The 56,664-nt window shown below is 68.0% G+C and carries 52 protein-coding genes, 2 tRNA genes and 2 pseudogenes (1 of these 56 only partly in view); 29 read left to right on the forward strand and 27 right to left on the reverse strand.

What is annotated here, in order from left to right; translation table 11 throughout:
* The first annotated feature begins 194 nt into the window (after positions 1-194).
* From DR046_RS10280 to DR046_RS10315, 8 genes and pseudogenes are all read left to right on the forward strand, one after another.
* A pseudogene (locus tag DR046_RS10280) lies at positions 195-1,003 on the forward strand (IS5 family transposase).
* Positions 1,004-1,018: 15 nt separating this feature from the next.
* Positions 1,019-1,315, forward strand: a pseudogene (locus tag DR046_RS24840) (transposase); the annotation flags it as partial.
* 212 nt (positions 1,316-1,527) lie between these two features.
* A complete protein-coding gene (locus DR046_RS10290) occupies positions 1,528-2,121 on the forward strand; it encodes a restriction endonuclease subunit S domain-containing protein (protein ID WP_115382302.1) in 594 nt (197 codons plus the stop codon).
* A complete protein-coding gene (locus DR046_RS10295; RefSeq protein WP_115382303.1) occupies positions 2,118-3,635 on the forward strand; it encodes a type I restriction-modification system subunit M in 1,518 nt (505 codons plus the stop codon). The genes DR046_RS10290 and DR046_RS10295 overlap by 4 nt, the downstream gene beginning before the upstream one ends.
* On the forward strand, positions 3,628-4,902 hold the full coding sequence (locus DR046_RS10300) for a restriction endonuclease subunit S (RefSeq protein WP_115382304.1): 1,275 nt from the start codon (positions 3,628-3,630) through the stop codon (positions 4,900-4,902). Before DR046_RS10295 ends, DR046_RS10300 begins: the two co-directional genes overlap by 8 nt.
* Positions 4,895-5,626, forward strand: coding sequence for a DUF3800 domain-containing protein (locus DR046_RS10305; RefSeq protein WP_115382305.1), 732 nt, complete (start codon positions 4,895-4,897; stop codon positions 5,624-5,626). The genes DR046_RS10300 and DR046_RS10305 overlap by 8 nt, the downstream gene beginning before the upstream one ends.
* Before the next feature lie 142 nt (positions 5,627-5,768).
* Positions 5,769-8,984 carry a type I restriction endonuclease subunit R gene (locus DR046_RS10310; RefSeq protein ID WP_115382306.1) on the forward strand — a complete coding sequence of 1,072 codons (3,216 nt, stop codon included), beginning with the start codon at positions 5,769-5,771 and terminating at the stop codon, positions 8,982-8,984.
* On the forward strand, positions 8,981-9,697 hold the full coding sequence (locus DR046_RS10315; protein WP_115382307.1) for a M48 family metallopeptidase: 717 nt from the start codon (positions 8,981-8,983) through the stop codon (positions 9,695-9,697). The genes DR046_RS10310 and DR046_RS10315 overlap by 4 nt, the downstream gene beginning before the upstream one ends.
* A 678-nt stretch (positions 9,698-10,375) precedes the next feature.
* Here the strand turns inward: DR046_RS10315 and DR046_RS10325 are convergent.
* Positions 10,376-10,729 (reverse strand): hypothetical protein, encoded by a 354-nt coding sequence (locus DR046_RS10325; protein WP_115382308.1) that lies wholly within the window; start codon positions 10,727-10,729, stop codon positions 10,376-10,378.
* Positions 10,730-11,203: 474 nt separating this feature from the next.
* Between DR046_RS10325 and DR046_RS10330 the strand changes: the two genes are divergently transcribed.
* Entirely contained in the window at positions 11,204-12,382 is a 1,179-nt protein-coding gene (locus tag DR046_RS10330; RefSeq protein WP_245190900.1) for a CaiB/BaiF CoA transferase family protein, read from the forward strand.
* Between the two features lie 13 nt (positions 12,383-12,395).
* On the opposite strand, the gene DR046_RS10335 is transcribed toward DR046_RS10330, so the two are convergent.
* From DR046_RS10335 to DR046_RS10385, 11 genes are all read right to left on the reverse strand, one after another.
* On the reverse strand, positions 12,396-12,983 hold the full coding sequence (locus DR046_RS10335; protein ID WP_115382309.1) for a LysE family translocator: 588 nt from the start codon (positions 12,981-12,983) through the stop codon (positions 12,396-12,398).
* Positions 12,983-13,879 (reverse strand): DMT family transporter, encoded by an 897-nt coding sequence (locus DR046_RS10340; RefSeq protein ID WP_115382310.1) that lies wholly within the window; start codon positions 13,877-13,879, stop codon positions 12,983-12,985. Before DR046_RS10340 ends, DR046_RS10335 begins: the two co-directional genes overlap by 1 nt.
* A 104-nt stretch (positions 13,880-13,983) precedes the next feature.
* Positions 13,984-14,871 (reverse strand): NAD(P)-dependent oxidoreductase, encoded by an 888-nt coding sequence (locus DR046_RS10345; protein ID WP_115382311.1) that lies wholly within the window; start codon positions 14,869-14,871, stop codon positions 13,984-13,986.
* 3 nt (positions 14,872-14,874) lie between these two features.
* Positions 14,875-15,759, reverse strand: coding sequence for a phytanoyl-CoA dioxygenase family protein (locus DR046_RS10350; protein WP_115382312.1), 885 nt, complete (start codon positions 15,757-15,759; stop codon positions 14,875-14,877).
* A 4-nt stretch (positions 15,760-15,763) separates the two neighbouring features.
* A complete protein-coding gene (locus DR046_RS10355) occupies positions 15,764-16,594 on the reverse strand; it encodes a shikimate dehydrogenase family protein (protein ID WP_115382313.1) in 831 nt (276 codons plus the stop codon).
* A gap of 103 nt (positions 16,595-16,697) precedes the next feature.
* A complete protein-coding gene (locus tag DR046_RS10360; protein WP_115382314.1) occupies positions 16,698-17,081 on the reverse strand; it encodes a hypothetical protein in 384 nt (127 codons plus the stop codon).
* Positions 17,078-18,580 (reverse strand): UxaA family hydrolase, encoded by a 1,503-nt coding sequence (locus DR046_RS10365; RefSeq protein ID WP_115382315.1) that lies wholly within the window; start codon positions 18,578-18,580, stop codon positions 17,078-17,080. The genes DR046_RS10360 and DR046_RS10365 overlap by 4 nt, the downstream gene beginning before the upstream one ends.
* Before the next feature lie 4 nt (positions 18,581-18,584).
* The gene (locus tag DR046_RS10370) at positions 18,585-19,496 is read right to left on the reverse strand and encodes a phytanoyl-CoA dioxygenase family protein (protein ID WP_115382316.1); all 912 of its coding nucleotides are present in this window, start codon (positions 19,494-19,496) and stop codon (positions 18,585-18,587) included.
* Positions 19,497-19,500: 4 nt separating this feature from the next.
* A complete protein-coding gene (locus tag DR046_RS10375; RefSeq protein WP_115382317.1) occupies positions 19,501-21,129 on the reverse strand; it encodes a TRAP transporter large permease in 1,629 nt (542 codons plus the stop codon).
* 31 nt (positions 21,130-21,160) lie between these two features.
* Positions 21,161-22,012, reverse strand: coding sequence for a TRAP transporter small permease subunit (locus tag DR046_RS10380; RefSeq protein WP_245190901.1), 852 nt, complete (start codon positions 22,010-22,012; stop codon positions 21,161-21,163).
* A gap of 115 nt (positions 22,013-22,127) precedes the next feature.
* Positions 22,128-23,141 (reverse strand): TRAP transporter substrate-binding protein, encoded by a 1,014-nt coding sequence (locus DR046_RS10385; RefSeq protein WP_115382318.1) that lies wholly within the window; start codon positions 23,139-23,141, stop codon positions 22,128-22,130.
* Between the two features lie 170 nt (positions 23,142-23,311).
* Between DR046_RS10385 and DR046_RS10390 the strand changes: the two genes are divergently transcribed.
* Positions 23,312-23,974 (forward strand): GntR family transcriptional regulator, encoded by a 663-nt coding sequence (locus tag DR046_RS10390; RefSeq protein ID WP_167767057.1) that lies wholly within the window; start codon positions 23,312-23,314, stop codon positions 23,972-23,974.
* A gap of 29 nt (positions 23,975-24,003) precedes the next feature.
* On the opposite strand, the gene DR046_RS10395 is transcribed toward DR046_RS10390, so the two are convergent.
* Complete coding sequence (locus DR046_RS10395) at positions 24,004-24,870, reverse strand: NAD(P)-dependent oxidoreductase (RefSeq protein WP_115382320.1); 867 nt, start codon at positions 24,868-24,870, stop codon at positions 24,004-24,006.
* Between the two features lie 65 nt (positions 24,871-24,935).
* Here DR046_RS10395 and DR046_RS10400 point away from each other — a divergent pair, with 65 nt between their 5' ends.
* From DR046_RS10400 to DR046_RS10420, 5 genes are read left to right on the forward strand one after another with little or no spacing between them, the layout of a single operon-like run.
* Positions 24,936-25,676, forward strand: a complete 741-nt coding sequence (locus DR046_RS10400) for an SDR family oxidoreductase (protein ID WP_115382321.1) — start codon at positions 24,936-24,938, stop codon at positions 25,674-25,676.
* Between the two features lie 18 nt (positions 25,677-25,694).
* A complete protein-coding gene (locus DR046_RS10405) occupies positions 25,695-26,168 on the forward strand; it encodes a VOC family protein (protein ID WP_115382322.1) in 474 nt (157 codons plus the stop codon).
* A gap of 23 nt (positions 26,169-26,191) precedes the next feature.
* Positions 26,192-27,967: an IlvD/Edd family dehydratase gene (locus DR046_RS10410; RefSeq protein ID WP_115382323.1), complete on the forward strand. Its 1,776-nt coding sequence runs from the start codon at positions 26,192-26,194 to the stop codon at positions 27,965-27,967.
* Between the two features lie 19 nt (positions 27,968-27,986).
* Positions 27,987-28,835 carry a fumarylacetoacetate hydrolase family protein gene (locus tag DR046_RS10415; protein WP_115382324.1) on the forward strand — a complete coding sequence of 283 codons (849 nt, stop codon included), beginning with the start codon at positions 27,987-27,989 and terminating at the stop codon, positions 28,833-28,835.
* A complete protein-coding gene (locus DR046_RS10420) occupies positions 28,828-29,784 on the forward strand; it encodes a 2-hydroxyacid dehydrogenase (protein ID WP_115382325.1) in 957 nt (318 codons plus the stop codon). Before DR046_RS10415 ends, DR046_RS10420 begins: the two co-directional genes overlap by 8 nt.
* Positions 29,785-29,878: 94 nt before the next feature.
* Here DR046_RS10420 and DR046_RS10425 read toward each other — a convergent pair whose 3' ends face one another.
* Positions 29,879-31,018 carry an acetoin utilization protein AcuC gene (locus DR046_RS10425; RefSeq protein ID WP_115382447.1) on the reverse strand — a complete coding sequence of 380 codons (1,140 nt, stop codon included), beginning with the start codon at positions 31,016-31,018 and terminating at the stop codon, positions 29,879-29,881.
* 2 nt (positions 31,019-31,020) lie between these two features.
* Positions 31,021-31,521, reverse strand: coding sequence for a glutathione peroxidase (locus DR046_RS10430; protein WP_115382446.1), 501 nt, complete (start codon positions 31,519-31,521; stop codon positions 31,021-31,023).
* Positions 31,522-31,611: 90 nt separating this feature from the next.
* On the opposite strand from DR046_RS10430, the gene DR046_RS10435 reads away from it, so the two are divergent.
* From DR046_RS10435 to modC, 5 genes are read left to right on the forward strand one after another with little or no spacing between them, the layout of a single operon-like run.
* A complete protein-coding gene (locus DR046_RS10435; RefSeq protein ID WP_115382326.1) occupies positions 31,612-32,004 on the forward strand; it encodes a DUF1178 family protein in 393 nt (130 codons plus the stop codon).
* Complete coding sequence (locus tag DR046_RS10440) at positions 32,004-32,627, forward strand: SDR family NAD(P)-dependent oxidoreductase (protein WP_115382327.1); 624 nt, start codon at positions 32,004-32,006, stop codon at positions 32,625-32,627. Before DR046_RS10435 ends, DR046_RS10440 begins: the two co-directional genes overlap by 1 nt.
* Entirely contained in the window at positions 32,617-33,363 is a 747-nt protein-coding gene (gene modA / locus DR046_RS10445) for a molybdate ABC transporter substrate-binding protein (RefSeq protein WP_167767059.1), read from the forward strand. The genes DR046_RS10440 and modA overlap by 11 nt, the downstream gene beginning before the upstream one ends.
* Positions 33,360-34,052, forward strand: a complete 693-nt coding sequence (gene modB, locus DR046_RS10450; RefSeq protein ID WP_115382329.1) for a molybdate ABC transporter permease subunit — start codon at positions 33,360-33,362, stop codon at positions 34,050-34,052. Before modA ends, modB begins: the two co-directional genes overlap by 4 nt.
* Positions 34,052-35,104, forward strand: a complete 1,053-nt coding sequence (gene modC, locus DR046_RS10455; RefSeq protein ID WP_306418042.1) for a molybdenum ABC transporter ATP-binding protein — start codon at positions 34,052-34,054, stop codon at positions 35,102-35,104. The genes modB and modC overlap by 1 nt, the downstream gene beginning before the upstream one ends.
* Positions 35,105-35,146: 42 nt before the next feature.
* Here modC and DR046_RS10460 read toward each other — a convergent pair whose 3' ends face one another.
* From DR046_RS10460 to lipB, 6 genes are all read right to left on the reverse strand, one after another.
* Positions 35,147-35,674 (reverse strand): DUF2244 domain-containing protein, encoded by a 528-nt coding sequence (locus DR046_RS10460; RefSeq protein ID WP_115382330.1) that lies wholly within the window; start codon positions 35,672-35,674, stop codon positions 35,147-35,149.
* A complete protein-coding gene (locus DR046_RS10465) occupies positions 35,674-37,347 on the reverse strand; it encodes a cytochrome c oxidase subunit I (RefSeq protein WP_115382331.1) in 1,674 nt (557 codons plus the stop codon). The genes DR046_RS10460 and DR046_RS10465 overlap by 1 nt, the downstream gene beginning before the upstream one ends.
* 150 nt (positions 37,348-37,497) lie before the next feature.
* Entirely contained in the window at positions 37,498-37,983 is a 486-nt protein-coding gene (locus DR046_RS10470; protein ID WP_115382332.1) for an isoprenylcysteine carboxyl methyltransferase family protein, read from the reverse strand.
* A gap of 10 nt (positions 37,984-37,993) precedes the next feature.
* Positions 37,994-39,043: a type III polyketide synthase gene (locus tag DR046_RS10475; protein WP_245190903.1), complete on the reverse strand. Its 1,050-nt coding sequence runs from the start codon at positions 39,041-39,043 to the stop codon at positions 37,994-37,996.
* Between the two features lie 126 nt (positions 39,044-39,169).
* Positions 39,170-40,330, reverse strand: a complete 1,161-nt coding sequence (locus tag DR046_RS10480) for a hypothetical protein (RefSeq protein WP_135227288.1) — start codon at positions 40,328-40,330, stop codon at positions 39,170-39,172.
* Positions 40,327-40,977 carry a lipoyl(octanoyl) transferase LipB gene (gene lipB / locus DR046_RS10485; RefSeq protein WP_115382335.1) on the reverse strand — a complete coding sequence of 217 codons (651 nt, stop codon included), beginning with the start codon at positions 40,975-40,977 and terminating at the stop codon, positions 40,327-40,329. The genes DR046_RS10480 and lipB overlap by 4 nt, the downstream gene beginning before the upstream one ends.
* A gap of 109 nt (positions 40,978-41,086) precedes the next feature.
* Between lipB and DR046_RS10490 the strand changes: the two genes are divergently transcribed.
* Both DR046_RS10490 and DR046_RS10495 read left to right on the forward strand, forming a co-directional pair.
* A tRNA-Leu gene (locus DR046_RS10490) sits at positions 41,087-41,173 on the forward strand.
* Positions 41,174-41,628: 455 nt separating this feature from the next.
* The gene (locus tag DR046_RS10495) at positions 41,629-43,407 is read left to right on the forward strand and encodes a calcium-binding protein (RefSeq protein WP_115382336.1); all 1,779 of its coding nucleotides are present in this window, start codon (positions 41,629-41,631) and stop codon (positions 43,405-43,407) included.
* A gap of 6 nt (positions 43,408-43,413) precedes the next feature.
* On the opposite strand, the gene DR046_RS10500 is transcribed toward DR046_RS10495, so the two are convergent.
* From DR046_RS10500 to gyrA, 3 genes are all read right to left on the reverse strand, one after another.
* On the reverse strand, positions 43,414-44,439 hold the full coding sequence (locus DR046_RS10500; protein WP_115382337.1) for a hypothetical protein: 1,026 nt from the start codon (positions 44,437-44,439) through the stop codon (positions 43,414-43,416).
* Between the two features lie 139 nt (positions 44,440-44,578).
* Positions 44,579-45,451, reverse strand: a complete 873-nt coding sequence (locus DR046_RS10505) for a 1-acyl-sn-glycerol-3-phosphate acyltransferase (RefSeq protein ID WP_115382338.1) — start codon at positions 45,449-45,451, stop codon at positions 44,579-44,581.
* 179 nt (positions 45,452-45,630) lie between these two features.
* Positions 45,631-48,414: a DNA gyrase subunit A gene (gene gyrA / locus DR046_RS10510; protein WP_115382339.1), complete on the reverse strand. Its 2,784-nt coding sequence runs from the start codon at positions 48,412-48,414 to the stop codon at positions 45,631-45,633.
* Between the two features lie 203 nt (positions 48,415-48,617).
* Here gyrA and DR046_RS10515 point away from each other — a divergent pair, with 203 nt between their 5' ends.
* Positions 48,618-48,896 (forward strand): usg protein, encoded by a 279-nt coding sequence (locus tag DR046_RS10515; protein WP_115382340.1) that lies wholly within the window; start codon positions 48,618-48,620, stop codon positions 48,894-48,896.
* Positions 48,897-48,991: 95 nt separating this feature from the next.
* Here the strand turns inward: DR046_RS10515 and DR046_RS10520 are convergent, their stop codons facing one another.
* Together DR046_RS10520 and DR046_RS10525 are read right to left on the reverse strand one after the other, a co-directional pair.
* Positions 48,992-49,456, reverse strand: coding sequence for a disulfide bond formation protein B (locus DR046_RS10520; RefSeq protein ID WP_115382341.1), 465 nt, complete (start codon positions 49,454-49,456; stop codon positions 48,992-48,994).
* Entirely contained in the window at positions 49,453-50,031 is a 579-nt protein-coding gene (locus DR046_RS10525; protein WP_115382342.1) for a YqaA family protein, read from the reverse strand. The genes DR046_RS10520 and DR046_RS10525 overlap by 4 nt, the downstream gene beginning before the upstream one ends.
* Before the next feature lie 71 nt (positions 50,032-50,102).
* Between DR046_RS10525 and ypfJ the strand changes: the two genes are divergently transcribed.
* The 5 genes from ypfJ to DR046_RS10550 all read left to right on the forward strand — a co-directional run bounded on the left by ypfJ (position 50,103) and on the right by DR046_RS10550 (position 55,341).
* A complete protein-coding gene (gene ypfJ, locus DR046_RS10530; RefSeq protein ID WP_115382449.1) occupies positions 50,103-50,969 on the forward strand; it encodes a KPN_02809 family neutral zinc metallopeptidase in 867 nt (288 codons plus the stop codon).
* Between the two features lie 55 nt (positions 50,970-51,024).
* Positions 51,025-51,110: transfer RNA gene (locus DR046_RS10535), tRNA-Leu, on the forward strand.
* 774 nt (positions 51,111-51,884) lie between these two features.
* Entirely contained in the window at positions 51,885-53,657 is a 1,773-nt protein-coding gene (locus DR046_RS10540) for a Hint domain-containing protein (RefSeq protein ID WP_115382343.1), read from the forward strand.
* A 107-nt stretch (positions 53,658-53,764) separates the two neighbouring features.
* Positions 53,765-54,196: a hypothetical protein gene (locus DR046_RS10545; RefSeq protein WP_115382344.1), complete on the forward strand. Its 432-nt coding sequence runs from the start codon at positions 53,765-53,767 to the stop codon at positions 54,194-54,196.
* Between the two features lie 56 nt (positions 54,197-54,252).
* Positions 54,253-55,341, forward strand: coding sequence for an ABC transporter ATP-binding protein (locus tag DR046_RS10550; protein WP_115382345.1), 1,089 nt, complete (start codon positions 54,253-54,255; stop codon positions 55,339-55,341).
* A 58-nt stretch (positions 55,342-55,399) separates the two neighbouring features.
* Here the strand turns inward: DR046_RS10550 and mepK are convergent, their stop codons facing one another.
* Positions 55,400-55,975: a peptidoglycan L,D-endopeptidase MepK gene (mepK, locus tag DR046_RS10555; RefSeq protein WP_115382346.1), complete on the reverse strand. Its 576-nt coding sequence runs from the start codon at positions 55,973-55,975 to the stop codon at positions 55,400-55,402.
* A 269-nt stretch (positions 55,976-56,244) separates the two neighbouring features.
* Between mepK and DR046_RS10560 the strand changes: the two genes are divergently transcribed.
* On the forward strand, positions 56,245-56,664 hold the start of the coding sequence (locus DR046_RS10560; RefSeq protein WP_115382347.1) for a L,D-transpeptidase family protein. It continues 1,158 nt past the right edge of the window; only the first 420 of its 1,578 coding nucleotides appear in the window; the start codon lies at positions 56,245-56,247; its stop codon lies beyond the right edge, outside the window.

Genomic DNA, 56,664 nt, shown 5'->3' on the forward strand with positions numbered 1-56,664 from the left:
ACACCCACTCCGCATCCGACATCAGATCCCGCGCCATCGCATCACTCCGCCCGATCACAGTCGGGCACCGTGAATCACGCCAAGCCAGTCAGGGGAAGGGTTTTGTCAACACCGCCTAGGCTCCAGACCCATTAGCCGCCTAGCCTCTTCAGCCTGTTCATGATTGATGGCGGCCATTCTGGAGGAGGGTGGCCATGTCCGAGAACCTGTTCTGGCTGAGCGAGGCGCAGATGGAGCGGCTGCGGCCGCATCTGCCCGACAAGGTCCGCGGGGTGCCGCGGGTGGACGACCGGCGGGTGATCTCCGGCATCGTCCACGTGCTGCGGTCGGGGTGCCGGTGGGCGGACGCGCCGGCGGCATACGGGCCGCGCAAGACCCTCTACAACCGGTGGCGCCGGTGGGCGGAGAAGGGCCATTGGGTGCGCATCTTCGAGGCCTTGGCCGATGCGGGCGGTCCACCCGCGCAGGTGCTCATCGACAGTTCCGCCGTCTCCGCCCACCGCTCGGCCAGCGGGGGAAAAGGGGGGAGGTCGCGCAGGGGATCGGGCGCTCGCGCGGGGGGCGCACGACCAAGCTCCACGCACTCGCGGACCGATGGTGCCGCCCCGTCCGGCTGATGCTCACGGGCGGCAACGTCGCCGACTGCATCGCCGCCAAGACGCTGTTGCAACGCCTCCCGCCTTACGTGCTCGTGGTGACCGGGGACAAGGGCTACGACAGCACCGCCGTGCGTGACCAGATGAAGAGGCTCGGGGCTTTCCCCAACATCCCGCCGAGGCGCAACCGCAAGCGCCGCATCTTCTGGTGCCGGAACTTCTACCGCGACCGCAACGCCATCGAGCGCATGTTCGGACGGCGCAAGGACTTCCGCCGCATCGCCACCCGCTACGACCGCAGAGCCGACGTCTTCCTCTCCGCCGTCGCCCTCGCCGCAATCGTCACCTACTGGCTAGGAGTCCGGAGCCTAGGGCGTCTACCCGAAGGCGAATGGGCCAATGCGTAGCCCGACGCCCCTTACCTCAAGGTCCGCACAAGGGAACAGATCGTCTGCACTGTTACCATGTTCGTGGTGGCCGTGAGCACTGGCGGCCCCCGCAGAAGCGTCGGCCTGCACGCCGGCCCCTCCAAGGTCGAACCGATCTGGACGGATGGCCTTCGCAGCTTGGTCAAGCGCTATCTGTCCGGCAATTCGTTGGCAATCTCCGACGCCCACGACGGCCTGAACTCCGCCATCACGCCGACAATGGCCTGGGCCGCGTCTCGAACATGGCCATCTCCTCTCCTGAACGGCCCCCGCGAGTCACGAACACCCTGATGACGCTTCACCACGACAGTGTCCGGGGCCTCATGGATGCTGACCTGCTGCCGTGGAGGCGCTTCGGGTAACAAGCGTTCGGACGTCCACCTCTGGCCGACCTTAGGGCAGAGCTTGAATCCTCTGTAGCCCGAAAACAGCACTAGAAGATCTTGACAGAGACCTCTGGTCTTGTAGGTCTCGCTGTAGACCGCTTTACAGAGACTTGAGCTATGCGCATATCCGAGCTTTCTGTGGTGCACTCTGGCTACACGGCCCGAAGCAGGCTCGATCCGGTGCCGGAGGGCGGCGTGCCGGCCCTTCAGCTGCGTGACATCGGGACTGACGGCGAGACGCCGGGCCCGGACTTCCAGAGGTACGATCTGGGCAAGCTGTCCGACCGATACTTCGTCCGCGGCGGCGAGGTGGTGTTTCGCTCGCGCGGGGAGCCGAACGCCGCGGCGGCCATTCGCGATCCGCTACCGGAGCCCGTCGTGGTCATCGTCCCATTGGTTGTTGTTCGCCCCGACAGGGACCGCGTTCTCCCGGAGTACCTGGCTTGGGCCATCAACCAGCCCGACGCGCAGCGCAGGCTCGGCGCGGAGGCACAGGGCACAAGCCTCAGGATGATCCCGATGGCGGTCCTCGAGAACCTCGAGATCGCCGTGCCCGACCTGCCGACGCAGAAACGCATCGTCGAACTCGATGTCCTCGCCCGGCAGGAAGGGCAGCTGCTCCGTCAACTCGCCGCTCGCAGGGAAACACTCGTAAGCGCCATTCTCGGCGAGGCCGCAAAGGCAGCCGACAAGAAGGAAATTGCCCGATGACCGATCAGATTACCCAACAGCAGATCAACCAGACCGCTTGGGCGGCCTGCGACACCTTCCGGGGCGCCGTCGATGCTGGCCAGTACAAGGACTACATCCTCGTGATGTTGTTCCTGAAGTACATTTCGGACCTCTGGAACGACCATGTCGAAACCTACCGCAAGCAGTACGGCGACGATGAGGCTCGCATTCGTCGGCGCCTCGAACGCGAGCGTTTTATCCTGCCCGAGGGCGCCAGCTTCTACGACCTCTACGCCCAGCGGAACGAGGCCAACGTTGGCGAGTTGATCAACATCGCGCTCGAGAAGATCGAGGACGCCAACCGGGCCAAGCTCGAGGGCGTCTTCCGCAATATCGACTTCAACTCCGAGGCCAATCTCGGCCGCCCGAAGGACCGCAACCGCCGCCTCAAGAACATGCTTGAGGACTTCGCCAAGCCCGCGCTCGACCTGCGGCCTTCGCGGGTGACCGAGGACATCATCGGCGAGTGCTACATCTACCTGATCTCGCGCTTCGCCTCGGACGCCGGGAAGAAGGCGGGCGAGTTCTACACGCCGACAGCCGTCTCGCGTCTGCTGGCCAAGCTGGCGGCGCCTCAGCCCGGCAACACGATCTGCGATCCCGCCTGCGGCTCCGGCTCGCTGCTGATCCAGGCCTCGCAGGAGGTCGGGTCGGAGAACTTCGCCCTCTACGGGCAGGAGGTGAACGGCGCGACCTGGGCGCTGGCCCGCATGAACATGTTCCTGCACGCCAAGGACGCCGCCCGCATCGAATGGTGCGACACGCTCAACAGCCCGGCGCTGGTCGAGGGCGACCACCTGATGCGCTTCGACGTGGTGCTCGCCAATCCGCCGTTCTCGCTCGACAAGTGGGGCGCGGAGGATGCGGACAGCGACCAGTACAAACGCTTCTGGCGCGGCGTGCCGCCCAAGTCCAAGGGTGACTACGCCTTCATCACCCACATGATCGAGATCGCCAAGCGGCAGTCCGGTCGCGTCGCGGTGATCGTTTCGCACGGCGTTCTGTTCCGGGGCGGGGCCGAGGGGCGCATCCGCCAGCAGCTGATCGAGGAGAACCTGCTCGATGCCGTCGTCGGTCTGCCCGCCAACCTGTTCACGACCACGGGTATCCCGGTCGCCATCCTGGTCTTCGACCGCTCGCGCGAGGAAGGTGGAGCGAACGTGGATCGGCGCGACGTGCTGTTCATCGACGCCAGCAAGGAATTCACGCCGGGCAAGACTCAGAACGTGATGGATGAGGCGCATGTGGCGAAGGTGCTGGAGACCTACGCCACCCGCGCCGAGGTCGAGCGCTATTCGCATCGGGCCAGCCCCGAGGAGATCGCCGGGAACGGCTACAACCTGAACATCCCCCGCTACGTCGACACCTTCGAGCCGGAGGAAGAGATCGACGTGGCCGCCGTGCAGAAGGACATCGTTAGGATCGAGGCGGAGCTGGCCGAGGTGCGGGCGAAGATGGCCGGGTATCTGAAGGAGCTCGGCGTTGATGCGTGATGGGTGGCCGAAAATCCATTTGGAAAAGGCGATAGGTTCCAAAGGGCGCGTAATAGGCGGCCCATTCGGCTCCGATCTTACCCAAAGTGACTACACTGATAGCGGTGTCCCAGTTATCAGAGTTACGAACCAAGTCGATTCAATGGTAGCCGGCGATTTCGTGTTTGTTTCTAATGAGAAGGCCAAGCGACTTAAGAACAACATCGCGAAGCCCGGGGACATTGTCGTCGTACAGCGGGGCAGTACATACGGCAAAGTTTCGCGCATCCCGACCGACGCGGAGTACAGCGAATACGTTGTTTGCCAAAGCCAAATGGCCGTTTCGGTCGATGAAGAGGCGATGTCGGCCGAGTATGTCTTCCAGGCTCTTCGGTCGCCGATTTTCAGCCGGTATGTTGAAAGTGAAGTCATTCAAACTGGTCAACCGCACATCAATCTTGGGATCCTCAAGAGGGCTTCGATCCCTCTTCCCCCGCTCCCCGAACAGCGCAAGATCGCCGAAATCCTGCGGACCTGGGACGAGGCGCTCGAAAAGCTCACCGCCCTCCGCGCGGCGAAGCTCAAGCGGCACCGCGGGCTCACGATGGCGCTCGTCTTCGGCGGATGGCAGCTTGAACGCTTCCGCAAGACCAGTGAGGTCACGCCCTATAGGTGGTTTGAACTCCCCGGCTCCTGGAACTGCCAGCATATCGGCGATCTGGCCACAGAAATTTCGGAACGGAACGGCGAAGGGGACCAGCACGAAGTCCTCTCGTGCTCGAAGCACGACGGGTTCGTGCGGTCGCTGGAGTACTTCAAGAAACAGGTCTTCAGCGCCGACCTGACTGGCTACAAGAAGATCTGGCGCGGCGATTTCGGCTTCCCAAGCAACCATGTCGAGGAAGGCTCCATCGGCCTCCAGAACCTAACCGACATCGGCGTCGTAAGCCCCATCTACACCGTCTTCCGCTTCGACCCGGACCAGGTGAACGCCGAATACGCCTTTGCGGTTCTGAAAACCGAACTCTACCGGCACATCTTCGAGGTAAGCACCAGTGCCTCGGTGGACCGGCGCGGTAGCCTCCGCTGGAGTGAGTTCTCCCGCCTCCCATTCCCGGTCCCGTCGCTGGATGAGCAGGAGGCCATCGCCGATGTCCTTAGGACGTCGCTGCACGAAGTGGATGCCCTCACCGACGAGATCGAATCCGTCTCCCGGCAGAAACGCGGCCTCATGCAGAAGTTGCTGACGGGCGAATGGCGCGTGAAGCTGGAGGCGCCTGTTGCCTGACTTCTCGGACTTCATCGTCTATGCCGACGAGAGCGGCGATCACGGGATGGTCAATATCGACCCGCAATACCCAATGTTCGCCCTGACGTTCTGCGTCATGCGCAAGGATGCCTACACGGCAGAAATCGTTCCCGCGATGCAGGGCCTGAAGTTCGGCATCTGGGGTCATGATACGGTCGTGCTGCACGAGCATGAAATCCGCAAGAGCCTCGGCCCCTTCGGCGTGTTGCGCACCGACCGCGCCTTGCGGACACGTTTCATGGATGAGTTGAACGCGCTGATCGAGACAGCGCCGATGACGATCTACGCCTCGGTCATCCACAAGGAGAAGCACCGGGCAAAATACGCGAACCCCTGGAACCCCTACGAGATCGCCCTGCATTTCTGCATGGAGCGGCTGCACATGATGCTGACGGCGGAAAAGCAGCACGGGAAGACCGTGCACGTCGTCTTCGAGAGCCGGGGCGCCAGGGAAGATGCAGAGCTTGAGCTGGAGTTCCGCCGCATCGCGGGCAACGACAGCCACTGGGGTTACCGCCGGCACGACTTCAGCCGCTTCGACTTTCAGCCGGTGTTCATCCCGAAGGCTGCGAACGCTTCCGGTTTGCAGCTGGCCGACCTGACGGCCCGGCCCATCGCGCTGTCACAGCTTCGCCCCGACCAGCCGAACCGCGCGTTCGAGATCATCCAGACCAAGCTGGGAGGGCTCAAATGCTTCCCCTAAACGCTTGTGAGGCCGGGAAAAACAAAGGGGCCCCGGAAGCTCCAGGACCCCTTTGTCGACCGGGAAATGCCCAATCCTTTGATCCGGATATAGCCACAGAGCCCTTTGACCGCAAGTTAATCCGGGCCCGGGAGTGCCGCCCATGACCTTCGACGCCGCCGAGAAACACCAGTCTCAGGTCCCAGCGCTTCAGCTGCTCGTGGCGCTTGGGTTTACCCCGCTCTCGCAGGAGGAAGCCCTGCGCCTGCGCGGCGGGCGCCTGCGGAACGTGGTGCTGGATGATATCCTTGCCGAGCAGCTGATGCGTATCAACCGCTTTGCCCATCGGGGTCGCGAGTATGCCTTTGACCTCGAGGACGCGCACGAGGCGATGCGGCGGCTGAAGCCCACGCCCGACCGCCTGAAAGGCCTCCGCGGCACGAACCAGGACATCTACGACACGCTCGTCCTTGGCACGACGATCACGAAGTCCATCGACGGCGACTCGAAGAGCTACTCATTCCGGTACATCGATTGGGAGAGGCCGGAGAACAACGTCTTCCACGTCACTGCCGAGTTCTCGGTCGAGAGGACCGCGTCGAGCCAGACCAAGCGCTGCGACATCGTCGCCTTCGTGAACGGCATCCCAATCCTCGTAATCGAGAGCAAGCGGCCGACCGAAAGCCTGAAGAAGGCGGACAGCCAGCTGATCGGCTACCAGAACGAGGACAACATCCCGCAACTCTTCCACTTCGCCCAGCTGCTGATCGGCATCAACCGCAACGAGGCGCGCTATGCGACGGTCGGGACGCCGCGGAAGTTCTGGCAGACCTGGCGCGACGAGGAAGACACCGAGGAGGCCATCGCGCCCTTCGCGAACCGCGTGCTCACCGCGGCGGAGAAGGACGCCATCTTCTCCGGCGACTTCTCAAGTGCACGCGCCTATTTCGACGCGATGGCCGCCGAGGGCGAGCGCGCCGTCACGGCTCAGGACCGGACGGTATACGCGCTGTGTCGCCCCGAGCGGCTGATCGATCTCATCCGCCGCTTCACAGTGTTCGATGGCGGCGTCCGCAAGGTTGCGCGCCATCAGCAGTTCTTCGGGATCCGTCGCGCCATCGAGACGGTCAAGCAACACGATGTCGGCGGCGTTCGCAAGGGCGGCGTGATCTGGCACACGCAGGGCTCGGGCAAGTCGCTGACGATGGTCATGCTGGGGCGTTCGCTTGCTCTCGAGCGCAGCATCGAGAACCCGCGGATCGTCATCGTCACGGACCGCGACGATCTCGACAAGCAGATCAGGGACACCTTCAAGTCCTGCGACCTCGAGCCGGTCCGCGCGACGAGCGGGGCGCACCTTCTGGAGCTCGTCCACAACAAGGCTCCGCTGGTCACCACGATCATCAACAAGTTCGATACGGCGCTGAAGAACAGCAAGCTCGCGGACGACGATCCGAACATCTTCGTGCTGGTGGACGAGAGCCACAGGACGCAGACGGGGCGCTACGGCGGCCACAGCCAGTTCGCTGCCAAGATGCGGCGCCTCCTCCCGAAAGCTTGCTATCTCGGCTTCACCGGGACGCCCCTCCTTAAGAAGGAGAAGAACACCCTTTCGACGTTCGGGCGGTTGATCCATCGCTACGCCATTGACGAGGCGGTCGCCGACGGCGCCGTCGTGCCGCTGCTCTACGAAGGACGGCTTGTCGAGCAGCAGGTCTCGGGCGCCGTCATCGACCGATGGTTCGACAAGATCAGCGAAGGGCTAACCGAGAACCAGAAACGTGATCTGAAGCGGAAGTTCTCCCGGATGGACGCTCTGGCCAAGACCGACCAGGCCATCCGAGCCAAGGCGTTCGATATCTCGGAGCACTATCGCCAGCACTGGCAGGGGACCGGCTTCAAAGCGCAGCTCGTTGCCCCGTCGAAAGCGGCGGCCGTCCGCTTTAAGGAGGTCCTCGAGGAAATCGGCCACGTCTCGAGCGCGATCATCATCTCTCCGCCGGACGAGAACGAGGGCAACGAGGAGGTCGACCAAGAGTCCAAGGACTTCGTGCGCCGATTCTGGTCGAAGATGATGGCGCTGTACAAGACCGAGGAGGAGTACAATCGCCAGATCATCGATGCCTTCAAGGGCTCTGGCGACCCGGAAATTCTGATTGTCGTCTCCAAACTCCTCACCGGCTTCGACGCGCCGCGGAACACGGTGCTTTACGTCTGCAAGTCCCTGAAGGAGCACAACCTCCTGCAGGCGATTGCGCGCGTGAACCGGCTCTACGAGGACGGCGGCACAGAGAAGCAGTTCGGCTTCATCGTCGACTATGAGGGGCTGCTCGGCGAGTTGGACAGTGCCCTATCAACCTACGGCGCCTTCGAGGGTTACGAGGCCGGAGACCTCGCCGAGACAGTGCATGACGTCCGGGAGGAGATCCGCAGGCTGCCCCAGCTACACGACCAGCTCTGGGACCTCTTCAAGCCGGTCAGGAACAAGAAGGACATGGAGCAGTTCGAACAGCACCTCGCCGACGAGGCGCTGCGCCATGAGTTCTACGGGCGCCTCAAGGCCTTCAGCCGGTGCCTGCACATCTCGCTCTCGTCGGACAAGCTGTTCGATGTCTTCGAGGAGGCCAAGGTAGATGCCCTGAAGCGGGACTGGAAGCAGTTTTCGGAACTTAAGCGCTCTGTCCAGCTCCGCTACCAGGAGACGGTCGACGTCCGTGAGTTCGAGCCGAAAATCCAGAAGCTGCTTGATGACCACGTCGTGGCGATGCCGGCGGAGACCATCATCGAGGTGGTGAACATCAACGATCCCGACGCGCTGAAGGCCGTCGTCGAGGAGACGGGAGTTTCCGAAGCCTCGAGGGCGGACCGCATCGCCAGCGCCACCCGGCGGGCAATCACCGAGAAAATGGACGAGGACCCGACGTTCTACAAACAGTTCTCCGAGCTGCTCAAAGAGACCATCCGCGCCTATCGCGACAAGCGGCTGTCCGAGCGCGAGTACCTGAACAGCGTCATGGACCTCGCGACCAAGGTGGCACGCAAGGATCGGGGCAGGGATGTTCCAGGAAGCATTCGGGGCGACGAGGATGCGCAGGCGTTCTTCGGCGTCTTGGACGGCCAACTCAAGACCGAGGGCGATCAGCCGGTAGCCGGCGACGAAGCCGCGTCCATCGCCCTAGAGATCATCGACATCATCAAGTCGCACCTGATCGTCGACATCTGGTTGAACGAAGTGGCACAGAACAATTTGCACAACGCCATCGATGACTACTTCTTCGACGTTCTGCGTGACGAGAGGGGAGTCGACCTCCCCGTGGATGTGCTCGACGATCTCGAACTCAAAATCATGGATCTTGCCCGGGCCCGGTTCGCGGCATGACGCGGGGGCCGCATTGCCTGCAGTACGGCGCGCAGGAGATCCAATACGAGATTGTCCGCCGCCCGAGGACGACACTGGAGATCGCCGTGGAGCCGGATGCGTCGGTGGTGATCAGAGCCCCGGAGGACGCGACGCTCGATGCCATCGAGGCCAAGCTGCGGAAGCGCGCGGCATGGGTAACTAGGCAGCAGCGGTACTTCGCCCAGTTCCTTCCAAGAACACCGGAGCGCAGGTTCGTCGCCGGGGAGACCCATCTTTACCTCGGGCGCCAATATCGGCTGAAGGTCGTCCCGCAGGTCCAGGAAGGCGTGAAGCTGATCCGCGGCTTTATCGTCGTGCAGACGCACCGGCCGACTAGGCCGGAGGTAACGCGCGAACTGGTCGAGGCATGGTACCGGGACCGGGCCCACATCAAGTTTCCGGAGCGGGTCGAACTGTGTCTCGGTCTCTTCCCGGATCCCGAGGCATTTCGGCCGAAAGGCCTCATCGTACGCCAGACCCGGCAGCGATGGGGGTCCATGTCGCCAGCCGGACGCCTGCTGCTGAACCGCCGCCTTGTGCAGGCGCCGGTCAACGCCATAGATTACGTGATCACCCACGAGCTCTGCCATATTGCCGAGCCACATCACGGCGCGGCTTTCTTCAAGCTCCTCGACAAGGTGATGCCAGACTGGGAGCGCCGGAAGCAGAGGCTGGAACGGGCGATGGCCTGACCAGATTGGACCGGTGGTGAGGACCCTGCAGTAGAACGACGTGCAAAGCCGGCCGCTGGCTGCAGCACCCCTCCACAGTCGACTGCAGCATCGCTCAGGCTAGCCACACTTCGGCTTCGGCGGCTCCTGGGGCAACAGCGGCTCGACCACCGCCCACATCCCATCGGACACAAGCTCATGTATCACGATCAATCCACAATACGCGGATCGGTGTCCTTAGGCGCTCATAGGCCCTAGGAGCCCACCTGACGTGGGGCAGGCTCGCGATTGCTACCGCCAAGACGCAACGCCAAGCCGTGGCGGAAGGAAAGTCCGGGTCCGGCAGGGCGGCACCGCGTCCCATCGCGTTGTCATGCACTTGTATCAGACGACTTGGCTTCGGTGGAGCGGTCACTACCGCCGCGGCTGCGTTGAGGCAAAGATGAACTGAATGACGTAGCAGGGTCAGAAGCTCGCCGTCCAAACCTTTAACTGTCGAAGCGCCGGGCCATAGGTCCGCATCGCCAACCTCTCACCCAGCCCATCGGATGATCCTAACGGCTGAAAGGGGAGTGCGGTCGTCCAATCTCTTGATAACAAAGCTGCTAGCGAGGCCACGCGCCGAGAACCAAAGGGCTTGGGGGGAGAAATCAGCAGGAGGAAACCGCGTGCCGATTACGTCTCAAATGTTGGGTGAACTTACTCGTTCGCCCGCGACTTTGACACGCGCTGGACCCATTCGTCCATGGTGTGGCCCGTCTGTTTGTGGACCTCCGCCGCAGTCAGTCGCTTAGAGATCGTACGAAGCTCTTCGATCCCCAGCAACGACTCTGGAGAAGGGATATCACAGAACGCACCGACATGGTCGTCGGTCCCATCTTCTAGGAGGTAGTCCGCACCTTGGGTACTCAATTCCGTGCCGTCTGCGTCGAGGTGGAAAGACACTGTCTCGGAATTAAGGACACGTGCGATGGTAAGAGCTTGGCGGGCTTGGTGGGGTGTTGCCATGAGGATCTTCGTGATCTGGACGAAGACGTAATCGTCGTTTGCCATCTTATGACATCCTGATGTCGGTGGGTTGTTGGTCGCCGGCCACGTGTCCGGCAATGAGGCGGAATCACAGGTGACGTTGTCGTGCAGGTCGGTTGTCCGGTGCTTCTTCCGGAAGGTTGGGCCTGCACCTCGGTCACACCAATACGTGTAGCTCGGCGCTCGAAACCAGTTCTCCGGTTCTATGCCTGTTCTGGGCTTGTCCTGATATAAAATCGGACCTAAAGGGCTGATATGGCTGCATATTTTCCCGGATTTGCAATCCGCTGCGTAACCACTCCGCCAACTCGCCGCAGGCCTTGATCGTCTAGGGCCTGCGCGCGGAGGGCGCAAGACCCCTGTCGCGCGCGTCAGGTCGCTGATGGGCAGCAGGGGGAGCCGTTCGTGCGCGCGGAGCATGGACGGCGGCGGCCTGGGGCCGTAGCGTCCGGTCATGGCAGTTCCCGATCGCGACCCCCGCATGTCTTTCCTCCCGTCGTGCGCCCGCTGATGCGCCCGCTCGACGGCATTACCGTGCTCGCGCTGGAACATGCGGTCGCGGCGCCCTACTGCACGCGCCAGCTCGCTGACCGGGGCGCCCGTGTCATCAAGCTGGAGCGGTCCGGCTCGGGCGATTTCGCGCGGGGCTACGACAGCCGGGCGCGCGGGTTGAGCAGCCATTTCGTCTGGATCAACCGCGGCAAGGAGAGCCTTGCGCTGGACCTCAAGCATCCTGAGGCCGGGCCGATCCTCGCCGCGCTCGCGGAGAAAGCGGACGTGGTCGTCCAGAATCTCGCCCCCGGTGCCGCCGCTCGGCTGGGGTTGGGATGGGAGGCGCTGCATGCGCGCCATCCCGGGCTGATCCTCTGTGACATCTCGGGCTACGGGCCGGGCAGCGACCGCAAGGCCTATGACCTGCTGGTGCAGGCCGAGGCGGGGCTGCTGTCGATCACCGGCACGCCGGACGCCCCCGTCAAGGCGGGGATCTCGATCGCCGACATCGCGGCGGGCACCTTCGCCCTGACCGGCATCCTGACCGCGCTGATCCGGCGGGGCCGGACCGGGGAGGGCAGCCACGTGGAGATCTCGATGCTGCACGCGCTGGCCGAGTGGATGGGTTACCCGATGTACTACGCGATGGACGGCGCGCCGCCGCCGCCCCGGGCGGGCGCGGCCCATGCGACGATCTTCCCCTACGGGCCGTTCCGGGCCGCCGATGGCGAGGTGATCCTCGGGCTTCAGAACGACCGCGAATGGCGCGCCTTCTGTGCGGGCGTGCTGCGTGCGCCGGATCTGGCGGAGGATCCGCGCTACCGCGACAACGCTGCCCGCGCCGCCAATGCCGATGTGCTGAGGGCCGAGATCGAGGGCGTCTTCGCCGACCTCACCTGCGACGAGGCGATGGCGCGGCTGGACGCGGCGGGGATCGGGAATGCGCGGCTCAACGACATGGCTGCGCTCTGGGCGCATCCGGCGCTGGCCGGCCGCTGGGGCGAGATCGACAGCCCCGCCGGGCCCCTGCCGGCGCTGCGCCCGCCCGACGCGCAGGAGGCGGAGTTCGGGCCGATCCCGGCGCTGGGCCAGCATTCCCGGGCGATCCTGAAGGACCTGGACGTGCCCGACGAGCGGATCGAGGCCCTCGCGCGGCAGGGCGCGCTGACGCTTGGGGCCGGCTGACGGGGCCTACAGGTCAGATCAGGCTCGCCAGCGCCAGCCCCACCACCACAAGCATCGACGCGGCCATCGCGACGTTGATCGCGCGCTGCGTCCGCTCCGGCAGGTCGAGCGTGCGCAGCCAGACCCCCGCGCCGAGCCAGGCGAAATGCAGCGGCAGCCAGATCGCGTTCATGATCAGCAGCTTGGCCAACGGGTCGGCGACCGGGCCGAGCCCGAGGGCGAAGCCCGAGAACATCACCGTGTTCACGGCATAGGCCTTCGGGTTCACCGCCTGCAGCGCCAGCCCGTCGCGGATCCCCGGCCGGTGCTGTGCCTCGATGAAGGCGACGCGGCTGCCCGCCGTGGCGATGCGGAAGGCGAGATAGAGCAGATAGCCGGTGGACACGACGAACAGCACCGTCCGGATGCGCGGATCGGCCAGCACGACGGCGGCCACGCCCGAGATGACGGCCAGGGCGACGATGTTGGTGCCGATGAACAGCCCCATGACATAGCGTACGCCGGCGCGGCCTCCGAAGGCCGCGCCCACGCCCGCCGTGGACAGGACGCCCGGTCCCGGCGTGACGATCAGGAAGAAGACGGCGGCGGCGAAGGTCAGCATCAGCGCTCCCTCCACCAGATGACGAGGCCCGCCACCGCGATGATCGCGGCGCCCAGGACGGTCATCGCGTCAGGCACTGTCCCGAAGACCAGCAACCCGGCGATGGTGAGGTAGATCAGGAAGGAATAGCTGAACGGCATCAGCACGCTGGCCGGCGCAAACCCGTGAGCGGCGCTGAAGAAGTGGTGCCCCGCCCAGGCGAAGACCCCGACCCCGAACATCAGCCCCCAGCCGATCGCGGTGGCCGGCGGCTCCCAGACGAACCAGGCGGCGGGGGCGAGCGCGACTGTCCCGACCAGCCCGGCATAGAGCTGCATCGTCCGTGGCGCTGCGACCCCCGCCAGCCGCCGCGTCAGGATCGAGAACAGCGCCAGCGCCGTGGCCGCCGTCAGCGAGGCCAGCGCCGCCCAGTGAAATTCCGCCCCCCAGGGCCGCATCACGACCAGCACGCCGGCGAAGCCCAGCAGGATCGCGCCCCAGCGCCAGGGGCCGACCCGCTCGCCCAGCAGGGGGACCGAGAGGGCGCAGACGATGATCGGAGAGGAGAACATGATCGCCGCGATCATCGTCAGGTCGAGATAGCCGAGCGCGACGAAGTTCGCGACCGTCGAGACCATCAGCAGCCCGCCGCGAAGCAGCATCACCGCCGCCTGGCGCGGGGGCGCGGTGAAGCCGGAATGATCCTTCCCGAGCATCGGGCCGGTGGACAGGACGAGGTGGACGGCGAAGCGCATGAAGGCCAGCTGCAGCGCGGGAAGCCCCGCCGCGGCGAGCCATTTAACCGAGGTGTCGGTGAAGGAGAACAGAAGATAGGCCAGCAGCATCAGGACGATGCCACGCCCGGCATTGTCGACGCGCGCGACGGCGAGATGGCTGACGGGAACGGGGGACGGCATCGGCGGCTACGCCGACCTTGGGCCGGGTGCGGAGAACTGCGGGCGGGCAGATCCCCGGACCGGACCCGAGGGTACTGGCTCGGCGGGGCTGACGCTTAGCCCGCTCATCTGCCGTAGCGTGCGGCGTAGAAGTCGACCATCGTCGGCACGAGATCGTCGCCGCGCCCGTCCTCGATGGCGGCCTTGAGGCCCTTGTCGGCGCAGGCTGACATCATCGACTCGACCCCCAGCCCCTCGGCCATGGCGCGGTAATAGCCGACATCCTTGGAGGCGTTGCGGATCGTGAAGGCCAGCTTCTGCGCGTCGCCGTCGACGGCATAGGCCTTCACGAACTCCATCATCCCGGACTTGAGCGGTCCCGCCGACATCACGTCGAACAGGGCCTGCCGCTCGATTCCGGCGCGGTCGGCCATGGCGAAGGCCTCGGACATCGCGTTGGCCGTCGTCATCGCGAAGAAGTTGTTGATCAGCTTGATCGTGTGACCGTTGCCCAGCTTGCCCAGGTGGAAGACGTTCTCGCCCTGATCCGCAAGCACCGGTTTCACCTTCTCGTAGGCGGCCACGTCGCCCGCGCACATGATGTTGAGCATCCCCTCGCGCCCGTGGCTGGGCGTCCGGCCCAGCGGCGCATCCAGATAGGCGGCGCCTGCCGCTGCGACCTCTTCGCCCAACGCCACCGTCGAGCCGGGCAGGGAGGTGCCGAAGTCGATGACAACCGCCCCCTCGCGCAGCCCGGCGATCACGCCGTCGGGTCCGCGCATCCGGCTTTCGACATGCTCCGAGGTGCCCATGCAGAGCATCACGATATCCGAGGCTTCGGCCAGATCGCGCGCCGTCGCGGCTTCGGTCGCGCCGCGCGCCGTCGCCGCCTCGACGCCGCTGCGGTCGCGGTTGCCGAGCACGGTGAGCGCATAGCCCTTGTCGAGCAGGTTCTGCACCATCGCCGAGCCCATAAGGCCCAGGCCGATGAAACCGATCGCGGGTTTGGTCATGTCTCAGCTCTCCACTTGCTCGAAGGCCCGTGCCTTCAGGCCCTTCTGGATTTCGTAGATCGTCTTGCCGATGGGCGGCGCGGGCAGGGGGATGCGCACGGGGATCTCCGCCAGCCGGGGCTGGCGCGACGTGCCGCAGAGCATCCGGCTGTCGTAGTCCTCGAGGGACGAGAACTTCGTCAGGGAACCCATGATCGGCCAGGCATCCGCCGCCATCATCTCGTAGAACAGGATTCGCCGCGCCTTGGTCGAGCGGTTGACGGCTGAGCCGTGGACGATCCGCCCGTGATGGATCGAGACCGACCCGGCGGGCCCCGTCAGCGGCACCGCGCCGGAGATGTCGTAGCCGTCGCGGGCGAGGTCCATCGCGCCGACGAAGTGCCCGTCGGCGTGGTGGTCGTGGATCGGACCCTTGTGAGAGCCGGGGAAGACCATCAGCGGTCCGTTCTCCATCCCCATGTCGTCGAGAAGGACGCCGACGGCCAGCACGTCGTCGTTGGTATGCGGGTAGAAGGCGAAATCCTGGTGCCACTCGACGGCGGCGCCGTGCCCGGCCTCCTTCATGTTGAGCTTCGTCGTGTGCAGGCGCAGGTCCGGCCCGATCAGGTCGCGCACCGGGGCGAGGATCGTGTCGGAGCGCATCAACTCGGCCATGACCTTCGAATGGGTATGCGGCAGCTTGATCCGCCGCACGCGCGGCGCATCCGGGCGGTGGCTGTCCTCGAGGTCGAGCTCGTCCGTGCCCTCGGCCAGCCCGCGCGCCTTCTCGACGTAGCGGTCGACCTCGGCATGGAGTGCGGCGAGTTCGGCTTGAGACAGGCGACCTTCCAGGACGACATAGCCGTCGGTCTCGTAGGCGCGTCTCTGGGCAGCGGTCAGGACTTCCATGGGCTCACTCCGGTTTGAGCGCGTCGAGTCTGGGCAGGGTGGTCGCGGGATCGGGCAGGATCCCGGTATAGGCCGCGAAGCTGGCCATCGCCATGAAGCGGAACAGGTCGAAGCCTGTCATCACGGCGAGGCCGGCAGCGCGGGCGGCGCGCAGGAAGGGCGTCTCGGTCGGCGTGTAGACCGCGTCGAAGGCCCAGCCCTGTCCGCCGATCCATGCCGGATCGAAGGCGGAGCCGGTGTCGGGAGCCATCCCGCGCGGCGTGCAGTTGACGAGGCCGTCGGCTTCGCGCGCCACGTCCCCGGCCTTCGCAGCGTCGACGGCCCGCGCGCCGGTCCGGGCGGCCAGCGCCTCGGCGGCCTGCCGGTCTAGATCCCAGACCGTGACCTCGGCCGCGCCGAGCGCCATCAAGGCGGGCACGACCGCCCGCGCAACGCCTCCGGCGCCCGCCACCGCAACTCGCCCCGGCAGGCGGTCGAGGATCGCGGGCCATGCGGCGAGAAAGCCCGAGTAGTCCGTGTTGTGCCCGGCGACCGGGTCGAAGAGCAGCGTATTCGCCGCGCCCAGCGTCTCGGTCCCCGGCACCATCCGGTTGCCTGCCCAGGCGGCGGCATGGGTCTTCCACGGATGCGTGACCGTCACGCCGGTCCAGCCTTCGGCCCTGAGCCGCTCGACCGTCGTATTGAAATCGAACGCTGGGTCGTGCGCGGTGTCGATGGGCGTGAAGGCGAGGCGGCCGCCGTAGTCTTCGGCCATGATCGCAAGTGCGGCGGCCAGGCGGGACCGGCCGATATTCTCGCCGATGAGCCCGCAGCGCAGGAGGGAGAAGCCGCTCATGGCAGTTGGACCGAGAGGGTAGACTCCTTGCAATGCTCCGCCTCACCGGCGGCGCCGCGCCAGGCGGAGTCCGAAACCGTTATCGGAACCACTTGGCGAGAAATCACGACGAGACGCCGATCTTGTAACCTGCGAGTGCCGAGCGCTGCGCCGCTGTGATCGACGCTCGGCTGTATACGCCAGTCTCAGTCCAGGATTGCGTATCCACAAGCCCCTCGTGTGCCGTGCGTAGCAAATGGTCATGCGGAACAAGGAACCAGTCCTCGCCATCCGGGAAGGCGATCCAGATATTCCTGCCCAGATACTTGCGATCGACCGTCCAGCGCGACTTCTGCTGGATCAGTCTGATCTCTCTTGTGTCCTCTCGGTACGCGATCATGTCGATCCCAGAATCGATCAACGGGACGAAGACTCCGAAGACGTCTTGAAGAAGCAGCTCCGACAGCCTGTTTCGGTTGGCGTATTCGACGACCCGCGAGCCGCTCACATCACCGCCCCGATCTGCCAGGGCACGAACTCGTAGTCGCCCAGCCCCTGCGCCTCGGACTTGCTCGGCTCGCCCGAGGCCACGCGCAGGAACATCTCGTAGATCTCCCGTCCCTTGCTCTCGACCGTGGCGCCGCCGTCGAGGATGTCGCCGGCGTTGATGTCCATGTCCTCGGGCATCCGCCGGAACAGCGCGCTGTTGGTCGCGACCTTGATCGTCGGCGCGGGCTTCGACCCGAAGGCGGAGCCGCGCCCCGTGGTGAAGCAGACGAGGTTGCAGCCGCCCGCGATCTGACCCGTGACCGAGGCCGGGTCGTAGCCGGGGCTGTCCATGAAGGTGAAGCCCTTGGCGCGGACCGGCTCGGCATATTTGTAGACGCCGGTCAGCGGGGTCGTGCCGCCCTTGGCTGCGGCGCCCAGCGACTTTTCGAGGATGGTCGTCAGCCCGCCCTTCTTGTTGCCGGGCGAGGGGTTGTTGTCCATCGAGCCCTTGTTGCGCGCGGTATAGTCCTCCCACCACTCGATCAGGCCGACCAGCCGGTCGCCCACCGCGCGCGAGGCGGCGCGGCGGGTCAGCAGGTGCTCGGCACCGTAGATCTCGGGCGTCTCGGCCAGCACGCCGGTGCCGCCCTGCGCGACCAGCAGGTCGCAGGCATGGCCCAGCGCCGGGTTCGCGGTGACCCCCGACCAGGCGTCGGAGCCCCCGCACTGCAGCGCGACCGTCAGCGCCGAGGCGGGGCAGGGGGTCCGGGTCGCCTCGTTGGCGATGGGCAGCATCGTGCGGATCTTCTCGATCCCCTTCTCGACGGTCTGGCGCAGCCCGGCCACATTCTGGATGTTCATGACCTGGAACGTCGGTCCCTGCTCCAGCCCATAGGCCTCCAGCAGCCAGTCGATCTGATTCATCTCGCAGCCCAGCCCCACCATCAGGACCGCGGCATGGTTCGGGTGGCGCGCGTAGCCCCACATCACGCGCTGCAGGGCCTCGAACCCGTCGCCGTCGCCGGCCATGCCGCAGCCCGTGCCGTGGACATAGGCGACGACCCCGTCGACATTCGGATAGGCGGCCAGTTCTTCGGGGCCGAAGGCGTCGGCGATGCGGCGCGCGGCGGTGGCCGAACAGTTAACGGAGGTGACCACGGCGATGTAGTTGCGCGTCCCCACCGCGCCCGATGCCCGCCGATAGCCCTGGAAGGTGTCGCCCTCGGCAGGCGCCACCGGCCGCAGGTCGGTGCCGAATTCGTAGGAATGGTCGGTCGCCGCGAAGGCGAGGTTGTGGCTGTGGACGTGGTCGCCGGGCGCGATGTAGGCCGAGGCGTATCCGATGATCTGGCCGAACTTGCGCACCGGGGCGCCCCTGGCCACTGCGCGCGTCGCGATCTTGTGGCCCGAGGGGATCAGCGCGGCGGTGCGCAGACCGTCGGTCTCCACCCCCGCTTCCAGGGCGCGGGTGGCGACGACCACGTCGTCGTCGGGGGAAAGGCGGATGGTCAGGCTCATGAGGTCACGCGCAATGGGGGCTGTCGGAGGTCCAGCGATGGATCGGAACATGCGGAGCCTGCGCACAGGCCGCGCGAGCATCCAGCCACATGTCGCGGACCGCGCACCAATCCGGAGCCGGTCCGGGCCGGACCTCGAAGCTCGGGAAATGGGCGCGGCCGGTCGGTTGGCCGCTGCGCTGATAGCGCAGGTCGAAGGACCAGCGAAAGCCCTCGGTGCGATTGTCGAGCGCGGCATGCGGGACCATCGGGTGCAGCAGCACGATACCGCCTGCCCGGACCGGCAAAGGCTCGGCGCGGGCCGGGGTCAGGTGCTTCGCCGGGATGGCGGTCTGGTCCAGCGGGCAATGCGGCAGCATCGCCTGCGGCCCGTCGAAGGGCTGCGCGATCAGGCAGCCGTTCTCGGGCGTGGCATCGGTCATTGCGACCCAGACCGTGACCATCACGGTCTCGTCCGCCTCGGCATGGGCGACGCCGCGGTCCTGGTGCCAGGCCGTGAGGGTCGTGTGGACCGGCGCGTCCTTCGCGACGGTACGGGACGGCGGCTTGATGCGCAGATGCTGGATCGGGTTCGAGGTGACGCGCGGGCCGACGATCCCTTCGGCAATGTCGAGCAGCGCATCGCAGGTCAGCAGATCGTGTACTGCCGGGCCGTAGTGAAACGGCGTGTCGGCCTCGATCCGCGAGCCGGGCAGCGTGATGTCAAGGCTTTGGAACCAGTCGTGCCCCGACAGGTGGACGGCGCGCAGCGTCTCGAGGAACGACCCGCGCCAGCCGAGGCCGAGGCCGTCGGCCATCGCCGTGACGGCTTCGGAATACTCGGCCTCGACGGCCTCCCGGATCGTCCCGGGGACGACGTCCTCGACGACCAGGCAGCCCCGGTGCTGGAATTCGTCGATCTGGGCTTCGGTCAGCATGGGCTCAGTCCAGCAGGATCTCCACGATGGGCGGCCAGATCAGCAGCACCGACAGCGCGAGAAGCTGGATGCAGATGAACGGCAGGAAGCCCTTGAAGATGTCGGTAAGCGAGATGTGCGGCGGGCAGACGGACTTCAGGTAGAAGGCCGCCGGGCCGAAAGGCGGGCTGAGGAAGCTGACCTGCATGTTCATGCAGAACAGCACCCCGAACCAGACGGCGAGGTTCTTCGGCTCCACGCTGCCCAGAAGGCCGATCTCTTCGATGGGAAGGCGCTGCACGATGGGCAGGAAGACCGGGATGATCAGCAGCACGATCCCGACCCAGTCCATGAAGGCGCCCATGAAGAGCAGGATCAGCATCATCACCAGCAGGATGCCCATGGTCGGCAGATCGGCGCTGGTGATCAGGTTCGCGACATAGGTCGGCCCGCCCGCGATGGTATAGGCGCCCGCCAGCGCCGTGGCGCCGATGGTCACCCAGATGATCGTGCCGGTCGATTTCAGCGTCCGCATCAGCGAGTCCCAGACCAGCTCGACGCTGGCCTCTCCGCGGAAGACGGAGATCAGGAAGACCGCGACGACACCCATGCCCGCCGCCTCGGTGATCCCCGAGATGCCGCCGTAGATCGAGCCCATGACGACCCCGATCACAACGATGGGCGCCACGAGCCCCTTGCCCATCGCCCAGCCCGTCTTCGCCCGGTGCGGCTTGAAGACGAGGAAGATGGCGGCAAGGGCGATCGCCGCCAGCCCGCCCAGGATCCAGACATGGTGCGGCTGGCCCAGGACGATCGGATCGACGTTCTCGATCACCTCGTTCTGCCCGGTGACGGTGAAGAACAGCGCCCGCAGGAACAGGGCCGTCGAGAACCCCGCGACGATGATCGACAGGAAGGCGCCGAACAGCATCGCCTTCTCACCCGACGGCGGATCGTTCGGGTCCGGCGCGGGCAGGGGTGCCAGGGACGGATTCATCTGGGTGCGGATGATGATGTAGATGATGATGAAGGCCGCGAGCATGAAGCCCGGCACGAAGGCCGCCGTGAACAGCGCCTTGATCGAGGTCTCGCTGATGAGGCCGTAGATGATCAGCACGATCGAGGGCGGGATCATCGTCCCGAGCGAGCCGGAGGCGCAGATCGTCCCGATGGCGAGGTTCTGGTCGTAGCCCAGCCGCAGCATCTGCGGCAGCGCGATCAGGCCCAGCAGAACCACCTCGCCACCGATGATGCCCGACATGGCGGCCATGATGACGGCCATGATCGAGGTCACGATGGCGATGCCGCCCCGCGTCCGGTTCAGCCAGACGTTGAGCGAGGAATACATGTCCTTGGCGATGCCCGACCTCTCCAGCAGGGCGGCCATGAAGATGAAGAGCGGGATCGAGATCAGGACGTAGTCCGTCAGCAGCCCGTATATCCGCTGCGCCAGGATGTTGAGCGGGCCGGACCCGAAGCGCCCGGTCAGCATACCTTCCCCGAATTCCCACGGCGCCGTCAGCAGCACCGGCTCGAAGCGCATAACCAGCACCAGCACCGCGAGGATGGCCGAGGCCATGCCCAGCGGCATGCCGATCGCGAGCAGCAGCATGAGGCTGATCAACAGGACCAGCGAGATCGTTCCGACGTCCATTTATGTCCCCCAATTCCCCTCTTGCGGGGGCCTAGTCCTGGCCGACCTGGCGGCGCAGCCGCTCCAGCTCGTCCGGGTCGATGTCGTCGGCGGCGGTATGGACCACCGGCTCGGCGTTCCAGTCGCGGATCAGATTGGCGATGGCCTGCAGCGCCACGAGCAGCACGATGAACAGAAGCATCGGCTTCAGCGTCGCCGGGATCGGCGGGTCGAAGGCGGTGCCGAAGGTCTCCCATCGCATGAACTTGTCGCGGGCCTCGCCCCAGCCGCCGTAGAACAGCGCTGCGGCGAAGAGGACGATCAGGAATGTCGAGACCGTGTCGCAGGCCCGCTGCAGCCAGCGCGGCATCAGGTCGTAGAGGATGAAGATCCGGATATGGCTGCGCTGCTGCATCGCATAGAGACCGGCCAGCATGAAGATGAAGCCCGCCAGCCACAGCGACATCTCGTTGGCCCAGAGCGTCGGGCGCTCGACCACGTAGCGCATCACGACCTCGTAGACCATGACGCTGACCAGGACCACGATCAGCACCATCGTGACTCGCCCGATGAAGACCGAGAGCCGGTCGAAGAACCCCCAGTCCTCCCATTCCGAAGGCGCGCGGCGGACCGTCATGAGGCCCAGCACGAGGAACAGCACGGACCCCGCGACGGCGAGCCAGTCGAACAGGTTCACGGCGTCGTATCGGCGCGCCAGCGCATCGACGGCCGGGCCGGCCTCGCGGAAGATCATCAGGAAGGCCGGGACGTTCCAGACGACCCAGGCGAAACAGGCGGTGAACGCCATCGGCACAACGACTTCCCAGACGCCCGGCACGTAGACCCCGGGGGCGTCGCCGACCGTCTCGACCGGGGTGGCGGAAAGCTTGCGCTCGTCGGACATGGGGCACGCTCCTGGATGGGTCGCGGATCGGCGCGCGGACCAGGGGCCCGCGCGCGATCACGCACAAGTCGGCGCGGCCAAGATCGGGGCCGCGCCTTGCGTCAGAGAGCCCGGCTCACTTGGAGACGAGGCCGAGCTGGTCCAGATAGGCCAGATGGCTCGCGACCAGCGCTTCGGCCTCGGGCGTCGTGGCGAATTCGGGCCAGGTGGCCTGCGCCGCATCGCGGAACGCCTGCTTGTCCTCGTCGGACCAGTTCGAGAGCGTCACGCCCTGTTCGCGCAGACGCGCGGCGGCTTCGGCGTTCAGCTTTTCGAACTGAAGCGCGGTCCGCAGGGCCAGGCTTTCCATCGCGGTGTTCATGATCGCGCGATGATGCTCGGGCATGGCGTCCCAGACGGCCTTGTTGCAGGCGAGGTGGTCCGACGGCATCGAGTGGAAACCGGGATAGTTCGAATGCTTGACCAGATCGTAGAGGCCGATGCTCTCGTTGTTGGCGAGGCCCGAGTAGTCGGTTGCGTCGATGATGCCCGTTTCAAGCGCGGTGAAGACCTCGGTGAAGTCCATCACGATCGGCGACGCGCCCAGCTTTTCGAAGATCTTGGTCTCCATCCCCGGCGGAGAGCGGAACTTCCAGCCCTGGAGGTCGGAGATCGACGCGATCGGCTTGCTCGACGCGAGGCTCTCCTGACCGTAGACCCACCAGCCGACGAGCTGCATGTCGAACGCGTTGTAGAGCTCCTGCGCGGCCTCGAGGCCACCGCCGTAATACAGCCAGCTGAGCTGCTGATAGGGCGTGTCGTAGCCGCCCATGATGTCGCCCACGAACTGGAACGCGGGGTTCTTGCCGGTCTGGTAGGCACCGCCGGTCATGTCGCAATCGAGGATGCCGGTGGCCGCCGCGTCGAAGGCTTCGACCGTCTTCACGACCGAGGACGAGAAGAACATCTCGATGTCGATCTCGCCGTTGGACATCGCCTCGACGTTGTCGACGAACTCCTGGGCAAGCTGCCCGCTCGTCTGTTCGGGGTTGTAATGCGTCTGGATGCGCAGCGTCGTCTGCTGCGCCATTGCGGCGCCGGTCAGGGCCGTGGTCGCCGCGGCGATGGCCGCGATCGTGAGCGTCTTCATGGATGTCCTCCCGTTTCTCCGTGTGCCCCGTCCGAACCCGTCTGCGGGCCTCCGATCGGCGGAGCCTGCGGAGAACCTAACGGCGATTCCGCCGCCCACGCAAACCGAAAATGAAAATCGTTGGACAGTTCGCTATTTTTTCGAATATCAAAATTCCCGGGGAGGGGCGCATGCCCGAGGGACGCGAGAGACTGGACACGCCCGGCATCTATGCCGACCTTCAGCGCGGGCTGCTGACCGGCGCCTTCGCGCCCGGCGCCAAGCTGCGCCCGACCGAGCTTCACAAGGTCTATGGGGTCTCCGCCAACACGGTGCGGGACGTGCTGCTGCGGCTCTCGCAGCTTGGCCTCGTCGAGTTCGAGATCCAGCGCGGCTTCCGGGCGCCCGCCGTCTCGCCCGCGCGTCGCGCCCAGATCGCCGCCTTCCGCGTCGTGCTGGAGCAGGAGGGCGCGGTCCGCTCGATGCGGCGCGGCGGCCTGCCTTGGGAGACGCGGCTGACGGCGGCGCATCACGCGCTTCTGCATATCGAGCGGCAGATCGCCCGGCGCCCCGACAACACGATGCCCTTCGTCGGCATCTGGTCGGATGCGGAACTGGCCTTCCACCGCACGCTCATCTCCGAATGTGCGCTGCCGCCGCTGATCGACACCTTCGAGCGCATCTACATGCAGTTCCGCCAGCAGATGGTCGGGCTGGAGGCGCATTGCGTCCCCAGCTACTTCGAGCGCATCGTGGCCGAGCATCAGGCCGTGGTCGATGCCGCCATAGCCGGCGACGAGGCCGCCCTGCGCGCGGCGATCCAGGCGCATCAGGACAGGCACCTGAACGCATGAGCCGCCGATCCGAACCCCTGACAGGCGCGTCAGCCGTCGGCCAGTCCGTTGCGCGCCCGAAGCTCCAGATAGAGCGCGGAGTGGTCCCAGTCGCCGCCGCCCATCTCGTCGCGCAGCACCTTGAACCGCTCGTTCACGGCCTGCACCGTCGGCAGCGTCAGCGACAGCCCCTCCGCCTCGGCCAGCACGTTGTCGAGATCCTTGATCTGGAACTTCGTCAGGCCGCCGGGCGCGAAATTGCGCTCGGTCATGCGCTGCCCATGCTGTTGCAGGATCGCGCTGTCCGCGAAGCCGCCCTTCAGCGCCTCGCGCACCGCCGCCGGGTCGGCGCCGCCCTGTTCCAGAAGCAGCATCGCCTCGGCCACGGCGCCGATGGTGCAGGCGACGATGGCCTGGTTGGCCAGCTTCGACAGCTGCCCCGCGCCCACGGGACCGACGTGAACGGCGCGTCCGAGGTCATTGAGGATGCTCTCCACCCTGGCAAAGGTCCCGACATCGCCCCCGGCCATGATCGCCAGCGTCGCCGCCTCGGCCCCCCTGGTTCCGCCCGAGACAGGCGCATCGACATAGCCCATGCCGTGCGCCGCGAAGCGCGCAGCATGGGCGCAGGCCTCCTCGGGCTTGATCGAGCCCATCTCGACCCAGATCGCGTCCGGGGCGAAGGCGTCCATCGCGTCGATCTGCACCGCGTCCGAGGCCGGCCCGTCCGACAGCATCGAGATCACGACGGGGGCGCCTGCGACCGCCTCGGCGGGGGTCGGCGCGATCCGGGCGCCCAGCCCTTCCGCCTTGGCCGCGGAGCGGTTCCAGACCGTCACCTCATGCCCCGCCGCCACCAGGTTCCGCGCCATCGGCGCACCCATCAATCCCGTCCCGAGCAGTGTGACCCTGGCCATGCGCCTCTCCCTGTTTGCGCTGGACCCTGAAACGGCTTAGCCCCGAAGACAACCGAGGAGTCCCCATGACAGACCGACTGAAAGGCCATCGCGCGCTCGTCACCGCCGCAGGCCAGGGAATCGGCCGCGCCACCGCCGAGATGTTCATCGAGGAGGGTGCCGAGGTCTTCGCGACCGACCGCGACGCCGACCTGCTGGCCGGTCTCGACTGTCAGACGTTCCGGATGGACGTGCGCGACGACGCCAGCGTGGCCGAGGGCGTCGCGACGGCCCGGCCCACCGTCCTGTTCAACTGCGCGGGCTTCGTCCATCACGGTACCGTACAGGACGCCACCGACGACGAATGGGAGATGGGCTTCGACCTGAACGTCCGCTCGATGTTCCGCACCATCCGCGCGACCCTGCCGATCATGCTGGAGGAGGGCGGCGGCTCGATCATCAACATGTCCTCGGCCTGTTCCTCGGTCATCGGCGCGCCGAACCGCTTCATCTATGGCACCACCAAGGCGGCGGTGATCGGGCTGACCAAGTCGGTCGCGGTCGACTACGTGAAGCGCGGCATCCGCTGCAACGCGATCTGCCCCGGCACCGTCGAGAGCCCGTCATGGCACGAGCGGGTTAAGGCTCTGGGCGAGCAGATGGGCAGCTACGAGAAGGCGCTTGAGGCCTTCGTCTCGCGCCAGCCCATGGGCCGCGTCGCCACCGCGCGAGAGATCGCGGCGCTCGCCACCTATCTCGCCTCGGACGAGAGCGCCTTCACCACCGGCCACCCTCACGTCATCGACGGCGGCTGGTCCGGCCAGTAGGGTCGAGGGAGGATTGCGATGACCTACACCGCCCCCGCCGCGACCGGCATCGGCCATGTCCACCTGCGGGTGAAGGACCTGGAGCGCGCCATCGCCTTCTATCGTGACGTGATGGGGTTCGAGCTTCAGGTCCGGATGAAGGGCGCGGCCTTCCTCGGCGCGGGCGGTTATCACCATCATATCGGCCTGAACGACTGGAACAGCGCCGGCGGACCTCCGCCCCGGGGGCATAGCGGCCTGTTCCACACCGCCTTCCTCTATCCCACGATGGACGACCTGAAGACCATCGCCCGGCGCGTGCGCGACAACGGCGTCCATATCTACGGCCATGCCGATCATGGCGTCTCGGTCGCGCTCTACTTCGACGACCCCGACGGCAACGGCATCGAGATCTACTGGGACCGGCCCCGCGAGGACTGGCCCCGCGACGACGATGGCAACCTGATCCTCGTCAACGACCGCTTCGACCTCGGCGAGTTCCTCGCCGCCTGACGCATCCAGACTGGACCGACCGAATGACCAAGCTCCGCTCCCGCATGTGGTTCGACAACCCCGACAACCGCGAGATGACCGCGCTCTACCTGGAGCGCTACCTGAACTACGGCCTGACGCGGGAGGAGTTGCAGGGAACCAAGCCCATCATCGCCATCGCGCAGACCGGCAGCGACCTCAGTCCCTGCAACCGCCACCACCTGGAACTGGAGAAGCGCGTCCGCGACGGCATCATCGCGGCCGGCGGCCTGCCGCTGCAGGTCCCCGTGCATCCCATTCAGGAGACAGGGAAAAGACCAACAGCGTCGCTCGACCGCAACCTCGCCTACCTGTCGCTGACCGAGACGCTCTACGGCTACCCGATCGACGGGGTCGTCCTGACCATCGGCTGCGACAAGACCACGCCCGCGCTGCTGATGGCGGCGGCGACGGTCAACATCCCGGCCATCGCGCTCTCCGTCGGGCCGATGCTGAACGGCTGGTTCAAGGGCCAGCGCACCGGGTCGGGAACGATCATCTGGAAGGCGCGCGAGATGCATGCCGCCGGAGAGATCGACGATGCAGGCTTCATGGATATCGTCGCCTCCTCCACGCCCTCGGTCGGCTATTGCAACACGATGGGCACGGCCACGACGATGAACTCGCTGGCCGAGGCGCTGGGCATGCAACTCCCCGGCAGCGCGGCCATCCCGGCGCCCTACCGCCAGCGCGGGCAGATCAGCTACGAGACCGGCCTGCGCATCGTCGAGATGGTCCGCGAGAACCTCAGGCCCTCGGACATCATGACCCGCGCGGCCTTCGAGAACGCCATCGTCGTCAACTCCGCCATCGGTGGGTCGACCAACGCACCGATCCATCTGAACGCGATCGCGCGGCACATGGGCGTGCCGCTCGACAACGACGACTGGCAGAAGCTCGGCCATCACATCCCGCTGCTCACCAACATGCAGCCCGCGGGCGAATATCTGGGCGAGGACTACTACCACGCCGGCGGCGTGCCCGCGGTGGTCGGCCAGCTTCTTGCCGCCGACCTGCTGCCGCATCCCGACGCGCTGACGGCGAACGGACGGACCATCGGTCAGAACTGCACGGGCCTCGCCTCCGAACTGCCGGACGTCATCCTGCCTGTGGACGCGCCGATGATGAAGGACGCGGGCTTCCTGAACCTCAAGGGCAACCTCTTCGACAGCGCGATCATGAAGACCTCCGTCATCTCGAAGGAGTTCCGTGACCGCTACCTGTCGAACCCCGACGACCCGGAAGCCTTCGAGGGCCGCGCCGTCGTCTTCGACGGCCCGGAGGATTTCCACGCGAAGATCGACGATGAAAGCCTCGGGATCGACGAGAACTGCATCCTCGTCATGCGCGGCGCCGGGCCGATCGGCTATCCCGGCGCGGCCGAGGTCGTGAACATGCGTCCGCCCGCCTACCTGCTCAAGCGCGACATCCACGCGCTGCCCTGCATCGGCGACGGGCGGCAATCCGGCACCTCGGGCTCGCCCTCCATCCTCAACGCCTCGCCCGAGGCGGCGGCGGGCGGCGGGCTGGCGCTGCTGCGCACCGGCGACCGGATTCGGATCGACCTCAAGACCTCCAGCGCGGACATGCTGGTGGACGAGGCCGAGCTGGCCGAGCGCCGCCGCGCCCTGCCGCAGCATCCCTTCACGCCCGAGAGCCAGACCCCCTGGCAGGAAATCTTCCGCGACCGGGTGGAGCCGCTGTCCAGGGGCATGACCCTGCGCGGCGCCGACGCCTATCGCGACGTGGCGGGCCGCGGCCTGCCGCGCGACAATCACTGAGACAGCAAGGAGTTACGACATGAAGCTCATCCGCTTCGGCGCACCCGGCGCCGAGAAGCCCGGCATGATCGACCACAATGGCGACCTGCGCGACCTGAGCCAGGAGGTGGCCGACATCGCCCACGAGGTCCTGAGCGACAAGAGCCTCGACATCCTGCGCAAGCTCGACCCGATGACCCTGCCCAAGGTCGAAGGCCCCGTCCGCCTCGGCCCCTGCGTCGGCGGGATCGGCAAGTTCCTCTGCATCGGCCTCAACTACTCCGACCACGCCGCGGAGACCGGCGCCGAGATCCCCCAGCATCCCATCCTCTTCCAGAAGGCCACCAGCGCCGTCGTCGGTCCGAACGACGACGTGGTGATGCCCCGCGGTTCCACCCATACCGACTGGGAGGTCGAGCTGGGCGTCGTGATCGGCACCCGCTGCAAATACGTCTCCGAGGCGGACGCGCTGAACCACGTCGCAGGCTACTGCACCATCAACGACGTGTCGGAGCGGCATTTCCAGACCAGGCTCTCGGGCCAGTGGACCAAGGGCAAGTCCTGCGACACCTTCGGTCCGACCGGCCCCTGGCTGGTCACCCGGGACGAGGTCCCGGACCCCCAGGCGCTGTCGATGTGGCTCGACGTGAACGGCAAGCGGATGCAGACCGGAAATACCTCGACGATGATCTTCACCGTCGCTCAGTGCATCGCCCACCTGTCGGAGCTGATGACGCTGCATCCGGGCGACGTGATCTCGACCGGCACGCCTCCGGGGGTCGGCATGGGTATCAAGCCCGAGCCGGTCTACCTGAAGGCCGGCGACGTGATGGAGCTGGAGATCGAGGGTCTCGGCAGGCAACGCCAGGAGGTGCGGGCGGATGGCTAAGGTCCGGCTGCTCCAGATCGGGGCCATCACCGACCGGATGCGCGAGGCGCTGGTCGAGTTCTTCGATATCGACGTGCTGTTCGATCAGGAGGACCGGACCGGCTTTCTGACCGCGAACGGCGCGGAGTATCCCGCGATCCTGACCAACGGCCATTGGGGCGTGCCCGAGGACGTCGCCGCCGCGACGCCGAACCTGAAGGTCGTGTCGAGCTACGGCGTGGGCTACGACGCGATCGACGCCGAGGCCTTCGCCGAGCGCGGGATCCTCATCGCCCACACGCCCGGCGTGCTTTCGGACGAGGTGGCCAACACCTTCCTGATGCTCTGGCTCGCCGTCAGCCGGGAGCTGATCCCCGCCGACGACCATGCCCGCTCCGGCCGGTGGGAGGCCGAGGGCAACTACCCGCTGACGCGCTCCGTCATGCGCCGGAAGGTCGGGATCCTGGGCCTCGGCCGGATCGGCGAGATGATCGCCGCGCGCTGCGTGGCCTTCGACGCCGAGATCCACTATCACTCCCGCACCGAGAAGAAGGTGCCCTACACCTACCATGAGACCGCCGAGTCCTGCGCCGCCGCGGTCGAGGTGCTGGTGGCGATCACACCCGGCGGGCCGGAGACGAAGCATCTCGTGAATGCCGACGTGCTGCGGGCTCTGGGCCCCGACGGGCTGTTCTTCAACCTTGCCCGCGGCTCGGTCGTGGACGAGCAGGCGCTGATCGCGGCGCTCGAGGACGGCACCATCGCGGGCGCGGGCCTCGACGTCTTCGCCGAGGAGCCGAAGATCCCGGACGCGCTGAAGCGAATGAAGAACGTCGTTCTCACGCCGCATGTCGCCTCGGCCACCGTTGAGACGCGGCAGGCGATGGGCGACCTCGTGGTCGAGAACCTCGTGCAATGGCTGAACGACGGCACCGTCGTAACCGCGGTCCCCGAATGCCGTCATCTTTGACCGCCTGTTAAGGTTAACGGGGCGCCCCTCCTTCGATGCTCCGGAAATATGCCGGGGGGAGCCGAAGGCGGGGGGCAGAGCCCCCCTCCACCCCTCAGACCACGCGCCGCGCTCCGGGCATCGCCCCGATCCGCGCCGCAAGTTGGCGCACCCGGTCGAGCACCTCGCCGCGCACCGGTCCCGGGCGCGGCGGATCGGCGAGCGAGGTGAAGAGTCCCTCGCGCGGGTTCCTCCCGCGCGAGTTGCCCTCGAAGCGGAGCGCCCGCAGCACGGCCTCCGCCTCGGACGGCAGGCGGTCCGGGATCTCCTGCCCCGAGCAGATCGCCCAGTTCCCCGCCCAGAGCCGTCCGACCGTCCAGGGGTTGTAGCCGCCCCCGCCCAGCACCAGCACCCGCGGCGCCAGCGGCAGCAGTGCCCGCAGCACGGCCCAGTGGGCGCCGTTCGACAGGGCGAGCCGCGACAGCGGGTCCTCCTCCACCGCATCCGCCCCGCATTGCAGGACGATGGCGTCCGGCGCGAAGGCCTCCACGGCGGGCAGGATCACCCGGTCGCGGGCCAGCGCGAACTCGCTGTCGTTCAGGCCGCGGGGCAGGGGCAGGTTGAACACCTGGCCCAGCCCCGCATCCTGCAGCGCGCCGGTGAAGGGCCAGCGCTTCTCCTCATGGGTCGAGATCAGCAGCGTGTCCGGGTCGCGGGCGAAGGCATGCTCCACCCCGTCCATGTGGTGCGCGTCGATGTCGACATAGGCGATGCGCGTGGCCCCCGACCGCCGCAGCGACAGGATGCCCAGAACGGCGTCGTTCAGGTAGCAGAAGCCGGAGGCGCGGTCGGGCATTCCGTGATGGGTGCCGCCGCCCGGGTTGTGGATGACGCCGCCCTGCGCCAGCAGCTCCCCTGCCAGGAGAGAGGCGCCCGCGCCAGTGGCAGGGCGGCGATACATCTCGGGGAACACCGGGTTGGAGCCGGTGCCGAGCCCGTGGCGGTCGCGGGTCAGATCGTCCACCGTGCCCGTCTCCTCTGCCTGCTGCAGGGCGGCCACGTAGTCCGGCGTGTGCCAGACCGTCAGCGCCGCGGGCTTGGCCCGGGGCGAGACGCGGAACCGCTCCGGCGGCATCCAGCCCAGCGCCCGGCACAGGTCCATGACCGTCGAGACCCGCGGGACGCGCAGCGGATGCCAGCGCCCGTAGGAGGAGCCGCGATAGATCTCGGACCCGAGGAAGAGCGGCCCCGCCAGGCTCACTCCGGCAGCACGGCCTCGATGGCGCGGCGCATCTTCGGATCGGTGGGACGCGTCCCCGCGCCCTCGAACGCGACCAGCGCGCCTCGGGTGTCGAGAAGGGCCTTGTTGAAGTTCCAGCGCGGCACCGCGCCCTGCTCGGCCAGCCAGCGATAGAACGGGTGGGCATCCGAGCCGCGCAGATCGGTGATCGTCGTCAGCGGCAGGGTCAGGCCGTAATTCACTTCGCAGAACTCGGCTACGTCGGCCTCGCTGCCAAGCTCCTGCCGGAACTCGTCCGAGGGGACGCCGATCACGGTCAGGCCGCGCGGCCCGTATTCCTCGTGCAGGGTCTGGAGGTCGGCATACTGGTCCGTGAAGCCGCAGAGCGAGGCGGTATTCACGACCAGCACCGCGCGGCCCCGCATCTCGTCGAGGTCGAGCGTCCCGCCCTCCAGCGCCTCGAACTCGAAGGCCTGGACGGGCAGGGCGAACAGGAGCGGGGCGATCCATCTGATCATCAGCCGCAACTAGGCGTCGCCCGCCGCGGTTCAAGCGGATTGCACCCGTCCGCCGAGAGCCTAGATTAGCAAGATCGAAAGGAGCCCGGGATGATCCGCTACGCGCTGCGCTGCAAGGAAGGCCACGACTTCGAGAGCTGGTTCGCCTCGGCGGACGCCTATGACGCGCTGTCGGCCAAGCGCCTCGTCAGCTGCGCGGTCTGCGGCGTGGAGGACGTGTCGAAGGCGCTGATGGCGCCCAAGGTCGCGCCGCGCGCCGCACCCACCGAGATGGAGAGGAAGATCGCCGAGCTGCGCCGCAAGGTCGAGGCCGAGGCGACCTATGTCGGGCCGCGCTTCGCCGCCGAGGCCCGCGCGATCCACGAGGCGGGCGAGAGCCGGCCGATCTACGGCGAGGCCAATGCCGCCGAGGCGCGAGAGCTCATCGCCGATGGCATCCCGGTCGCACCGCTGCCCTTCCTGCCGAAAGCCCGGACCAACTGATGCGGGCGCTCGTGACCGGCGCCTCGCGCGGGATCGGCGCGGCGCTTCTGGCCGAGGGACGCGCGCGAGGGCACGAGGTCGTCGGCACGACCCGCGAGGGCGAGAACGCGCTCGACGTGACCGATCCGGAGGCGCAGGCGCGCCTGGCCCAGACGACCGGCCCGCTCGACCTTCTGGTCTGCAACGCGGGCGTTTTCGTCGACCGCGGCTGCGACATCCGCTCGGTCACGGCGGCGCAGTTGACGGAGAGCTTCGCGACCAACGTCACGGGCGTGGCTTTGACGGTCCAGGCGCAGCTTCCGAACCTCTCGCGGGGCGGGCGGATCGCGGTGATCTCGTCGCAGATGGGCTCCTCGCAGAAGGTGAACGGCGGGGCGCTGGCCTATCGCGCCTCCAAGGCGGCGGCCGTGAACCTGGCACTGAACCTCGCCGCCGGGCTGCGGGCCGAGGGCATCGCGGTGGGCGTCTACCATCCCGGCTGGGTCCGCACCGACATGGGCGGCGGGGCTGCCGCGATCTCGCCCGGGGAATCGGCGCGCGGCCTCTGGGACCGGTTCGAGGCCCTGACGCTCGGGTCGACCGGGGAGTCCGCAACTTGGGATGGCCGCGCCCATGCGGTGTAGCGTCACCCGCCGCGCGCTGCTGGGGGCGGGTCTGGCCCTCGCCCTGACCGGGCCGCTTCGGGCGCAATCGCCGCTCACGGTGCTGGCGGCGGCGTCCCTGAAGCCCGCCCTCGACGAGATCGCGTCCGTCTGGCCGGAGCCGGTTGCAATTTCCTACGGCGGCAGCGGCACGGTCGCGCGGCAGGCCGCCGCCGGCGCTCCGGCGGACGTGATCCTGCTTGCGGCGGTCGATTGGATGGACTGGCTGGCGGGGCAGGGCGTGTTGCAGGGCGAACCGACGGTCATCGCCAGCAACCGGCTGATCCTGGCCGGACCGCCGGATGCCGCGCCGCTCGACCTGACGCTGGAGGCGATCGAGGCGCGGCTCGAAGGCGGGCGCTTCGCGATGGGCGACCCCGTCTCGGTCCCCGCAGGGCGCTACGGGCAGCAGGCGCTGGAGACGCTGGGCTTCTGGACCAGCCTTCAGTCCCGCGCCATCCTGGCCGAGAACGTGCGCGCCGCGCTCGCCTTTGTCGCGCGCGGCGACGTGGCGCTGGGCTTGGTCTACGCTTCCGACGCCGTCGGGTCCGGCGTGGCCGAGGTCGCGCGCATCCCGCAGACGGCCCATCAGCCGATCGTCTATCCCGGAGCCGTCCTGCGCGGCGCGCGTCCGGGGGCGGAGGCGTTCCTGCGATCCGTGGCCGAGGCCGAGGCGGTCTTCGCCCGGCATGGATTCGCCCCCCGGCCCGCCGGGTGATCGACCTTCCGCCCGAGGCCTGGGAGGCGCTCACGCTGTCGCTGCGCGTCTCGCTGGTGGCGACGCTGGCGGCGATGCCGCCGGCGCTCTGGGTCGCGCATCTGCTGGCGCGGGGGCGGTTCCGGGGGCGCTGGCTGCTCGACGCGCTGGTGCACCTGCCGCTCGTCCTGCCGCCGGTGGTGACGGGCTTCGCGCTTCTGCTGCTGTTCTCGCGCGCCGGCCCCCTCGGCGCCGTGCTGGAGCCGCTGGGCCTCGGCCTCGCCTTCCGCTGGACGGGGGCGGCGCTGGCCGCCGGGATCATGGCCTTCCCGCTGATCGTCCGCGCGATCCGCCTTGCCATCGAGGCCGTCGACCCGAAGCTGGAGGAAGCCGCCTCGACGCTCGGCTCCTCTCCATTCCGGGTCTGGCGCACGGTGACCCTGCCGCTGATCGCGCCCGGCCTGCTGGCGGGCGCGACGCTGGGCTTCGCCAAGGCCTTCGGCGAGTTCGGCGCGACGATCACCTTCGTCGCCTCGATCCCCGGCGAGACGCGCACGCTGCCTGCGGCGATCTACGCCTTCCTGCAGGTGCCCGGGGCGGAGCCGGCGCTGGCGGGGCTGGTCGGCATCGCGGTGACGGTGGCGGTGGGCGCGGTGCTGGTCTCCAACTGGCTTGCGCCGCGCGTCGCTGCGCGCATCGCCGGCCGCTGATGCTGGAGCTCGCGATCACCCGGCGGGTGGGGGGCTTCACCCTCGACGTGGCGCTGGAGGCGGCGTCCGGCGTGACCGCGATCTTCGGCCCCTCCGGCGCCGGAAAGACGACGCTGGCCCGCTGCGTCGCCGGGCTGGAGCGGCCCGATGCGGGACAGATCGTCTTAGACGGCACCGTGCTGACCGGTCCGGGGCGCGCCGTGCCGCCGCATCGGCGCGGCATCGGCTACGTCTTTCAGGAGCCGCGGCTCTTCCCCCATCTCGACGTGCGCGCCAACCTTCTCTACGGCGCGCCGAAGGGCACCGATCCCGGCGCGGTAGCCCGGATGCTCGACATCGCGCCGCTTCTGGCGCGGCGTCCGGCGGGCCTGTCGGGGGGCGAGGCCGCGCGCGTCGCGCTGGGCCGGGCGCTGCTGCGGGCCCCGAAGCTGCTGATCCTCGACGAGCCGCTGGCCGCGCTCGACCGCCGCCGCCGGGCGGCGATCCTGCCCTATCTGGAGCGGTTGCGGGACACGGGAACCCCGATCCTCTACATCTCGCACGCCATCGAGGAGGTCGCGCGCCTCGCGACGACGCTGGTCCTGCTGCGCGACGGCAAGGTGGTCGCGCAAGGCCCGGTCGGCGATCTGCTCTCGGACCCGGAGGTCGCGGCGCTGCTCGGGCCCGACCAGGCGGGCGCGCTGATCGAGGGGGTCGTGGCCGGTTCGGAGGCGGGGCTCCTGCGGCTCGACACCGCCCTCGGCCGCCTCGAGGTCGCAGGGGTCGAGGCGCCGCCCGGCGGCAAGGTGCGGGTCCGCATCCGCGCCGAGGACGTGATCGTCGCGACGCGGCGGCCCGAGGGGCTGTCGGCGCGCAACGTCCTTCCCTGCCGGATCGCCGCGCTGCGCGGCGGGCAGGGGCCGGGCGTGATGCTGCGGCTCGATGCGGGCGAAGGGCGGCTGCTGGCCCGGCTGACCCGCCGGTCCGTCGAGGAGATGGGGCTGGCCGAGGGGCAGGATGTCTGGGCGGTGCTCAAGACCAGCGGCGTGTCCCGGATGGACGTCGGACGCTGAGGCCGGGATCCGCCCCCGGTCGACCGCAGGCCGCCCTTCGCCTCAGACGCCCAGCTTCACGACGCCCAGCGCGTTCAGCAGGCGACGTTCCAGCCCGCGCCGCTCCTCCGGGGTGAGGAAGGCGCCGATCTCGACCGGGCGCGAGCCGCCGAGCAGCGTCAGGTAGTCCTCGACCGTCCCGACCCGGTCGTGCCGCTCGACCCTCAGCCAGAGCGTGTTCGCCTCCCAGTCGCGGGTGGAGCCGTCGGGGTCCCGGCGCGTCAGGCGGGCGCACTGCGCCGAAAGCTCGAACCGCTCCAGGATGTCGCGGTCCCGCCAGGATCGCTTGAGCCCGTACCAGAGCGCGCCGAGCACGAGCATCATGAAGGGCAGCACGCCCCACAGCACGGCGGTCCCGATCAGCCCGATCAGCGGCACCATCAGCATCGCGAAGGTGGCGCCGATCATCACGACGAAGCCCTGCGGCGTCAGCGACTGGTGCGGCCAGAGCTCGATGGCCAGCAGTGGAGACTCAGAGGCCCCGGGCGATGCCGGGGCCTCCGTCAGATCGGTGATGACCCGGATCGGCATCAGTGATGCGCGTGCCGGTCCCAGACCTCGCGCGTCGGCAGCTGCTCGAACGTGTGCTCCGGCGGCGGGTTGGGCAGGGTCCATTCCAGCGTGTCCGCGTGCTCGCCCCAGTAGGCCTGATCGGTGACGCGCTTGCCCGCGAAGATCGTGTAGAAGACGATCCCGATGAAGAACAGGAACGAGGCGAAGGACAGGAACGCGCCCCAGCTCGACACGGCGTTCCAGAACGCGAAGGCGTCGGGATAGTCGATGTAGCGGCGGGGCATGCCCTGGCGGCCCAGGAAGTGCTGCGGGAAGAAGGTCAGGTTGGCGCCGATGAAGAAGGCCCAGAAGTGCAGCTTGCCCGCCCATTCCGGGTACTGCCGGCCCGACATCTTGCCGATCCAGTAGTAGATGCCGGCGAAGATGCCGAACACGGCGCCGAGGCTCATCACGTAGTGGAAATGCGCCACGACGTAGTAGGTGTCGTGATAGACCCGGTCGATGCCGGCCTGGCTCAGGACGATCCCGGTCACGCCGCCCACGGTGAAGAGGAAGATGAACCCGATCGCGAACAGCATCGGCGTCCTGAAGGTGAGCGAGCCGCCCCACATCGTCGCGATCCACGAGAAGATCTTCACGCCCGTGGGCACCGCGATGATCATGGTCGCCACCATGAAGTAGGCCTGCTGCGTCAGCGACATGCCCACCGTGTACATGTGGTGCGCCCAGACGACGAAGCCCAGCGCGCCGATCGCCACCATGGCGTAGACCATCGGCAGGTAGCCGAAGATCGGCTTCTTCGAGAAGGTCGCCACGACGTGGCTGATGATGCCGAAGGCCGGCAGGATGACGATGTAGACCTCCGGGTGGCCGAAGAACCACAGGATGTGCTGGTAGAGCACCGGGTCGCCGCCGCCCGCCGGGTCGAAGAAGGTCGTCCCGAAGTTGCGGTCCGTCAGCAGCATGGTGATCGCGCCGGCCAGCACCGGCAGGGCCAGCAGGATCAGCCAGGCGGTCACGAAGATCGACCAGGCGAAGAGCGGCACCTTGTGCAGCGTCATGCCCGGAGCGCGCATGTTGAGGAAGGTCGTGATGATGTTGATCGCGCCCAGGATCGAGGACGCGCCCGACACGTGGACCGCGAAGATCGCGATATCGGTCGAAAAGCCCGCCTCGGTCGTCGAGAGCGGCGGGTAGAGCACCCAGCCGATGCCCGATCCCATCTGGCCGTTGCCGCCGGGCAGGAACACCGACAGCACCGCGAGCGAGGTGCCGGCGGTGAACAGCCAGAAGCTGAGGTTGTTGAGACGCGGGAACGCCATGTCCGGCGCGCCGATATGCAGCGGCATGAAGTAGTTGCCGAAGCCACCGAACAGGGCCGGGATGACGACGAAGAACATCATCAGGATGCCGTGACCGGTGACGAGCACGTTCCAGAGATGGCCGTTGGGCGTGCATTCGCCTGCGGCGGCGGCGAGCAGGCGCGCCCCTTCGAGGCACATGTACTGCACGCCGGGGTCCATGAGCTCCAGGCGCATGTAAACGGTGAAGCCTACCGAGATGAACCCGGCGAGGCCCGAGACCCAGAGATAGAGGATCCCGATATCCTTGTGGTTCGTGGACATGAACCACCGCGTGAAGAAGCCGGGCTTCTCGTGGTGATCGTGTCCCGAAACGGCGGCGTCTGCCATCTGGTCGCTCCCGATAAGTGGTCGTTCTGCGGGCGGGACGGAATCCCGCCGTGCACGCTCGGGCGCCTGATTAGCCGCAGGCGAGGGCGGGGGCAACGCGGCAACAGGCCCCACCGGTCAGGAAAATCGTCGCAGCCTCGCGCCGCGGGGTCAGCCGCGCAGGGCCCGGTTCTCGGCCGGGATGCGCACCAGCCCCAGCAGCGCGGCGTTCAGCACCGAGAAGACCAGCGCCACCCAGGGCAGGCCCAGCACCAGCGGCGCCACCGCGATCTCGGCTACGACGACGGCATAGTTCGGATGCCGCAGGTAGCGGAACGGCCCTGTCGCGACCAGCGGTCCCGCGGCGACGATGATGCGCGTCGTCCAGCGAGGGCCCAGCGTGACGAGCACCCAGAGCCGAAAGCCCTGCAGCAGCGTGAACGCGGCAAGCCAGCCGAGATGGAGCGTCTCGTCCCAGCCGAGGACCACCATCGCGCCGATCCAGGCGGTATGAAGCGCCACGATCGCCGGGTAGTGCCCCGCGCCATGCTCCACCGCGCCCGCCTCCAGCAAACGGCGCGTGTTGCGCCGCGCCAGTGCCAGCTCTCCCAGCCGCTGGACGATCACGAAAGCGAGGAAGAGGATCGCGCCGGTCATGTCGCCCCCCTCATGCCGCCATCTCCAGCGGAACGAAGGAGGCGGTGAAGCCCGGCCCCAACGCCGCCATCAGCATCCGCCCCTGCCGCCCGGCTTGGCGGGCCGCCTTCAGCACGAAGAGCACGGTTGGTGCGCTCATGTTGCCGTGGTCGCGAAGGACATTGCGTTCGACATCGAGGCTGCCCTGCCGGAGGCCCAGCCCGGTCTCGAGCGCGGTGATGACCTTCGCGCCGCCGGGATGGCAGACCATGCCGTCGAACTCCTCCCGCGCACGACCCATCGAGGCGCAGGCGGCGTCGGCGGCCTCCGCCATGTGCGCCTCGGCGAAGGCGGGGATCGAGCGGTCGAAGACGACGCCCAGCCCGGTCCCGTCCACGTCCCAGCCCATGATGCCCAGCGTGTCGGGCCAGATATGCTGCGCGCCCGGCTCCAGCGAGATCGCGGCCTCGCCTTCGGTGCTGAGGCAGCAGGCCGCCGCCCCGTCGCCGAAGAGGACGGTCGCGATGATGTCGGCCTTGCTCAGCCGGTCGGTGCGGAAGGAGGGGGTGCAGGCCTCGGCCACGACGGCCAGCACCCGCGCGCCCGGTTGCCCGCGCGCGAGCTGTGCCGCGATCGACAGGCCCGAGGCGCCGCCTGCGCAGCCCAGCCCGAAGACCGGCACCCGGGTGACGTCGCGGCGGAAACCCATCTCGTCCTGGCAGACCGCTTCCAGCGTGGGCGTGGCGATCCCGGTGGAGGTGACGGTCACGATCACATCGACCTCGTCGGCGCGCCATCCGGCATCGGCCAGCGCGGCCCCCGCCGCTTCCCGGAACAGAGCGACGCAGCCCGCATGCCAGATGCGGTTGCGCTCCTCCCAGCCATGGGCGGCGTCGTCGAACCAGTCGAGCGGGGCGACGGACTGGCGCCGGTCGATCCCGGCCTGGGCGAAGCTGGCGAGCAGGCGGGCGAAGTGCGGGTAGCGCGGGCCGAGGATCCGCTCCGCCCGCTCCGAGACGGCGCGCTGCGGCAGGTCGTGGGGCGCCGTGGCGGTGGCGAGGCCATGCATCTGAACGTTCACGCGCTTCGCCTCCCGGTTGCGGTCACACGGTGAACGCGCGACCTAGGCGGAGCGGTCCCGTCGGCAAGCGCGACGCAGGCGCACATGCGCGTGATCCGGTGGCGGTTTCGCCACGCGCGGTGCGGGCTAGCGACCGCGCCGCAGCCGGTCGAGGAGCCCGCCCGGCCGCCGCGCGGGCGGAGAGGCGAGGCGGAGGACCAGGGACCTGATCGCCGCGTCGGCGTCGCCCGGACCGGCGAAGGGCGCGGCCGCGAGGGGCGCCCCGGCGGCATCGGCCAACCAGTCGTGCAGGCTTGTCAGCGCCTCCGGCGCCTCGAAAGCGTCGGGCAGGCAGGGCGCGCGCCCGGCATAGGCGGCCGGCCCGAACCATCTGGGATCGCCGCGCATCCTGTCCCGGTCCGCCTTGGGCAGAAGGGGGCCGAGCTGGCGAGGATGGAAACGCAACGCCTTCCACGACTCTTCCGCTTGTGCGGGGGAGAGCGCCCAGAGCGGCGTCAGCCCCTCCCGGCGGGGCGCCGTGGCCAGGGCGCGGGCCAGCCGGAACTCGATCTCCGGGGAGGAGGGGCCGGGGCGGAGGTATCGGTTGCGCAGCAGGAAGGACAGCAGGTCGGGCGGCAGGCTCGTGTTGACCGGCGGCGTCTCGGGCGGCGGCACGTCCAGAAGGTCGAACAGGCCGCGAACCGCGTCCCCGTCGGCCAGTCGCAGATGCACGGCCGTCACCCCCGGCACCGCGGCCCAGTCCGCCGCCAGCTTCGGCCAGCGGACATGCGCGAGGTTCCTGGCAAGGAACCGATCGCAGGACACATCCGACCAGGCGCCCCATTGCCACCAGGCCGCGTTGAGCCAGTCGATCGGCGGACGGACGGCGAAGACGACATGCACCCCGCCGCCAAGCCGTTCCAGCACGCCGGACTTCCGGAAGCGATTGGCCTGCATCAGCCAGCCCTCGGACGAAAGGATCGGAACCACGCCCCGGGCGATCAGGTCTCGCGCGCCGGCTTCCAGATGTGCGAGCACCGGCGCGGCGACATCCGCGCGCAGGTTCGGCGTGGCGGCATAGCCGAAGGCGGAGCGCGCCGCGTTCTCCCGCAGGACCTCGCCCGCCAGCACGCCGTCGGTCGTGGCGCAGATATAGGCGAGCCGCCGCCCGTCGCGCGCCCGAAGCTCCGGTTGCCGGGAGAGCGCGGCCTGCACCGAGGAGGAGCCGCATTTCGGAGCGCCGAGATGCAGGACCATCCGCGGCGGCGTGGTCGCGGCCAGCTTTCCCGAAGGGGGGGGCTGACTCACGCCGCGCTCCAGGGCGAGGTCCGTTGCAGGGCCGCGTCGAGGTCCTGCAGCGTCACCGGCAGGCCCAGGTCGACCAGCGAGGTGACCCCGTGGCCGGTTATGCCGCAGGGCACGATGCCGTCGAAATGGCCGAGATCCGGCTCGACATTGATCGAGACGCCGTGGAAGCTGACCCAACGGCGCAGGCGGATGCCGATGGCGGCGATCTTGTCCTCGCGGGGGGTGCCGTCGGCCAGGGGCGGCTTGTCGGGCCGGGGGACCCAGACGCCAACGCGGCCCGGGCGGATCTCGCCCCGGACGCCGAATTCGGCCAGTGCGGCGATCACCCAGGCCTCCAGCGTCTCCACGAAGGCGCGCACGTCGCGGCCGCGCGCGCCCACGTCGAGCATGCAGTAGACGACGCGCTGGCCCGGCCCGTGATAGGTATACTGCCCGCCGCGCCGCGCGACATGCACGGGGAAGCGGCCCGGGTCGCGCAGATCGGCGGGGTTCGCCGAGGTCCCGGCGGTGTAGAGGGGCGGATGCTCCAGCAGCCAGAGCGCCTCGGCGGCGCTGCCGGCGAGGATCCCGGCCACGCGCGCCTCCATCTCGGCGAGGGCCGTCTCGTAGGGGACGGGTGCGTCGGAGGTGATCCAGTCGGGGGCCATGGGCCGCTCGATACGCCTCGCCCGGAGCGGTGGCAACGGGATGGGCTCCGCGTGAAAAACCCTCTTTCCATTCCGCGCGGGCGCCGTTACACGCGGCCTCGCTCACGATGCGGTCGTGGCGGAATTGGTAGACGCGCAGCGTTGAGGTCGCTGTGGGGTAACTCCCGTGGAAGTTCGAGTCTTCTCGACCGCACCATGAGCAAGGACAGCGCCGCCCTTCGGGGCGGCGTTTTCGTTTGCCGTGCAGTTGTTGGATCGGGGACGGTCTGACAGGCTGCGCGAAGTGCAATTCGAAACAGGTCTTTCCATGTCCCAACCTTTTCTCGTCAACGCCCCCAATCCCGATACCGACGGAAACGCGCATGTCGCGGGGCTGGCCGATGGACGCGCCGCGATCGCCTACCAGTCGCGCCGCGACGGCGGACCGTTCGAGATCGTGCTGCGCCTGCGCGAGGCGGATGGCGCCCTCGGACCGGAAACCGCGATCGACGGCGCCTGGTCGGCGGCCCGCGGGCCCGAGGTCACACCGCTGGGCGACGGCAGCCTGCTCGTCTCCTGGCTGGCCGAGACCTCTCCGGGGGCGCTCTTCGGACGAACGTCCTGGGGCAGCGCTTCGACGCGGGGGGCGGCGCGCTCTCTGGTCCGTTCACGATGGCGTCGCGGCCGGCGGAGCAGGGGCGCTATCTCGACACCCGGATCGAGGCGCGCGGGGAGGGCGGCTTCGTCGTGCAGGTGCTGGGCGTCGACGCGGGTGACGACCGGGTCGACAATACCTGGGAGCCGTCGGTCGTCTTCGCGCGCGACGACAGCATCCGGCCGGGCGAGCAGGTGGGGCCGCAGCACGTTCCTCTGGAGCGCGACCGCTGGATCGAGTTCTTCGACGCGAGAGGTCTCGCCGAGCGGGCCAACGGGTCGGAGGCAAGCGGAGGGGCCGGGCGGGGTTACTACAATCTCAGCTGGCTTCAGGATGTCGACCTCGACGGGCTAGACAGCCAGGCCTTTCGTGTCGGGCGCGACAAGGCGCTTCTGCTGGTCCGAGATCCGTTCGAGAACTTCGACGGCTATATAGAGGGTTATCTGGATTCGTTTGACCTGAGCGTCTACTACCGCGTCCCCGACACCTATTCGTCCCTGCACGCCTACCTCGTCTCGATCGAGGACCGGGGACGGGGCGTGATCGTGAATTTCGGCGGGCCGATCCGCCTCTACGAGGACCTGTCGGTGACTGCCGCCGACGACTATGCGGCGACCGTCCTCGACGATGGCGGGTTCGTGGCCACCTGGTCGGTGAATGGCGACGTCTTCGCACAACTGGTCGATGCAGACGGCGATCAACAGGGCGGCAATGTCGTGATCGCCGAGGGCGCCGCTCCGCAACGGCTGCCCACCGTGACCGAGCTGTCGGACGGGGACCTGCTCTTCGCCTGGCAGGAGAATCGGGACGGCAACGCGGAGGTCGTGGCGCGGGAGCTGTCGCCTGACGTGCTGGGGGAAGGCACCTATGACCAGACCCCGATAACCCAGTTCCATGTCGAGGCTTTCATCACGACCGAGGATGGCGACTATTTCGACGTTACGGTCGGCGAGACCCTGACCGTCTCGGGGCGCATCGACTCGAATGTCGACCTCGACCGGATCGAGATACAGTGGTTCGCGGGGTCCGTGATCGACCTGACAGCGATCGAGGGCGCCAACGGTCGCCGGTTCACGCCGACGGCAGACCTTGCGGGGAAGACCCTATCGGTCGGTGCCACTCTCACCTTCGAGAATGGCGTCGTCGTCGAGACCTTCATCGACGAGTTCGAGCAGAGGCGAGTTTTGCCCGACAGCGCCGGGGCGGTCGAGATCCTTGGCGTGCGGACCAGCGGCAGCCTGCTGGAGGCGCGCATCGACGACGGCAACGGCTACTGGCGGCTCGGCGACGAGATCGACATCCGCTGGCTTCGGGACGGACAGGAGATAGAGGGAGCGAATGCTCTGACCTACTTGGCCACCGCCGAGGATGTGGGCACCCGCATCGACGCCGTCGTCGCGGCGCGGGGCGGTCTCGGAAACGACGTCGACCTGACGTCCGACCCCGTGGAGATCGGGGCCGCTCCGGGGGCCGGGGACGACACCGTACGCGGCGGCCCGGGCGCGGATCGGATCGATGGCGGGGCGGGAGACGACCTGCTTCGCGGTGGAGAAGGCGGCGACGTCTTCATTTATGCGAAGGGCCATGGCGCGGACGTCATCGAGGATTTCGAGATCGGCTCCGACCGGGTGGAGTTCGCCTTCGACGGCATCGGCGGGGGGCGGGCGCTGATCCGGGCGACGGAGATCACGCAGGACGGGGAGGACGTCACAATCGACTTCGGCGAGGGCGACATCCTCACCCTGCTCGGCGTCCAGAAGGGCGACCTGTCGGTCTCGGACGCGATCTTCCTCTGAGGCCCTTCAGGCCGCGAGCGGCTCCAGCCCCGCCCGCCGGCGCAGGCGGGCGAGGGCGCGGGCCGGGTCAGACACGTCCTCGACCTGCGCCCAGGCGCCCTCGGCCAGGTGCGGACCGATCGCCTCCAGATGCGGGGCGGCCAATTGCCACGACACGAGGCAGGCCATCGAGGCGCCGATGACGTTGTGCGCGATCAGGCGCCGCGCGCGGGGCTGGTCGCGCGCGAGGCCGCGCAGCGCACCCGCCTGCAGTTGCAGCATCTCGGCGGTGTAGCACGGGTCTTCGCGGCGGGCGCGGTGGGCCTCGGCGACGCCTGGCTCCTCGCTCATGTGCTCGTGCCAGACGCAATCCTCGAGCCTCCCGCGCATGTCGAGCGCGATCCAGGCCGGCCCCTGACGCTCGCGGTCGCGGATGACGGCCCACATGTCCTGTTGCGAGCCGCCCCACCTGGCCTCCCAGGCCGTCAGCAGGGCGAGGTCGGCGGCGAGGCAGGGCTCCGCGGTGGCGCGAAGCAGGTCGGTCTGCGCAGCGACGCCCTCGTGATCCGACAGGCCCATCGCGGCGCGCAGCGCGAAGCCCAGCGCGACGACGTCTGGACCGTCCGCCTGACGCGCCATCTCGAGCGCCAGCCGCGCATGGCGCAGGCCGTCCACCATTTCGGCGCGCTGCGTCCCAGACGGCAGGTGGGCGGGGCCGGTGCCGCCGTGGCGCCAGGCCAGCCCGACCAGCAAGCCGCCCGCGACGGTCAGCGCCGGCCCTCGCCGCGCGCCCGTGGGCAGCGGGCGGCGCAGCGGCCAGAGCGCGCTCATCAGCTCGATCCAGAGATAGCGGTCGTCGGCGGCCTGCTCGCGATAGATCGCGCCGATCATATCCCAGTCGCCGTCATGCAGCGCGGCCAGGCCCTCGCGGACCATCGGCTGGCCGAGCGTCCGGTCGAAGTCCGGTCCGCGGCGGTTGCGCAGTCGCTCCCACCCCTCGCGGACGGCGCGGGGGTCGGCGATCTGTCGAAACGAATAACGGTCCAAGAACATCTGGCAGACGCCTCCTTCGGGCGTCTGCGAAGCTCGATCACCATTCCGGCGGGAGGACGGGCACGGAACGGCCTTTTTCGGGCCGCTCGGTGTCGGGCCCCGGTCGAGGTCGGGCGTGTTCAGGTCAGATGGGCTGAGGTCAGGCCGGGCGCGGACGCCGGGGGCGCCAGGCGGGGCGGGTGTCGGTCAGGCTTATCTCGCCCCCCCGGCGGGAGCCGAGCCGTAGCGTGGCCTCCCGCAGCTGCTCGATGCCGAGATGGGCATCCTTCGCCAGCGCCGCCCCGTCGAGCGGGCGGCCGACGGTGACGTGATAGGGCTGCACGTCCTTGTTCAGGGTCTCGTGGAACAGGGTGATGTCGCGCAGCGTCGGGTGCATCGCGTCGAAGGCGTAGAACATCGCCGAGTTGCGGGCCCGGATATGGATCGGGATGACCGGCAGCTCGAACTTGCGCGCGATCATCGCGGCCGAGGCCATCCACGGGCGTTCGTGCAGGCGCAGGCCGCGCCGCTTGGCGAGGCGGCCGGACGGGAAGATGACGCCCAGCCGCTCCTGCTCCAGCGCCTGTCGCGTGAGGGTCATCGTCTCGCGGGTCTTGGAGACGGTGCGCTTCTCCTCGCGCCATTCGACGGGCACGATGATTTCCTGGAACTGCGGCAGGACCCGCAGGATGTCCGCGTTCGCGTAGTAGAAGGCGTCGGGGCGGCGGCGCAGCAGCAGGTCATGCAGGATGATGCCGTCGGCGATGCCGGTCGGGTGGTTGGCGACGATGAGTGCCCGGCCGGTGGCGGGCACGTTCTCCAGTCCCTCGACGGTGACGCGCCGGGCGATACGGCGGGCGAGGTCGGCCATGATGTCCTGCACGGAGAGGTCGACATAGCTCGTTCCGATCTCGACCGAGCGTTCGTAGGCCAGCAACTTGTCGAGCACCTGACGCGCCGCCCGCGCCGACAGCGAGGGGCGGAACAGCCACGGGGCCCGTTCGGCGATCATTGGGTCGAGGCGGTCACGCATGGCGTGCTCCTTGCAAGGGGAGGTCACGGGGATATGACGCCCTCATGTCTCTACTGCCCAAATTAGAGGCGACATAGGGTCAATTCCACCGGGATTCGTAACTGTCTACTGGTCTTGGCCGGATGGGCGGGTGCTTGCCGGTCGGTTTGGGCCGCCGCAGTCGGGCGGCCCGGCCGGGTTCATCCGGCCTCGTCCGGCTCCCCGTTTTCGCCGTCCGGCGTGATCGCCTGCTCGCTCGAATCGGCGACGCGGGCGACGGACACGACCTTCTCGCCGCCGCGCGTGGCGAAGACCCGCACCCCGCCCGCGCTGCGCGAGCGGAAGGAGATGCCGTCGACCGGAACGCGGATCGACTGGCCAGTCGAGGTGGCGAGCATGATCTGGTCGTCCATGTCCACCGGGAAGGCCGAGACGATGGCCCCGCCCCGCGCTGCCTTGTCCTGCGCGCTGACACCCATGCCGCCGCGTCCGCGCACGGGATAATCGTGCGACGAACTGAGCTTTCCGGCCCCGCCCTCGGTGATGGTCAGGATCAGGTCCTCGGCAGCGGACATCGCGACATAGCGCTCGTTCGAGAAGTTCGGGTCGGCCGGGGCCTCCTCCTCCTCGCCCTCGGCATCGTCGGCGAGACCCGCCATCGCGCGGCGCATCTTCAGGTAGGCGGTCCGCTCTTCCGAGGTGGCGTCGAAATGCCGGATCACGGCCATCGAGACGACGGCGTCGTCCTCGCCCAGCCGGATGCCGCGGACGCCGACCGAGGCGCGCGAGTTGAAGATGCGCACGTCCGTCGCCGGGAAGCGGATCGCGCGGCCCGAGCGGGTGACAAGCATCACGTCGTCGTCGTTCGACGCGATGCGGGCGTTGATCAGCCGCCAGCCCTCGGTCTCGCCCTCGAACTTCATGGCGATCTTGCCGTTGCGCATGACATTCGCAAAGTCCGACAGCGCGTTGCGCCGCACCGTGCCCTGGTCGGTGGCGAAGACGACTTGAAGCTCGTCCCAATGGTCCTCGTCGCGGTCGATGGGCAGGATCGCCGCGATGCCGGTGCCGATCTGGATCGGCAGAAGGTTCACCAGCGCCTTGCCCCGCGCCGTGCGCCCGCCCTGCGGCAGCCGCCAGGTCTTGAGCTTGTAGACCATCCCGTCGGTCGTGAAGAACAGCAGCGGCGTGTGCGTGTTGGCCACGAAGAGCGTCGTGACGACATCGTCCTCCTTGGTGGCCATGCCGCCGAGGCCCTTGCCGCCGCGCCGCTGGGCGCGGAACTCGCCGAGCGGCGTGCGCTTGGCATAGCCGCCGGCGGTGATGGTGACGACCATGTCCTCGCGCTCGATGAGGTCCTCGTCTTCCATGTCGCCGGACCAGTCGGTGATCTCGGTGCGGCGATCGACGGCGAACTGGGCGCGGACCTCACGCAGCTCGTCGGAGATGATGTCGAGGATGCGCTGGCGCGAGCCCAGGATGTCGAGATAGTCGCGGATCTTCGCGGCCAGCGCCTCGAGCTCGTCCGTCACCTCCTTGACGCCGAGCTGGGTCAGGCGCTGCAGGCGCAGGTCGAGGATGGCGCGGGCCTGACGTTCCGACAGGTTGTAGGTGCCGTCCGGGTTCGGCTTGTGGGTCGGGTCGTCGATCAGCTCGATATAGGGCAGGATGTCGCCCGCGGGCCAGCGCCGCTCCATCAGCTTGACGCGCGCCTCGGCGGCATCGGCCGAAGCCCGGATGGTCGCCACCACCTCGTCGACGTTCGACACGGCGACGGCGAGGCCGCAGAGGATGTGCGACCGGTCCCGCGCCTCGTTGAGCAGATAGGCCGTGCGGCGGGCGATCACGTCCTCGCGGAAGTCGAGGAAGGCCGTGAGGAAGCCGCGCAGCGTCAGCTGCTCGGGCCGGCCGCCGTTCAGCGCCAGCATGTTGCACGGAAACGAGGTCTGCATCGGCGTGAAGCGGAAGAGCTGGTTCAGCACGACGTCCGGCGTCGCGTCGCGCTTCAGCTCGACGACGACGCGAACGCCGTGGCGGTCGGATTCGTCCTGGACATGGGCGATGCCCTCGATCCGGCGTTCCTTTGCGGCCTCGGCGATCTTCTCGATCATCGTGGCCTTGTTGACCTGATAGGGCACCTCGTCGACGACGATGGCGAAGCGGTCCTTGCGGATCTCCTCCACCCGGGTCTTCGCGCGCATGACGACCGAGCCGCGCCCCTCCAGATAGGCCTTCCGGATGCCGGACCGGCCCAGGATGATGCCGCCGGTCGGGAAGTCGGGGCCGGGGACGTAGCTCGCCATCAGCTGCTCGCTCGTCAGGTCCGGATCCCCGATCAGCGCGAGGCAGGCGTCGATAACTTCCCCCAGGTTGTGCGGCGGGATGTTGGTCGCCATGCCGACGGCGATGCCGCCCGCGCCGTTGACCAGCATGTTCGGGAAGCGTGCGGGCAGGACCGACGGCTCCCGGTCCTTGCCGTCGTAGTTGTCGACGAAGTCGACCGTGTCCTTGTCGATATCGGCCAGCAGCGCGCCGGCCGGCTTGTCCATCCGCACCTCGGTGTAGCGCATGGCCGCGGCATTGTCCCCGTCCATAGAGCCGAAGTTGCCCTGGCCGTCGAGCAGCGGCAGCGACATCGAGAAGGGCTGCGCCATGCGGACCAGCGCCTCGTAGATCGCCGAGTCGCCATGCGGGTGGTACTTGCCCATCACGTCGCCCACCGGGCGCGCCGACTTGCGATAGGGCTTGTCATGCGTGTTCCCGGTCTCGTGCATCGCGTAGAGGATGCGCCGATGCACGGGCTTCAGCCCGTCGCGCAGATCGGGGATCGCGCGGGAGATGATGACCGACATTGCATAGTCGAGGAACGAGGCCCGCATCTCGTCGACGATGGCCACGGTCGGGCCGTCATGCGGCATGACCTGGCGCGAGGGACCCTGATCGTCCTCGGGCGTGTCGGGGCCTGTGTTGTCGTCGTCACTCATGCTCGCCTCCCCCCGCCGGGACGGGGTCGATATCTCGTTGCTACGCCGTGTAGCACCTACCGTATATGGTCTCAACGTATCGCCGGGGCAACCCTTGGCAGCCAGTCAATCAGATTGCCAACAGATTGTTTTTATTGACCGTTAGCGGGTTCGTGCCAAGCTGTTCCAGAGGGAGGAAAAGAATCGGAAAGAAAGGAGCGGCGATGACGCAAGATCCCCGAAGCGAAACCGAACTGATGCTCTCCGGCTATGGGCTGACCACGGCCGAGATGTACTACCGGATGCCCGACCATCCGCATGTGCTCAATACCTTCGTCTGGCAGGACTACGATCTCGCGCCCGACCATCCGCGCCTGTTCAAGTTCATCGAGTATTGGGGAGAGGAGATCGAGGGTCCTCTCCACTCGGTCCGCTTCACCCATCGCAAGCTGATCGCGCCGGGCGAATGGCGGCATGTGACCGGCGAGTTCCGGGTGCACTGAGCCAAAGGCGTCGCGTGCCGAACGGGTCTCCGTCGTCCACGCCAGGTTCCCGGCGCCCTCGGCCATGGGAGGGCAGCACGGGTCTCGGCGGAAGACTACTGGCGGCGGGCGGCGGCGCCCGCCCAGACAAGGGCCAGGCCGAGCGACAGGACTGCGTTCCAGCCGGCCATGCTGAGGCCGAGGAACTGCCAGACGATCTCGTCGCACATCACGACGGTATCCGCGATGTCGGTGCTGAGCAGGTCGGCGCCCGAGAAGCCGGAGAGGTCGCCGCCGCCGGAGCAGCTCGACGGGCCCTCCCACCAGTCCTGCTCGACGCCGGCATGGAAGACGCCGATCCCGGAGGTGGTCAGCGCGGCAATTCCCGCCAGCGCCGCGGTGATCCGCGGCGCGACCCCCGACAGCGCCAGAACGCCGAGCAGGATCGCCGCCGCATGCGGCCAGCGTTGCCACAGGCACATTGCGCAGGGCGCGTAGCCGAAGGTCTGGAACAGGAAGGCCCCGCCCAGCAGGCCGGCATGACCGACCGTGGCCGCCGCGATCCACGCCGCGCGGGTCACAGCACCCTCACGAAGGCGAAGCTGCCGATGAGCAGGGCACAGAACAGCGTGAACATCAGACCGAGGCGTCGCTCGATGAAGTCGCGGATGGGCGGGCCGAACTTCCACAAGAGCGCCGCGACGAGGAAGAAGCGGAAGCCTCGCGCGACCACCGACGAGACGATGAAGACAGGCAACGAAAGTCCCGTGGCGCCCGACAGGATCGTCATGACCTTGAACGGGAAGGGCGTGATCCCGGCGATCAACACCGCCCAGGCGCCGTATTCATTGTAGCGCTCGGTGAAGCCCGCGAAGCTGTCGGCCTTGCCCAGCGCGGTCAGCACCGGCTCTCCGATGGTGTCGAAGGCGAAGGCGCCGATGGCATAGCCCGCAAGCCCGCCGGCGACCGAAGCCGCGGTGCAGACGAAGGCGATCAGGAAGGCGCGATGCGGCGTCGCGATCACCATCGGGATCAGCATGACGTCCGGCGGGATCGGGAACACCGAGCTCTCGGCGAAGCTGACCAGCGCCAGCGCCCAGAGCGCGTTCGGATGAGCGGCAAGCTCGAGCGTCCAGTCGTAGAGGCGGCGGATCATGGCTTGGCGGTTTCACGGAACCCTGAAACAGTCAAGGCGGTTCGTCCTGGAAGATGTTCAAGGAGACGCCGATGCGCTGGAAGGGTCGGAGGGGCAGCCTCAACATCGAGGATCGGCGCGGCCGCATCCATCGCGGCGGCGGCATGGCCGGGGGCGTCGGCGGGCTGGGTCTGCTGGCGATCCTGCTGATCGGCTGGTTCCTCGGAGTCGACGTCTCGCCCCTGATCGGCGGCGCGGGGCAGGGGCCGCAGACGGGCGGCCCGGTGGAGACCCGCGCGCTCACCGAGGCCGAGCGTGCGGAGGGCGAGTTCGTCTCGGTCGTCCTCGCCGACACCGAGGAGGTCTGGGCCGATATCTTCGACCGCCAGGTCGGAGAGCCCTATCAGCCCGCCACGCTGGTCCTGTTCAGCGAGGTCACGCAATCGCCCTGCGGCGGCGCCTCGGGCGCGACGGGGCCATTCTACTGCCCTGTCGACCGCAGGGCCTATCTCGACACCGCCTTCTTCACGACGATGGAGCGGCGGCTCGGTGCGGGCGGCGACTTCGCGGCCGCCTACGTCGTGGCCCACGAGATCGCCCACCATGTCCAGAACCAGCTCGGCATCCTCGGGCAGGCAAACCGGATCCGCGCCCAGTCGAGCGAGGTCGAGAGCAACGCGATCTCGGTGCGGCTGGAGCTTCAGGCGGATTGCTACTCGGGCATCTGGGCGCGCAACGCGCAGGACCGCTTCGGCACGCTGGACCGCGGCGACCTAGAGGAGGCGGTCAACGCCGCACGTCAGATCGGCGACGATACGCTCGCCCGCGAGGCGGGGCGCGTGGTGCGACCGCATACCTTCACCCACGGCACCTCGGAGCAGCGTGCGCGGTGGTTCGAGATCGGCTATGAGCAGGCGGATATCCGCGCCTGCGACACCTTTTCGGCCGAGCAACTCTGACCGGGCGCGATTGACGCCCGTCACGCCCGGCGCTACGCCCGGAAGCGGCGATCGGGCCCGTGTGGCGGAATTCGGTAGACGCAGCGGATTCAAAATCCGCCGCCGCAAGGCTTGCCGGTTCGAGTCCGGCCACGGGTACCACGCCGATCCCCCTGAAAATGTGGAAACGATTCGGGCTGCCGTGCTTCCACCGTCGCCCGCCCGGCATCCGGTCGTGCGCAGCGGGATCGGGCCGGACGGAAACAGACAATTTTCGTAAACGGCCGGACCAGGCCGCAAACCACGCGCCTTCCCGAAACAATTTTCGTCGGGCGATGCAGGCCCGGCCAGCTCCGACCCACGGGAATATGTGTGAAATAACGGCTTCCATCGCGCGATGGGCGTCATCCAAGGGGGTCGGGGCCCATCCCATTGTTTCCAAACGCGAGAAGATCCCCCGAGACTTTTCGCTGAATTTGACGCAAAGGCGGCAGATCAGGGGCCTGGGCGCGGCGGAATTAACCCTCGCTTGCCGCAATCCTCTTCCTCGGCGCCTCCCTATGGGCTAATTTCAAGGCACGCCCAACTAAAGGGGGGCGAAGTCTGCTGGCCACGGGGGTGGCCGCGTTTGACGAGTGTCCTGCCGGACGCGAGCGACGGAGCGACGGGATTGCCGCCATTCGGCGGAGGCCATGCTCCGGGTCGATCGCGTCCTCTAGCGCCCGTACGCGCGGATTTCCGGTCACGGCAGTGCGATCGACCTCCTTTTCGGGCCCCAAGGACCGAGCGGAGTGCCGTTGCCATGATGTTCCAGAGACCGAGCGACCAGACCGGCCTCAGCCGGACCGGGCCGCCGGTCGGCCATCCGTTCCCTCGTTTTTCCCGTTCGGCCGTCGCGCGCGGCCTGCAACTGCGCGCGCTTTAAGGAGCCCTGCCATGTCCGACACGCCCACCACGACGATCCCGGATACCCCGAAGACCACGATCGACTTCGACGGCCTGACCGACGGCACATCGGTCACCGATCAGTATGCCGGCCAGGGCGTCACCGTCAGCTCCAGCGGCGCCAATCCGGCAGTCGCGGCCGGCGGCTACATTGCCCCCTCGGAGCCCGGATCCGCCGTCACCTTCGACTTCGACGAGAAGGTCATCCTGCACGGCGTCACCCTCAGCGACGTCGAGGAAGGGGCCTGGGTCACGGTCTACGACGCCGCCGGCCGGATCCTCTTCCAGCAGAAGTTCACCTCCGGCCAAGGCGAGTCGCTCGAGATCGCGTTCGAGGTCCCCGGTGCCCGCGAGATGGAGGTCCACTTCACCGGCTCCGGCGGGATCGACGACCTGGTCTTCGTCAAGGCCATCGCGCCCGACGGAATCGTCAACGGCACCGCCGCGGGCGATCTGATCGACGAGACCTATGTCGACGAGGATGGCGACGTGATCGACGGCGGCGACGCCATCGGCGTCAAGGGCACGACGGGCGACGCCGATTTCGTCACCGCCGGCGGCGGGAACGACACCGTCTTCGCGGGCGCGGGCAACGATCACGTGCGCGGCGAGGACGGGGACGACCTGCTCTATGGCGAAGCCGGGATGGACACGATCACCGGCGGACTCGGCAACGACACCGTCTTCGGCGGCCGCGAGATGGACGAGATCCAGACGTTCCGCGGCGACGACTGCGTCAACGGCCAGGACGGCGACGACTGGATCTGGGGAGGTGAGGGCAACGACACGCTGTCCGGCGACCGTGGCAACGACATGGTCTTCGGCGAGGACGGCGACGACTGCGTCCTCGGCGGCGAGGGCGACGACACGCTGACCGGCGACGCGGGCCACGACACGCTGAAGGGTGGCGAGGGCGCCGACAAGATGGACGGTGGCGCGGATAGCGACCTGATCCGCGGCGCCACCTCCGGCGACACGATCTTCGGCGGCGAGGAGGGCGAGGATTGCGACACGCTGGACCTGTCCGGCGTGACGTTCACGAAGATCGACTATACCTCCGACGACAAGGAAAGCGGCGTCATCACCTTCGACGACCACACCACCGCCGAGTTCCACGGGATCGAGAAGATCGTCACGAAAGGCGATGACTGCGATGATTGCGACGACAAGAAGGCGCCGCCCTGCTTCACCCCCGGGACGCTGATCGCGACGCCGCGGGGCGAGGTTCCGGTCGAGGCGCTGGAGGTCGGCGACCGCGTGATCACCCGTGACAACGGTCTCCAGGAAATCCGCTGGATCGGCCGCCGCGACCTGACCGCCGCCGAGATGCTCGCGACCGAGGCGTTCCGCCCGGTGATGATCCGCCGGGGCGCCTTGGGCCACGGCTTGCCGGAGCGCGACATGATCGTCTCGCCGCAACACCGCGTGCTGATCGTCGGCGACGACGCCCTGCTCTACTTCGAGGAGCGGGAGGTCCTGGTCGCCGCCAAGCATCTCGTCGGCCGCCCGGGGATCGAGCGGCTCGCCGCGCGCGACCTGTCCTACATCCACATCATGTTCGACGCCCATCAGGTCATCCTGTCCGACGGCGCCTGGACCGAGAGCTTCCAGCCGGGCGACAGCTCTCTTGCCGGGCTGCACGACGCGCAGCGGGCGGAGCTTCTGTCCCTGTTCCCGGAACTCCAGGACGAGGACGGGCTGGACGGATACGTCGCCGCGCGCCGGTCGCTGAAGCGCCGCGAAGCGGAGCTGCTTGCCCATTGACCTCTGCCGGGTCACCTGGGGGGAGGGGCGCGGGGAACCGCGCCCCTTTCTGTTTGAGAGCCGCGCGATACGTGCTAGGCCCTGTCGGCGGCTGACTCGGAGGCAACATGCGGCGCTGGCACTTCTACGTCATGGGACTGATCGCGCTGGTCTTCGGCGCGCTTTCGCTGGCGGAATACGTGATGGTCTCCTACGGCCTCATCGCCGGCTGGCTGGAGTTCTATCCGCCGGAACAGATCCTCTGGCTCAAGGCCATCCCGGACTGGGTGCACGGCGTCTGGGCCCTGCACGCGACGCTGGCCCTGCTCGGCGCGCTCTGCCTGCTGGCGCATGTGCGGTCGGCGGTCTGGATGCTGGGCATCTCGTTCATCCTCCTGTTCGTGCTGGCGGTCTGGGCGGTGTTCTTCGCAGATCCGACGATGATCGCGCTGGTCGGCGGCGGCTGGCTTCCCTGGGTCACGCTGGGGCTGGTGCTGCTGCTCAGCTTCCTCATCTACCTCTACTCTCGTCAGGAAAAGCAGGTCGGCGAGGTCCTCTGACCCGCTTGCCGCGCGGGCGCACCGCTGTTAGCAGCCTCCGACTGAACTTGTCGGGTATGTTGATGGAGCCGCGCCTGCGCATCGAGGGACTGGTCCGCGAGCTGGGCGGCCGTCGCGTCGTGGACGGCATCGACCTGTCCATCGCGGCGGGGCAGATCACCTGCCTTCTGGGGCCGTCGGGCTGCGGCAAGTCCACCACGCTGCGCCTGATCGCCGGGGTCGACCGGCAGGATGCCGGGACGATCCGGCTGGACGGGCGAGAGGTCTCGGGCCCCCGCCTGCACCTGCCGCCCGAAGAACGCGGCATCGGCCTGATGTTCCAGGATTTCGCGCTGTTCCCCCACCTCACCGTCGCCCGGAACATCGGCTTCGGCCTTCCACGTGGCGCTGCCTCGGATGCGCGGGTGCTGGACCTGCTGGCCCGGGTCGATCTGGCCGGCTACGAGGACAAGTATCCCCACGAGCTTTCGGGGGGCGAGCAGCAGCGCGTCGCACTTGCCCGCGCGCTGGCGCCGCGTCCTGCGATGATGCTGATGGACGAGCCCTTCTCGGGCCTCGACGACCGCCTGCGCGACGGGATCCGCGACGCGACGCTGGCCGTGCTGAAGGAGGAGGGGACGGCCGTCCTGCTGGTCACGCACGAGCCGAGCGAGGCGATGCGCATGGCCGACGAGATCGCGCTGATGCGCGACGGGCGGATCGTGCAGCGGGCGGCGCCCTACAACATCTACAACGCGCCGGTGGACCTGCGCGCGGCGGCCTTCTTCAGCGACGTCAACGTCCTGCCGGGCCGTGTGCACGGGGCCCTGACCGACACGCCCTTCGGCCAGTTCCTGGCGCCGGGCCTGCCCGACGGGACCGAGGTGGACATCGTCTTCCGGCCGCAGCATGTCCGGCTCGACTTCGACCGCCATGGGCGCGGCCCGAACCCGACCGCGGCGGAAGGGGCACCCGCGCGCGGTACGGTGTTGAGGGCTCGCTTCATGGGACGCGAGTCGCTGGTGGAATTCCTGATGGACGACGGGCACAGCCGGGTCACCGCGACGGTGCCCGCGGTGTTCCTGCCCAAGCCGGGCACGGTGCTGTGGCTGTCGATCCGCCGGGATCGCTGCTTCGTCTTCCGCCGGTCGCCGGTGTCGGCCTGACTGACCTTGGTGAGGGGGCCGCACGAGCGAGCCCCCCTCCAGAGTCATCAGCCGGAGATCAGCGGCCCCAGGTCCGCACGGCCCCGCAATCGACATGCGTGAAGTTGGAGCCGGAATAGCGCCCGACGCCGCCCGCGCCGCAGGATTGCGCCGCCCTTGCCACCTGCGCGACGCTGCGCGAGGATAGCCGGACATCGGCCGCCTGACCGACGAGGTGAAGCGAGTTCCGCGCCACGCCGCCGGACCGGCTGCGCAGCATCGCGTTCGTGGCTGGCGAGCGGTAGCCCGACAGCAGAAGGAACGGCTCCGACGCGTCGACCAGGCCGTGGGTGGCCGCGATGATGTCGAGCGTGCGGTTGTCGATCGCCTTGACCTCGTTCCGGCGCCAGTCGCGGAAGAAGAAGTTCACCTCCGCCAGGGCGTCGGGAATGTAGCGTCCCTCGATCCAGTAGATCGTGTCCATCGTCTCGCCGGTGCGGGCGTTCGACATCCTGATCCGCCGGATGTCGCCCCCGCCGCGCAGGAAACCTGCGGCCTTGGAGTACGTTGGTGCCGCGGCGACCGCCGTGGCTGCGAATGCTGTCAGAAGTCCACGGCGCGATAGCGCCGCTCCCGGATTATTCCTGTCCGTCACGTTGGCCCCATTTCGTTGTCGACCGTCTTTGCGGCCTCTTACGTCTCATCCCCATGCGACACGGAGGAGGTGACACGATCTGCTCTGATTCTACCAATGCGTACCCACAGCCCGGGCTTTTGAGCAAGTTTTCGCCAAGCCGTTTCGGCGCCGGAACCAAAAGCCTGTTGCAGTTATGTCTAGCCGGGCCGGTTTAGGAAATCGTGAATGGACTCGCCCTCCCGGTGACGTACCCTCTCAAGGCACTGCCATCTGAGACGATTTTGACCATGCGCTCCTTTTTGAAAGCCGCCGTCCTGGCGTTTCCGCTCGCCCTCGCCGCGCTGCCCGCGCAGGCGGCGCCCCTCGTCACGCCGATGCGGCAGGCGGTGGCCGAGGCCGCGAGCGACGACGCCGCCATCGCCGCCTTCTACCGCGGCCGGAACTTTGCGCCGATCTGGATGGGCGAAGGCGCGGCCGAGCGGCGCGCGGCCTTCCTCTGGGCGCTCGATTCGGCTTCGGATCACGGGCTTCCGATCGGGCGCTACGATCCGCAGACGATCCGTGCCGACTTCGCCGCCGCCCGGACCCCCGCCGCCCGCGGCGCGCTGGAGGTCGAGATGACGCGCCGGTTCCTGCGCTATGCCCAGGACGTGTCGTCGGGCATCGTCGATCCGCGCCGGGTCGACCCCGGCATCAAGGTCGCCGTG

This window comes from Jannaschia formosa (assembly GCF_003340555.1).
Lineage (GTDB): Bacteria > Pseudomonadota > Alphaproteobacteria > Rhodobacterales > Rhodobacteraceae > Jannaschia > Jannaschia formosa.

Bases quoted from the DNA above. Each gene is read 5' to 3' on its own strand.
- DR046_RS10290 (WP_115382302.1), top strand. From the start codon at position 1,528: ATGCGCATATCCGAGCTTTCTGTGGTGCACTCTGGCTACACGGCCCGA.
- DR046_RS10295 (WP_115382303.1), top strand. From the start codon at position 2,118: ATGACCGATCAGATTACCCAACAGCAGATCAACCAGACCGCTTGGGCG.
- DR046_RS10300 (WP_115382304.1), top strand. From the start codon at position 3,628: ATGCGTGATGGGTGGCCGAAAATCCATTTGGAAAAGGCGATAGGTTCC.
- DR046_RS10310 (WP_115382306.1), top strand. From the start codon at position 5,769: ATGACCTTCGACGCCGCCGAGAAACACCAGTCTCAGGTCCCAGCGCTT.
- DR046_RS10315 (WP_115382307.1), top strand. From the start codon at position 8,981: ATGACGCGGGGGCCGCATTGCCTGCAGTACGGCGCGCAGGAGATCCAA.
- DR046_RS10325 (WP_115382308.1), bottom strand. From the start codon at position 10,729: ATGGCAAACGACGATTACGTCTTCGTCCAGATCACGAAGATCCTCATG.
- DR046_RS10335 (WP_115382309.1), bottom strand. From the start codon at position 12,983: ATGCTGACCTTCGCCGCCGCCGTCTTCTTCCTGATCGTCACGCCGGGA.
- DR046_RS10340 (WP_115382310.1), bottom strand. From the start codon at position 13,879: ATGCCGTCCCCCGTTCCCGTCAGCCATCTCGCCGTCGCGCGCGTCGAC.
- DR046_RS10345 (WP_115382311.1), bottom strand. From the start codon at position 14,871: ATGACCAAACCCGCGATCGGTTTCATCGGCCTGGGCCTTATGGGCTCG.
- DR046_RS10350 (WP_115382312.1), bottom strand. From the start codon at position 15,759: ATGGAAGTCCTGACCGCTGCCCAGAGACGCGCCTACGAGACCGACGGC.
- DR046_RS10355 (WP_115382313.1), bottom strand. From the start codon at position 16,594: ATGAGCGGCTTCTCCCTCCTGCGCTGCGGGCTCATCGGCGAGAATATC.
- DR046_RS10365 (WP_115382315.1), bottom strand. From the start codon at position 18,580: ATGAGCCTGACCATCCGCCTTTCCCCCGACGACGACGTGGTCGTCGCC.
- DR046_RS10370 (WP_115382316.1), bottom strand. From the start codon at position 19,496: ATGCTGACCGAAGCCCAGATCGACGAATTCCAGCACCGGGGCTGCCTG.
- DR046_RS10375 (WP_115382317.1), bottom strand. From the start codon at position 21,129: ATGGACGTCGGAACGATCTCGCTGGTCCTGTTGATCAGCCTCATGCTG.
- DR046_RS10380 (WP_245190901.1), bottom strand. From the start codon at position 22,012: ATGTCCGACGAGCGCAAGCTTTCCGCCACCCCGGTCGAGACGGTCGGC.
- DR046_RS10385 (WP_115382318.1), bottom strand. From the start codon at position 23,141: ATGAAGACGCTCACGATCGCGGCCATCGCCGCGGCGACCACGGCCCTG.
- DR046_RS10390 (WP_167767057.1), top strand. From the start codon at position 23,312: ATGCCCGAGGGACGCGAGAGACTGGACACGCCCGGCATCTATGCCGAC.
- DR046_RS10395 (WP_115382320.1), bottom strand. From the start codon at position 24,870: ATGGCCAGGGTCACACTGCTCGGGACGGGATTGATGGGTGCGCCGATG.
- DR046_RS10400 (WP_115382321.1), top strand. From the start codon at position 24,936: ATGACAGACCGACTGAAAGGCCATCGCGCGCTCGTCACCGCCGCAGGC.
- DR046_RS10405 (WP_115382322.1), top strand. From the start codon at position 25,695: ATGACCTACACCGCCCCCGCCGCGACCGGCATCGGCCATGTCCACCTG.
- DR046_RS10410 (WP_115382323.1), top strand. From the start codon at position 26,192: ATGACCAAGCTCCGCTCCCGCATGTGGTTCGACAACCCCGACAACCGC.
- DR046_RS10415 (WP_115382324.1), top strand. From the start codon at position 27,987: ATGAAGCTCATCCGCTTCGGCGCACCCGGCGCCGAGAAGCCCGGCATG.
- DR046_RS10420 (WP_115382325.1), top strand. From the start codon at position 28,828: ATGGCTAAGGTCCGGCTGCTCCAGATCGGGGCCATCACCGACCGGATG.
- DR046_RS10430 (WP_115382446.1), bottom strand. From the start codon at position 31,521: ATGATCAGATGGATCGCCCCGCTCCTGTTCGCCCTGCCCGTCCAGGCC.
- DR046_RS10435 (WP_115382326.1), top strand. From the start codon at position 31,612: ATGATCCGCTACGCGCTGCGCTGCAAGGAAGGCCACGACTTCGAGAGC.
- DR046_RS10440 (WP_115382327.1), top strand. From the start codon at position 32,004: ATGCGGGCGCTCGTGACCGGCGCCTCGCGCGGGATCGGCGCGGCGCTT.
- modA (WP_167767059.1), top strand. From the start codon at position 32,617: ATGCGGTGTAGCGTCACCCGCCGCGCGCTGCTGGGGGCGGGTCTGGCC.
- modC (WP_306418042.1), top strand. From the start codon at position 34,052: ATGCTGGAGCTCGCGATCACCCGGCGGGTGGGGGGCTTCACCCTCGAC.
- DR046_RS10460 (WP_115382330.1), bottom strand. From the start codon at position 35,674: ATGCCGATCCGGGTCATCACCGATCTGACGGAGGCCCCGGCATCGCCC.
- DR046_RS10465 (WP_115382331.1), bottom strand. From the start codon at position 37,347: ATGGCAGACGCCGCCGTTTCGGGACACGATCACCACGAGAAGCCCGGC.
- DR046_RS10470 (WP_115382332.1), bottom strand. From the start codon at position 37,983: ATGACCGGCGCGATCCTCTTCCTCGCTTTCGTGATCGTCCAGCGGCTG.
- lipB (WP_115382335.1), bottom strand. From the start codon at position 40,977: ATGGCCCCCGACTGGATCACCTCCGACGCACCCGTCCCCTACGAGACG.
- DR046_RS10495 (WP_115382336.1), top strand. From the start codon at position 41,629: ATGGCGTCGCGGCCGGCGGAGCAGGGGCGCTATCTCGACACCCGGATC.
- DR046_RS10500 (WP_115382337.1), bottom strand. From the start codon at position 44,439: ATGTTCTTGGACCGTTATTCGTTTCGACAGATCGCCGACCCCCGCGCC.
- DR046_RS10505 (WP_115382338.1), bottom strand. From the start codon at position 45,451: ATGCGTGACCGCCTCGACCCAATGATCGCCGAACGGGCCCCGTGGCTG.
- gyrA (WP_115382339.1), bottom strand. From the start codon at position 48,414: ATGAGTGACGACGACAACACAGGCCCCGACACGCCCGAGGACGATCAG.
- DR046_RS10515 (WP_115382340.1), top strand. From the start codon at position 48,618: ATGACGCAAGATCCCCGAAGCGAAACCGAACTGATGCTCTCCGGCTAT.
- DR046_RS10525 (WP_115382342.1), bottom strand. From the start codon at position 50,031: ATGATCCGCCGCCTCTACGACTGGACGCTCGAGCTTGCCGCTCATCCG.
- ypfJ (WP_115382449.1), top strand. From the start codon at position 50,103: ATGCGCTGGAAGGGTCGGAGGGGCAGCCTCAACATCGAGGATCGGCGC.
- DR046_RS10540 (WP_115382343.1), top strand. From the start codon at position 51,885: ATGTCCGACACGCCCACCACGACGATCCCGGATACCCCGAAGACCACG.
- DR046_RS10545 (WP_115382344.1), top strand. From the start codon at position 53,765: ATGCGGCGCTGGCACTTCTACGTCATGGGACTGATCGCGCTGGTCTTC.
- DR046_RS10550 (WP_115382345.1), top strand. From the start codon at position 54,253: ATGTTGATGGAGCCGCGCCTGCGCATCGAGGGACTGGTCCGCGAGCTG.